This window comes from Pseudomonas sp. PICF141 (assembly GCF_002286815.1).
Classification (GTDB): Bacteria; Pseudomonadota; Gammaproteobacteria; order Pseudomonadales; family Pseudomonadaceae; genus Aquipseudomonas.
In genome coordinates, this window is record NZ_MUNM01000020.1 from 1 (window position 1) to 57,501 (window position 57,501).

Genomic DNA, 57,501 nt, shown 5'->3' on the forward strand with positions numbered 1-57,501 from the left:
AACCGCGTAACTCATTGTTTACCAAGGAGTTTTCCGTTTCGACTGCGCCGGAAGTGGGGCGAATTATAGGCCTTCAAAATCTGCCGTCAACCCCTGATTTCAGCTTTATTCGGATTTGAGCGTAATACGCGCAAATGCCTTCTTCCCGGCCTGACAAACATGGGTTGCGCCCAGTACGTATATAAAGGTGCGATCGACCACCTCACCATCTATACGCACACCACCAGCCCCCAGAAGATCGCGCGCCACAGCAGAGTTCTTCACCAGACCTGCCTTATTAAGGACAGCAGCAATCGGCATATCCTCAGCAGCAGTCAGTTCGATCTCTGGCAGATCATCCGGCAACTCACCCTCCTTCATACGGTTGCCCGCCGCACGATGAGCATTGGCCGCAGCCTCTTCGCCATGGAAGCGAGCAACAATCTCTTCGGCCAGCTTGATCTTGATGTCACGTGGGTTCGCACCCGCCTCGACGTCAGCCCGCAAAGCATTGATCTCTTCCATGGAGCGGAAGCTGAGCAATTCGAAGTAACGCCACATCAACGCATCCGGAATGGAGACCAGCTTGCCGTACATGACACCCGGCGCTTCCTGGATACCGACGTAGTTGCCCAACGACTTGGACATTTTCTTCACGCCATCCAGACCTTCAAGCAGCGGCATGGTCAGAATGCATTGGGCCTCCTGGCCATAACCACGCTGCAGCTCGCGCCCCATCAGCAGATTGAACTTCTGATCGGTGCCTCCCAGCTCGACATCCGCACGCAACGCGACCGAGTCATAACCCTGAACCAGCGGATAGAGGAACTCATGAATGGCGATGGGCTGATTGGCCGTGTAACGCTTGTCAAAATCGTCGCGCTCAAGCATGCGAGCCACGGTGTATTGCGATGTCAGACGAATGAAGTCAGCTGGCCCCATCTGATCCATCCAAGTGGAGTTGAACGCCACTTCAGTTTTGGCCGGATCAAGAATCTTGAACACTTGAGTCTTGTAGGTCTCGGCATTCTCGAGAACCTGCTCACGGGTGAGCGGAGGGCGTGTGGCGCTCTTGCCGCTTGGATCACCGATCATCCCGGTGAAGTCACCTATAAGGAAGATCACCTGGTGCCCCAGATCCTGGAATTGGCGCAGCTTATTAATAAGCACGGTGTGACCCAAGTGCAGATCCGGCGCGGTCGGATCGAAGCCTGCCTTAATACGCAATGGCTGGCCACGCTTGAGTTTCTCGATCAGCTCGGACTCGACCAACAGTTCTTCTGCACCACGTTTGATCAGCGCTAGCTGCTCTTCAACCGACTTCATAACAGACCCGCAAGGCTCAGATTCAAAGGGGAACAACCATACAAGATCGCGCACCAAATACAAGTTTTGGCCGGCGCGCGGACACCAATCCACGGCCAGAGCGTTCGCAGACTTGCTTAAGGGATGATTTGGTTATATTTTATACAGTTATTTCGTCTTCATCATGTCATTCATCTTTTCCAATTCATCTTTTCAAAGTCAAAAATTACCTATGACCACAGAACCGTCTAAAGCGCCGCCGCTTTACCCGAAGACCCACCTGCTCGCCGCAAGTGGCATCGCCGCCCTTCTTAGCCTGGCGCTTCTGGTATTCCCTTCCAGTGATGTTGAAGCCAAAAAGACGACCCTGAGTCTTGAACTGGAAAGCCCTGCAGAACAACTGACACAAGATCAAGACGCCGCAGACGCCGTCCAAGCCACAAATGAGCTGACAGCCTCTCCCTTCGCGCAAATCGAAAACAGCGCCGAAAGCACTCAGGAAACCGCCCAGGCCGCCCCCATCCCCGCCTCTGCTCCCGCGCCAGTCGTCGAAGAAAAGAAGGCGCCAAGCCATAAGGAAGTGATTGTCAGCAAAGGCGACACACTTTCGACTTTGTTCGAGAAGGTCGGCCTTCCGGCCACTTCAGTGAATGAAGTGCTGGCCAGCGACAAGCAGGCCAAGCAGTTCAGCCAGCTAAAACGTGGCCAGAAACTTGAGTTCGAACTGAGCCCTGATGGCCAGTTGACCAATTTGCACAGCAAAGTCAGCGACACGGAAAGCATCAGCCTGACCAAGAATGACAAGGGTTATACGTTCAATCGCATTACCGCCAAGCCTACCGTTCGCTCTGCCTATGTTCATGGCGTGATCAACAGCTCGCTGTCGCAATCTGCCGCCAGGGCAGGCTTATCCCACAGCCTGACCATGGATATGGCCAGCGTGTTTGGCTATGACGTCGACTTCGCCCAGGATATTCGCCAAGGTGACGAGTTTGATGTGATCTACGAACAAAAGGTCGTCAACGGCAAAGCTGTCGGCAACGGCCCGATCCTCTCCGCACGCTTCACCAACCGCGGCAAGACGTACACGGCGGTGCGCTACACCAACAAACAAGGCAACAGCAGCTACTACACCGCTGACGGCAACAGCATGCGCAAGGCGTTTATCCGCACCCCGGTAGACTTCGCCCGCATCAGCTCGAAATTCTCCATGGGCCGCAAGCACCCGATCCTGAACAAGATCCGTGCCCACAAGGGTGTCGATTACGCGGCACCACGCGGCACGCCGATCAAGGCTGCTGGTGACGGTAAAGTACTGTTGGCAGGTCGTCGCGGCGGTTACGGCAACACCGTGATCATCCAGCACGGCAATACCTACCGCACGCTATACGGCCATATGCAGGGCTTCGCCAAAGGCGTCAAGACTGGCGGCAGCGTCAAGCAAGGCCAAGTGATCGGCTACATCGGCACCACCGGCCTCTCCACCGGCCCGCACCTGCACTATGAGTTCCAGGTCAATGGCGTGCACGTCGATCCGCTGGGGCAGAAGGTAGCGATGGCCGATCCGATCTCCAAAGCTGAGCGCTCACGCTTCCTCGCGCAAAGCCAACCGTTGATGGCGCGCATGAATCAAGAGAAAGCCACCCAACTGGCTTCGAGTAAACGCTAAGCCATGGCGCTCTATATAGGGGTGATGTCCGGGACCAGCCTTGATGGCCTGGACATTGCGCTGATCGAGCAAACCCCGGCGATCAAGCTGATCGCCACCCATTACATCCCTATGCCCGTTTCCCTGCGCACCGAGCTGCTTGGCTTGTGCGCCAGCGGCCCGGACGAAATTGCCCGCTCCGCCATTGCCCAGCAGAACTGGGTGAAACTGGCCGCGCAGGGCATTCACACCCTTCTCGAACAACAAAACCTGAAGCCCGATGACATTCGCGCGATTGGCAGCCATGGCCAGACCATTCGCCACGAGCCGGCGCGCGGGTTCACGGTGCAAATCGGCAACCCTGCCTTGCTTGCCGAGCTGACCGGCATCACCGTGGTCAGCGATTTCCGCAGCCGCGATGTAGCCGCAGGCGGGCAAGGTGCACCATTGGTCCCAGCCTTTCACGAAGCCCTGTTTGAAGAACGGCCTGGCAACCGCGCGGTTTTGAACGTCGGCGGGTTCAGCAACCTCAGCCTGATCGAACCCGGCAAGCCTGTTGCCGGGTTCGACTGCGGCCCCGGGAATGTCTTGCTGGATGCCTGGATTCACCAAAAACGGGGCGACAACTTTGATCGTGACGGTCAATGGGCCGCCAGCGGCAAGGTCCAACCGGTCCTGTTGAACGAGCTGCTCAGTGATCCATTCTTTGTGACCCAGGGCCCGAAGAGCACCGGCCGCGAAGTGTTCAATCTGCCATGGCTGATGCAGCATTTGTCGCAGCTACCGGTCTTCGCTGCCGAAGACGTACAGGCCACGTTGCTCGAGCTAACTGCGCTGACCATTGTCGAGTCATTGCAAAGCGCCCAATCGGATACCCGGGAGCTGCTGGTTTGTGGTGGCGGCGCGCACAACGCCGCGCTGATGAAGCGCCTGGCCAGTCTGTTGCCGAACGCGAAAGTCAGCAGTACCGCTGCGTATGGCATAGACCCGGACTGGGTCGAGGCCATGGCCTTCGCCTGGCTGGCCCATTGCTGCCTGGAAGGTATCGCGGCCAACCGCCCGAGCGTCACCGGTGCCCGCGGCCTGCGCGTACTCGGCGCCATCTACCCCGCCTGAGCCTGAACCCCAGACAGCAAAACGCCGCAAAGTCCTGAGACTTTGCGGCGCCTGGCAATGCTGAGGGTGCGATCAGATCGAGAACGAAGAGCCGCAGCCACAGGTGGTGGTAGCGTTCGGGTTCTTGATCACGAAACGCGAACCTTCCAGACCTTCCTGGTAATCCACTTCGGCACCTGCCAGGTACTGGAAGCTCATCGGATCGACCACCAGACTGACGCCTTCGCGCTCGACGATGGTGTCGTCTTCGGCCACTTCTTCATCGAAGGTAAAGCCGTATTGAAACCCTGAACAACCGCCGCCCGTAACGAATACGCGCAGCTTCAAGCGATCATTCCCCTCTTCATCGACCAGGCTCTTCACCTTGTGCGCGGCACCGTGGGTAAATTGCAAAGCCGTGGGGGTGAAGGATTCGACGCTCATGCTGACTATCTCCCGGCGTTACGCCGCCATAATGCGTGATGACGCGCATTATCCGCTTCTCCCAGAAAATCGGTCAACTATTGTTACGGTATATCAATCAACCCAATTGTCAGACCAACATGCAAAAAGGCCCGTTCGAAGGGCCTTTTTGCTAAGCAGGATAGCGTCTTACGGCAGCATGCCCGCATGGGAAAGACCCAAACGCTCATCCAAACCGAACAGGATATTCAGGTTCTGCACCGCCTGACCCGACGCGCCTTTGACCAGGTTATCGATTACCGACAAGACCACCACCAGATCACCATCCTGCGGACGATGCACGGCGATACGGCAAACGTTGGCCCCGCGCACGCTGCGGGTTTCCGGGTGGCTGCCGGCAGGCATCACATCGACGAACGGTTCGTTGGCATAGCGTTTTTCAAACAACGCTTGTAGATCCACCGAGCGATCGACAACAGTTGCGTAGAGCGTCGAGTGAATGCCACGAATCATTGGCGTCAAGTGTGGAACGAAGGTCAGCCCCACATCCTTGCCCGCCGCACGACGCAAGCCCTGGCGGATTTCCGGCAAGTGACGGTGCCCTTTGACGGCGTAAGCCTTCATGCTTTCCGACGTCTCGGCGTACAGCGAACCTACAGAAGCGCCACGACCGGCACCACTGACGCCGGATTTGCAATCTGCAATCAAACGCGTGGTATCGGCCAGACCGGCTTCAAGCAGTGGCAGAAAACCCAATTGCGTGGCCGTCGGATAGCAACCCGGTACAGCAATCAGACGCGCTTGCCTGATTTGCTCACGATTGACTTCCGGCAAACCGTAGACCGCCTCCTCCAACAATTCCGGCGCGCCGTGCGGTTGGCCGTACCATTTGGCCCACTCATCGGCGTCTTGCAGGCGGAAGTCTGCCGACAGGTCGATGACCTTGGTCCCGGCCGCCAGCAACTCACCCGCCAAGGCATGGGCGACACCGTGCGGCGTGGCGAAGAACACCACATCGCAGGCCCCGAGGGTCTTGATGTCCGGAACGCTGAAAGCCAGGCCGTCGTAATGGCCTCGCAGATTCGGGTACATGTCGGCCACGGCCAGGCCGGCCTCGGATCGGGAAGTGATCACTACCACTTCAGCTTGCGGATGCTGTGCCAACAGACGCAGCAGTTCGACACCGGTGTAACCCGTGCCGCCGACGATACCGACCTTGACCATAAACCTGCCCTCAACGAACCCACTGGAAAGCCGTCGATAATAGGGGCGACGCGGCCCTGCGACAACCGTCAAGGTGACGTGCGGCGGCTCAAGCCTCTACTATTCGCGCTACCGTGAACCTGGGAATAACCAAAAATGCTTTATCTGTGGCTCAAAGCGCTTCATATCGTCAGCATGGTTTGCTGGTTTGCCGGCCTGTTTTACCTGCCGCGCCTGTTTGTCTATCACGCTCAAAGCGAAGACACCGTCAGCAAGGAACGCTTCAGCATCATGGAGCGCAAGCTATACCGGGGCATCATGGGACCGGCGATGATTGCCACGCTGGCATTCGGCATCTGGCTGATCAGCCTCAACCCGAGCGCCTATTTCACCCAAGGTGCATGGATGCATGCCAAATTGACCCTGGTGGTGATCCTTATCGGCTATCACCACATGTGCGGCGCACAGGTAAAACGTTTTGCCCGTGGCGAAAACACCCGCAGCCATGTCTTTTATCGCTGGTTCAATGAAGTGCCGGTTCTGATATTGCTGGCTATCGTAATTCTGGTCGTCGTTCGGCCGTTTTAATCCCACAAGCATCAATCATCCGGGGTACATCCAATGTCGCTGCCCGCTTTGCTCGAACACCGTTTGCGTTTGCCTGTGGTGGCAGCACCGATGTTCCTGATTTCAAATCCTGAGCTGGTGCTCGCCTGCTGCCGCAATGGGGTGGTGGGCAGCTTTCCTGCGCTGAATCAGCGTGAAAGCAGCGGTTTCAAGGCCTGGCTGGAAGACATCGAAGCAGGACTGGCGATACTGGAAAACCCCGCACCTTATGCAGTGAATCTGATCGTTCACAACAGCAATCCGCGATTACAGGCGGATCTGGCGATCTGCATCGAACACAAAGTACCGATCGTGATCACCAGCCTCGGTGCCGTGAAAGAACTGGTGGATGCGGTGCACAGCTATGGTGGCCTGGTGTTTCACGATGTAACGACGCGCCGCCATGCGGAAAAAGCTGCCGAAGCCGGTGTGGACGGCTTGATCGCCGTGGCTGCGGGCGCCGGCGGTCACGCCGGGACCTGGAGCCCGTTTTCGCTGATCGCCGAGATTCGCCAGTTTTTCGACAAGACCTTACTGCTGGCCGGCTGCCTGAATCATGGTCATGAAATTCTTGCCGCGCAGTTGCTCGGTGCGGATTTGGCCTACTTCGGTACGCGATTTATCGGCACCACGGAAAGTCATGCGCCTGACGCGTACAAGGAGATGCTCCTGACTTCCAGGGCCGCAGACATCGTCCATACTCCAGCGGTGTCGGGAGTACCGGCGAGTTTCATGCGACGGAGCCTTGAGGCCGCCGGTTTCGACATGGCCGCTCTGCAAGGCAAGGGCGAGGTGGACTTCGGTTCCAAGCTCAAGCCATTGAACGATGAGGCCAAAGCCTGGAAAACCGTATGGTCCGCAGGCCAAGGCGTCGGAGAAATCGAGGACCTGCCAAGTGTCGATCAACTGGTCGCGCGTCTTGATGCCGAATATCGCAAGGCGCTGGAGCTGGCGGCGGCGTTGTCCAAGCGCTGGCCGCGCTGACAGGCGGGCCTTACACTCATAGTTGTAACACCGTCTATTACAAACTCTCGCGACAAGGATGCCTCGGCCATGAGCGAAAACCGTTTCAAGATCGTCTTCGAAGGCGCTCTGCTGCCAGGTGTTGACGTCACCACCGCGAAGCTCAATCTCGCCGAGCTGTTCAAAAGCGACGTGGCGGCCATCGAGCGCCTGTTCAGTGGCCAGAAGGTTGCGCTCAAGCGCGACCTGTCACAGGCCGATGCGCAGGTTTACCTACAGGCGCTGACGAAAACCGGCATCGATGCCCGAATCGAGGCAGAACCCTCGATCGAGCTGAACCTGTCCGACGTTCACGAACACGCTCCGGCCAACGATCAGCCTGTCACGGCAGATCCCGACTCTCCCTATGCACCGCCTCGCGCCTCTGTCGGCGAAAAAATGCCGGAGTTTTCTACGCTCAAGGCCTTCAGTTTCGTTGGCCGTATCGGCCGCTTGCGCTTTCTGGCCTGGACGATGGCCCTTACGCTGGTAACGCTTGGCATTGGCGCCGTCCTGGCTGTGTTCGGCTTCGCACTCATCAGCACGGACTCCACTGCTGGCTTGATTCTCGCGGGCCTGCTGGCCGTTATCCTGGTCGTAGTGCTCGCCTTCATCAGCATCCAGTTCAGTGTGCAGCGCCTGCATGATATCGGCTGGTCCGGCTGGCTCTGGCTGCTGAATCTTGTACCGATCGTGGGCAGCGTTTTTCCGTTTGTCATAATGATCGTGCCGGGTAACAACACGGCCAACCGATATGGCGCACCGCCGCCGCCCAACAGCAATGCGGTCCGGGTGCTGGCTTCGCTGTGGCTGGTGTTTATCGCAATCATGTTTGTGGGCGGGCTGACTGGAGGCCTCACCGCGATCAAGGATGAGTACGAAAGCGCCACCGACAGCACCTATCAAAGCAGCGCGGTGATCACCGACGAAGTTGACGTAGCGCCGGCCGATGAGGCCGAACCAGCACCAAATTCATCCGATGATGCAGCCGAAGCAGCCGAGCCCGCTGTAGACTCTGCGACAGAATGAACAGCGCTCCCCGCCCGTGACACCTGCGTCGCCGGCGCGGAGCTGTTGCGATGGAGAACTGCATGACCCGTTACGCTCTGATCACTGGCGCTTCCAGCGGCATCGGCCTGGCGATGGCCGAAGCGCTGGCCCGGCGCGGCCGCCACCTGATTCTGGTGGCCCGACAGCGTGATCAGCTTGAAAGCATTGCGATTGAACTGACTCAACGTTTTGGTGTGGAGGTGCTGTTTCGTGCCTGTGACCTGGGCGAGCCGCTGAGGCTGTCCGGTTTTTTGCTGGAGCTGGAAGAAGGCGACCGGCAGATAGATTTGCTGGTCAACTGTGCCGGCATCGGTACCTGCGGTCCATTCCTGGCCCAGGACTGGATGACCGAGCAGGACTTGATCGAAGTGAATATTCTGGCCCTCACACGCTTGTGCCATGCCATTGGCAACAGCATGGCCTTGCAGGGCGGTGGACAGATACTGAACGTCGCGTCGGTCGCGGCGTTTCATCCCGGTCCCTGGATGAGCACTTATTACGCCAGCAAAGCTTACGTGCTGCATTTTTCCGAAGGTTTACGCGTCGAGCTGAAGAAATGCGCGGTCAAGGTGTCGGTACTCTGCCCTGGCCCGACCCGCACGGCGTTTTTCCGCACCGCGCAACTGAACACCGACAAACTGGTCGAGAGCAATTTGCTGATGAGCCCGGAAGAAGTCGCGCTCTATACCGTGCGCGCGCTGGCGAAAAATCGCGCCATTATTATCCCCGGTCGCCTGAATCGCTGGTCCGCATTGCTGCCGCGGCTCGGCTCACGCTGGCTGACCCGGACAATCGCGGGCATGGTCAACAAAGCCCATTGTCCGCGCTGATCAAATCCTCAAGGCAAAAGACTGGGCTCTGGCCTGACCCATGGTTACACTCAGCCCAGCCCAAACAACGGAGAAAACAGCTGTGGATACTCTGTTCACCAAGATCATCAACCGGGAAATCCCGGCGAAGATCATTTATGAGGACGACCAGGTACTGGCCTTCCACGACATCGCGCCACAGGCTCCCGTACACTTTCTGGTAGTCCCGAAGAAACCGGTGCGCACCCTTAACGACCTCACCGAGGACGACAAGGCTTTGGCCGGGCATATTCTGTTCACGGCCCAGCGTCTGGCCAAGGAACTGGGCTGTGAAGAAGGTTTCCGGGTAGTCATGAATTGCAATGAATTAGGCGGCCAGACTGTCTATCACATTCATATGCACGTGCTCGGTCAGCGCCAGATGCACTGGCCGCCGGGCTGATTCATCAATCTCCCCTGTAGGCGCGAGGCTTGCCCGCGAAGGCGTCCTCAAGTGCGCCAAAAGCTTCGCGGGCAAGCCTCGCTCCTACAAGGAAGGCTCCTACAAGGAAGGCTTGGTGGTGACACCAGTGGAAATGACCCAACGCAAACCCTCCCCCGGCCGATTGAGTTAAACTGGCCGCCGAGATTCTTCCCGGAGGTCAGCATGACTACCCAACGTCACTACTCGCCGATTGACCGTCTTCTACTGCAAGCCGATGCCGCGATGCGGACTTTGCTGCCCTTCAGTGGTCAGCCTTACCGTCCGTCGCCTGCCATCGTGCAGCCGGATGCGCAAATGAGCGACGAGGACACCCGACACGTCGCCGGGTTGATGCGCATCAACCATACCGGCGAAGTCTGTGCCCAGGCGCTGTATCAAGGCCAGGCCCTGACCGCCAAGCTGCCGAAAGTGCGCGCCGCCATGGAGCATGCCGCCGAAGAAGAAATCGATCATCTGGTGTGGTGCGAACAACGCATTCATCAGTTGGGCAGCCATACCAGCATCCTCAATCCGCTGTTCTACGGCATGTCGTTCGGGATTGGCGCGGTCGCCGGGTTGATCAGCGACAAGGTCAGCCTGGGTTTCGTTGCTGCCACCGAGCACCAGGTCTGCAAACACCTGAATGAACACCTTGAGCAACTGCCGGCCGAGGATGAAAAATCCCGGGCGATTCTGGAGCAGATGCGTATCGATGAAGAGCATCATGCTGAAAGTGCGCTGGATGCCGGCGGATTTCGTTTTCCGGCACCGGTGAAATTCGGCATGAGTCTGTTGGCCAAGGTAATGACCAAGAGTACGTATCGGATCTAAGTATTGCAGCGCCCGCGACGTCCAATCGCGGGCAAGCCCGCTCCCACAGGAACCGCGTTTCGCAACAAAAAAGGCGACTACCTCGAGGTAGTCGCCTTTTTTTGTACTCGGAACTCTTGGTTCGGCATGTTGCGCGCGTAGAAAATCTGCCTCACCTGCGTCTGCACGTCGATTCAACCAAGCTCGATGATTTCATAGTCATGGGTAATCGCCACGCCAGCTGCGCCAAGCATGATCGAGGCCGAGCAATACTTTTCGGCCGACAACTCGATGGCGCGCTTGACCTGGGCTTCTTTCAGCCCGCGGCCCTTGACCACGAAGTGCATGTGAATCTTGGTGAAAACCTTCGGATCCTCGGTCGCACGCTCGGCTTCGAGGAAGGCTTCGCAGCTTTCGACGGCCTGACGGGACTTCTTGAGAATGCTGACCACATCAAAATTGCTGCAGCCGCCAACACCCAGCAGGAGCATTTCCATCGGCCGGACACCCAGGTTACGACCGCCGGCATCGGGCGGACCGTCCATGACCACGACATGACCGCTGCCGGATTCGCCGAGGAACATGGCTTCGCCAGCCCATTGGATGCGTGCCTTCATCGCCAAGACTCCACTGTCTAAAAAAGGGTCGCCAGCTTAGCACAGGGTCTTTGATTGGCAGCGCTTCGCCTTCCTGGGACATAACCATATGCGTCGTAGGCAAATTCTCGAATCTTGAAGGAATACGTCTGTTAAGCTGACGCCAATTCAATGGCGCATTGCCAGCTTTGTGGCGAATCCCGAAAGGATCGCAGGCCTGGCCAGCGCCTACAAAAGAACAAACACACCGTGCAGTCTTTTCGGGATACAACCATGGTTGCCATTACTCCCACACCCAAAATCAAGAACCTCGACAAACTGTTGATGCACTGCCAACGCCGTCGCTATGCCGCCAAGAGCAATATCATTTGTGCCGGTGACCGTTCGGACACGCTGTTTTTCATCATCAAAGGTTCGGTCACCATACTGATTGAGGATGACGACGGCCGTGAAATGATCATCGCCTACCTCAACTGTGGGGACTTTTTTGGCGAGTTGGGTCTGTTTGAGCAAGCGGGCCTGGAACAGGAGCGCAGCGCCTGGGTACGCGCCAAGGTCGAATGTGAAGTGGCGGAAATCAGCTACGCGAAATTCCGCGAGCTGTCCCAACAGGATCCAGACATTCTTTACGTGCTCAGCGGACAAATCGCACAGCGCCTGCGCAATACCACGCGCAAGGTCGGTGACCTGGCCTTCTTCGACGTGACCGGTCGCGTTGCACGCTGTCTGCTGGAACTGTGCAAACAGCCCGATGCCATGACTCACCCCGACGGCATGCAGATCAAAGTGACCCGTCAGGAAATCGGCCGGATTGTCGGTTGTTCCCGCGAGATGGTCGGCCGCGTGCTCAAAGACCTGGAAGAGCGCAACCTGGTCGACGTCAAAGGCAAGACCATGGTGGTCTTCGGTACGCGCTAATCCCGAAAATCAAGCTCTGGGTACTTAAGCTCCAAGAACTTTAGCTCCGAGAACTTTAGCACCGAGAACTTAAACCCCGAGCATTTCTGCCAGTAACTGTCGGTACAACATCTCCAGCCGTTCCAGCGCATCAGGAGCGGCGAATTTTTCGTGCAGGGCGATGTGGCTTTCAGCGCGAACCCGCGCCTCCAGGCCACAGGCTTCATTGAAGCGATTGACCGCCGCGACCATCGACTCTCGCTCGTTATCGATCAACATCGCCCCGTGCACCAGGCCGACCGGACGCTGACCGCCCTTGCTCTGGCGCCACCGCTGGGCGGTGCCAACCATCTTTCGGCCATCGAGGTTGACGTTGAAACGGCCGTCGCAGAACGCCCCCTCAATCTCGCCCAACGACGAAGTGCCACCCAGCTCATCGAGCAACTGACAGATTGGATCGCACAGCCGACGGTAGCCGGTTTCGATACGGTTCAAATCGCCTTCGCTGCGCGGCGGGGCATAAACCAGTGCGATGTTGAGGGTCGAGGCCGATTGCGGTACGGGCTCACCGCCGGTTTCGCGCAGCAATACCGGCCAGCCGGCGGCGGCGGAGACTTCGCAGGCGGCCTCGAATTGTGGCAGACGATTCAAGCGACGAGGCATGACCAATGCGCGGTCAGTGGGTTGCCAGAACAGCAAGCCGAATTCCGACTCACCGGTGCACACATGAGCCAGCAGATCCTGCTCGGCGAGCAGGCCGGCTTCAATGGTCAGGGGGATTGGTGAGGTCATAAGGTATTCCGTTGGACATGAAGTCTGTGGCGCTACTTATGCCGCCATCGCAAGCAGGCTCGCTGCCACCGGATCTCTGATTTGAGTAGATCTCTTGTGGGAGCGAGCCTGCTCGCGATGGCGTCGACTCAGTCTGCGTTGTAGTCAGTCGAGCGTAGAGCCGCTCACTGGAACGCCACGCTCGGGAAAGAACAGGCGCTGCAGTTCGGTACCCGGGTTTTCGGCGCGCATGAACGCTTCGCCGACCAGGAACGCATACACGTCGCTGATTTCCATCAGCTCGACATCGGCCCGGTTAAGAATGCCACTCTCGGTTATCACCAGACGATCACGCGGAATACGCGGCAACAGGTCGAGGGTGGTTTCCAGATTGACTTCGAACGTGTGCAGATTGCGGTTGTTCACGCCCACCAGTGGTGTGTCGAGTGTCTTCAAGGCCCGCTCCAGCTCATCGCCGTCATGGACTTCCACCAGCACATCGAGACCGACGCTTTTGGCCACCGCCGCCAGCTCGGCCATTTTCACGTCATCCAGTGCTGAAACGATCAGCAGCACGCAGTCGGCCCCCAGAGCACGGGACTCGACGATCTGATACGGGTCGATCATGAAATCCTTGCGGATCACCGGCAGCTTGCATGCCGCCCGAGCCTGTTGCAGATACGCATCGGCGCCCTGAAAGTAATCGATGTCGGTGAGCACCGACAGGCAAGTCGCCCCGCCCTTCTCGTAACTTTTGGCGATGTCGGCGGGAACGAAGTTCTCGCGAATCACGCCTTTGCTTGGCGAAGCTTTCTTGATTTCCGCAATGACCGCCGGCTGTTTCGTTTTGGCCTGATCGATCAATGCCTTGGCAAAGCCACGGGGTGCATCGGCCGCCTTGGCCAGATTTTCCAGCTCCGCCAGGCTCACACGGGCGCTACGCTCGGCGACTTCCTGAACTTTGCGGGCCAGAATATTTTCCAGAACCGTCGGCACACTCATCCTTCATTCTCCACTTTGAATACCGCGGTAAATGCACCCAATTCCTCAAGCTTTTCCCGAGCGAGGCCTGTGTGCAGCGCATCGTGCGCCAGAGCAACGCCTTCTTTCAAACTGCTGGCAACATCAGCGGCGTACAGCGCGGCACCGGCATTGAGCACGATCATCTCGGCGGCTTTCTGACCGTTTTCGGTCTTGCGCTTGCCCAAGGCATCGCGGATCAGCTCGAGGGAGGCCGCCGGACTTTCCACTGCCAGACCGTGCAGGCTCTGGCTCTTCATCCCCAAATCTTCGGGTTCGACCCAGTATTCGGTGATCTGGTCATTCTTCAATTCAGCCACAAAAGTCGGTGCTGCCAGACTGAACTCGTCCAGGCCATCCTTCGAATGCACCACCAGCACATGTTTGCTGCCCAAGCGCTGCAAGACTTCGGCCAATGGCCGGCACAACGCCTGACTGAACACACCCACCACCTGATGTTTCACACCGGCCGGATTCGTAAGCGGGCCGAGCATGTTGAACAGCGTGCGCAAGCCCAGCTCGCGGCGCGGGCCGGCGGCGTGCTTCATGGCGCTGTGGTGAGTCTGGGCAAACATGAAACCGATGCCCACGTTGTCGATGCAACGCGCCACCTGAACCGGCGTCAGGTTCAGGTAGATCCCCGCCGCCTCAAGCAGGTCGGCGCTGCCGCTTTTGCCCGACACCGCACGGTTACCATGCTTGGCCACGGTGCAGCCGGCCGCCGCGACCACGAACGAGGAAGCGGTGGAGACGTTGAAAATGTTCGCACCGTCGCCGCCAGTGCCGACCACATCGACCACGCCATCAAGGGTGTTGAGTTCAACCTTGTCCGCCAACTCGCGCATCGCCGTCACGGCGCCGACGATCTCATCGATGCTTTCGCTCTTCATGCGCATGGCCATCATGAACGCACCGATCTGCGCATCCGTGCATTGACCCGTCATGATTTCGCGCATGACATCGCGCATTTCATCGGTACTGAGGTCGAGGTGGCCGACGATACGGCTCAGGGCTGTCTTGATATCCATGGAAAGTCCTTAGCGCGTGCCGCCGGTTTGTTTGAGGAAGTTGGCGAACAGCTCATGGCCCTGTTCGGTGAGGATAGACTCTGGGTGGAACTGCACACCCTCGATGTTCAGCGTTTTGTGGCGCAGCCCCATGATTTCGTCGACCGAGCCGTCTTCGAGCCGGGTCCAGGCGGTCAGTTCCAGGCAATCGGGCAGGGTTTCACGCTTGACGATCAACGAGTGGTAGCGGGTGACTGTCAGCGGGCGATTCAGGCCTTCGAACACGCCCTTGTCCTCGTGGAATACCGGGCTAGTCTTACCATGCATGACTTGACGGGCACGAACCACATCGCCACCAAAGGCCTGGCCGATGGACTGGTGACCCAGGCAAACACCGAGAATCGGCAACTTGCCGGCGAAGTGCTTGATCGCTTCGATGGAAATACCGGCTTCGGTCGGTGTGCAAGGACCGGGCGACACGACGATACGCTCAGGCTTGAGGGCTTCGATGTCGGCTATGGTGAGTTCGTCGTTGCGCACGACTTTGACCTCGGCGCCCAACTCGCCAAGGTATTGCACAACGTTGTAAGTAAAAGAGTCGTAGTTATCGATCATCAGCAACATGGCGTTAAGAACCTCTTGAATTCACTGACTTTTAAGACGGCCTTCGAATGATTTACCCGCAGTGCGCTGCGCTTTGTCAGGTGCGGGAGCGGCGCCAGCAAAGCGGCATTTCATACAGGTAAAGAAGGCAAAGCGGTACAGGCCCGGCCAGGCCGGCAGAAAAGATTCAGGCGCGCCAACGCCAACGGGCGTGTGCCTTGATGACTTGATCCAGAAGTTTGCTGACGATCAACACGGGGAAGGTCTCATTCATACGTCTCGGCACAGTAACTTAGCTGGGCAGAGCGTGCAATATGGTCGGGGCGACAGGGCGCGAAACAAGCGAAGGGTTCGCGATAGATGGCAAAGGGCCGGAAGTTTTTGGTACTGTCGTTTCGTTTACAACAACAATAAATAAACGGACTTGCTCATGATCAAACAGACATTGCTTGTACCGCTCGCCGGATGCCTGCTCGCTGCTGCCTGTGCCCAGGCGATCGCTGCGCCCAACCCTTATTCGAATTTCGTGGTCTTCGGCGACAGCCTCAACGATGCCGGGCAGTTTACCGACACGGGCGGCCCTGCCGGGGCGACCCAGCGTTTTACCAACCGGACCGGGCCGGTCTACCTGGATGGCAGTGGTGAATTTCGCTCGCTGAACTCCACCCAACTATTGGGTGGACGTCTGGGGTTCTCAGCAGACCAAACCGCCGCCTCGACTTCGGCTGTGCGCGCCAATCAAGGGCTGGTGGATGGCAACAACTGGGCCGTGGGCGGTTACCGCACCGACCAGATTCTGGATTCGATCACTACCGAATCCGCCACGGGCGAACGCACCCGACCAGGCTATCTGCCGACGAATAATTTCCGCGCCGATCCGAATGCGCTGTATTACATCTCCGGGGGCGGCAACGATTTCCTTCAAGGCCGCGTACTCAATACCGCTCAGGCCAACACCGCGGCGAATCAACTGGCCGACAGCGTGCAGACTCTGCAAACCGCCGGCGCCAAATACATCGTGGTCTGGCTGCTGCCTGACCTTGGATTGACGCCCGCCGTCAATGGCACCCCGCTACAAGCCTCGATCTCGCAGCTCAGTACCGACTTCAATCAGCAGTTGGTCACACGCCTGGCGGGGATCAATGCCGAAATTATCCCGCTGAACATTCCGCTGCTGTTGCAGGAAAGCTTCGCCGACCCGGCACGTTTCGGCCTCGCCACCGACCAGAACCTGACAGCCACCTGTTTTAGCGGCAGTGGTTGTACGCAGAACGCCGTGTATGGCATCAACAGTGCCACCCCGGATCCGAGCAAGCTGATTTATAACGACTCGGTTCATCCCACTGAAGCCGGGCAAAAGCTGATAGCCGACTACGCCTATTCCTTGCTGTCGGCGCCCTGGGAACTGACGCTGCTGCCGGAAATGGCCCACGCCACCTTACGCGCCCATCAGGATGAATTGCGTAGCCAGTGGCAATCCGACTGGGAGAACTGGCAGGCCGTTGGCCAATGGCGCGCGATTGTCGCCGGCGGTGGTCAGCATCTGGATTTCGATAGCCAAAGCAGCGGCGCCAGTGCCGATGGCAGCGGCTACAACCTGAATATCGGCGGCAGCTATCGCCTCAATGAAGCCTGGCGCGTGGGTGTGGCAGCAGGCTTCTATCGTCAGAACCTGGACGCCGGCAGTAACGATTCGGACTACAAACTCAATAGCTATCTGGCGACCGCCTTCGCCCAGTTCCAGCAGAATCGCTGGTGGGCCGATGCCGCATTGACTGGTGGCAAGCTGGACTACGACAACCTCGAACGCAAATTCGACATGGGTGCGGGCGAAGGTGGGGAAAAGGGTGATACCGACGGCCATCTCTGGGCTTTCAGCACTCGTCTTGGCTATGACATTGCGCAACCGGGCAGCGAATGGCACCTGTCACCGTTCATCAGCGCCGATTACGCCGAAGTGGAAGTCGACGGCTATTCGGAAAACAGCACCCGCTCCACGGCCCTGACCTTTGATGATCAGACCCGAGATTCGAAACGACTGGGTGTCGGCTTGCAAGGCAAATACAACTTCACTCGTCAGACCCAGGTATTTGGCGAATATGCCTATGAGCGGGAGTATGAAGATGACGTTCAGAAGGTAAACATGGCCCTCAATAGCCTGCCGGCCAATGACTTCACACTGGAAGGTTATACGCCGCAAAGTCACTTGAACCGCGTGAGCCTGGGGGTCAGCCATAAGTTGAGCGCCGACCTGGCCCTGCGCGGCGGTTATACGTTCCGCAAGGATGATGACTTTACCCAACAGGGCATCAGCGTTGGGGTGGCGCTGGACTTCTGACCCAGGCACAAAAAACGCGGCGCCCTTAAAGGCGCCGCGTTTTTTATGGTGAGCACTTATTGTGGCGAGGGGGCTTGCCCCCGTTCGGCTGCGCAGCAGCCGCAAATCCAGGCGACTTGATCAGCCTGAAAGGGAAAAATGCAGGGGGCCGCTTCGCGACCCAACGGGGGCAAGCCCCCTCGCCACAGAAGCTCCCCCGCCACAAAGCCCGTTCCTATAGGTTTTGCGTACTCAGTTGTCCGGCGTCTGCTCGGCCAAGGCTACTGCGCGGAACATGGCGCGGCGCTTGTTCAGGGTTTCTTCCCATTCCAGGGCCGGCACCGAGTCAGCGACGATGCCGCCACCGGCCTGCACGTGCAGTTCGCCGTTCTTGATCACTGCGGTGCGGATCGCAATCGCAGTGTCCATGTTGCCGTTCCAGGCGAAGTAACCGACCGCGCCGCCGTACACACCACGCTTGACCGGTTCCAGCTCGTCGATGATTTCCATCGCGCGAATCTTCGGCGCGCCAGACAAAGTACCGGCCGGCAGGATCGCCCGCAGTGCGTCCATCGCCGTCAGGCCGGCCTTCAACTGACCGGTAACGTTGGACACGATGTGCATCACGTTGGAGTAACGCTCGATGACCATCTTCTCGGTGAGCTTCACCGAACCGATTTCGGAGACCCGACCGGTATCGTTGCGGCCAAGATCGATCAGCATCAAGTGCTCGGCGATTTCCTTGTCGTCCGACAGCAGGTCCTTTTCCAGCGCCACGTCAGCCTCTTCGTTGGCGCCTCGCGGACGGGTACCGGCAATGGGGCGCACGGTGATCAAGTTGTCTTCGACCCGCACCAATACTTCCGGCGAACTGCCGACCACGTGGAAGTCACCGAAGTTGAAGAAGTACATGTAAGGCGTCGGGTTGAAGCAGCGCAGCGCCCGGTACAGGTCGATAGGCGCAGCCTTGAAGTCGATCGACATGCGCTGGGACGGCACGACCTGCATGCAGTCACCGGCCAGGATGTACTCCTTGATGGTGTCGACGGCTTTTTCGTAGTCGTTCTGGGTGAAGCTGGAGCGGAACACCGGGTCGGCCGATTGCTGTTTGCTGAAGTCCAGGCCTCGGCGCGGGGTGATCGGCTGACGGAGTTGTTCGAGCAGCGCTTGCAGACGCGCCTGACCTTGTTCGAAAGCGTCTTCCTGCGATGGATCGGCCAGGACAATCGCGTGCATTTTGCCGGCGAGGTTGTCGAACACCACCACCGCGTCCGACACCATCAGCAGAATGTCCGGTACGCCCAGCGGATCCGGGTTCGGGCATTTGCCCAGACGCTTTTCCACATAGCGTACGCAGTCATAACCGAAATAGCCCACCAGACCGCCATTGAAGCGCGGCAGACCGGCGATGGTCGGCACGTTGTAGCGCGCCTTGAAGGTTTCGACGAAGGCCAATGGGTCTTCAACGTCGTGGCTTTCAATCTCGACGCCGTCGTGGGTCACGCTGACGTGGTGATCATGAACCCGCAGCACGGTGCGGCACGGCAGGCCGATGATCGAATAACGGCCCCACTTCTCGCCGCCCTGCACTGACTCCAGCAGGTAGGAATTGGGCTCGTCAGCCAGTTTCAGGTAGATCGACAACGGCGTGTCGAAGTCGGCCAGGGTTTCGCAGGCAAGCGGGATGCGGTTGTAGCCGGCAGCGGCCAAACGCAGGAATTCTTCGCGGATCATGAGGTGCCTCGTGGTTTGAGGGTCTAACGGTCAGGTGTGCAAACGCGCCGGTACGCCGGCCAGGAACCAGTCAGGCGCGCCAACGCCAGCGGGCCAGGGCCTTGATGACTTTCATCCAGAGTTTGCGAGTGACCACCACGATGGCGTTTCCAGGGGGGGATTGAACAGCGTCGGGCAACGTTATCTCAGCGGCCGGATCCAGGCAACCGGGAATTAGTTTGCGCAGATCATCGATCACCAGCGCCGGTGATTCTTCGGCGATTGGCCGACCATGGTTATAGCCGTAACTGAGGGCCACGCATTTGACCCCCGCCGCTTTCGCCGCCAGCACGTCACTGCGCGAGTCGCCGACGAACAACGATTGGGACGCTGGAATGTTGGCCATTTTCATCACGAAAAACAGCGCGGCCGGGTCGGGCTTCTTGTTCGGCAGGGTATCGCCACCGATGATCCATTTGAAGTAACGGCCGATCTTCATCTGATCCAGCAGCGGCGCGACGAAGCGTTCCGGCTTGTTGGTGATCAGCGCCATTTCGACGCCTTGTTTGTTCAGCCACTTGAGGGTGTCACGCACGCCGGGGTAAACCACCGTCAGTTGGTGACCGTCCTCATAAAAGCCATTGAACAATTCCAGGGCATGCCCGGCTTCGACCTCATCGACACCCTCGCCATCGATGTGGTTGGCCAAGGCCCGGCGCACCAGCATGTGCACGCCGTTGCCGACCCACTCCCGTACCGCTTCGATACCGGCAGGCTGACGCCCGAGTTTGAGCAGCATGTTATCCACGGCCGCCGCCAGGTCGGGGACCGAATCGACCAGCGTGCCATCCAGATCGAACATCACCAGCCGTGGCAGACGCCCGGGGAACAGCTGCTCAAACCCGCTCATGGGCGAGCCAGTGCCAGTTCGGCGCGCATTTTTTCAATCACTTCCTGATAGTTCGGCGCATTGAAGATCGCCGAACCGGCCACGAACGTGTCGGCGCCCGCCGCCGCGATTTCGCGAATGTTATTCACATTCACACCACCGTCGATTTCCAGACGAATGTCACGCCCGGAAGCATCGATCAGCGCCCGCGCCTCACGCAGTTTGTCGAGGGTGCCGGGAATGAACTTCTGCCCGCCGAAGCCCGGGTTGACGCTCATCAGCAACACCATGTCAACCTTGTCCATCACGTACTTGAGCACGTCCAGCGGGGTCGCCGGGTTGAACACCAGGCCGGCCTTGCAGCCGCCTTCGCGGATCAGTTGCAGGGAACGGTCGACGTGCTGCGTGGCTTCCGGGTGGAAAGTAATGTAGGTCGCACCGGCTTCGATGAAGTCACCGACGATGCGGTCCACCGGGCTGACCATCAAGTGCGCATCGATCGGCGCGGTCACACCGTACTTGCGCAGCGCGGCACACACCATCGGGCCGATGGTCAGGTTGGGCACGTAATGATTGTCCATGACATCGAAGTGCACGAAGTCGGCGCCGGCGGCCAGGACGTTGTCCACTTCCTCGCCCAGGCGGGCAAAATCGGCGGAGAGAATCGACGGAGCAATGACGAAGGGCTGCATGACGCACCTTTTTTGAGCAGAATCACGATGGCGCGCATTGTATACCTCATGCTTTGACGCGCGCACCGTGCTGCGATGATTGGGTACTAATAGGCCGCTCGGTAGATCTTCTCGATATCGACGGCACTCAACTTGCGCGGATTGTTGCGCATCAGACGCTCGATGCCAGCGGCTTCCACAGCCATGGCCGGAATCGCGTCCTCAGGCACCCCGAAACTGCGCAGGCCCAGCGGGATTTCCACCGCGGCGCACAGCTCGGTCATCGCCTCCACGGCTTTGTCCGCCGCTTCGTTGGCGCTCAGATGAGCGGTCTTTACCCCCATGGCCTCGGCAATATCCTGCATGCGCTCCACGCAAGCCATCTTGTTCCAGGTCATGACATACGGCAGCAGCAAGGCATTGCTGACGCCATGGGCAATGTTGAAACGCCCGCCCAAGGGATATGCCAACGCATGCACAGCGCCGACCCCGGCATTGCCGAACGCCATGCCGGCCATCAGGCTGGCGGTGGCCATGTCTTCGCGGGCTTGCAGATGGGAAGGATTGGCGTAGGCCTTGGGCAATGCTTGGGTAATCAGCTTGATCGCACCAATGGCCAAGGCATCAGTGATGGGCGAGGCATTGAGCGACAGGTAGGACTCGATGGCATGCACCAGCGCATCGATGCCACTGGCTGCGGTGACACTGCGCGGGCAGGTCAGGGTCATTTGCGGGCTGATCAGTGCGACATCCGGCAACAGGTAATCGCTGACAATACCTTTCTTCAATTGCGCGACCTTATCGGAGAGGATGGCCACGTTGGTCACTTCCGAACCGGTGCCGGCAGTGGTTGGGATGGCAATCAGTGGCGGGCCTTTGCGCGGCACCTGATCGACGCCGAACAAGTCCTCCAGGGCGCCGTGGTAACCGGCATAGGCTGCAACACTCTTGGCGATGTCGATGGCACTGCCGCCACCCAGACCAATCAATCCGTCATGCCCGCCTTCACGGTAAACCCGCATGCAATCTTCGACGATGGCGATTTCCGGATCCGGCAGCACCCGGTCGAAAATCTCGTAGCTGCGCTCGCCCAGCTGCGCCAGCGCCAGCTCTACCGTGCCGGACTTGACCAGTGCGACGTCGGTAACGATCAACGGGTTATCGATGTCCAGGCGTGTGAGTTCAGCCGCCAGTTGCTCGATGGCACCTGCGCCGGTGATCAGTTTATGGGCGATTTTGAAAGAGGAAAGACTCATGTGCGCAGCCTCTTATAGATAGGGGAGCTGGGCACAATAGTAGCTGGGGATTGGGGTTTGTCTGCTATTCAGTTGGCGAATGATTGAGGTGTTTCCGTAGGAGCGAGACTTGCCCGCGAAGAACGATAACGCGTTCTTTCAATTCAACCGGGGCGTCCCCTTCGCGGGCAAGCCTCGCTCCTACAGAGATTGATCGTTCCCGGAGCGTGGGAACGATCATCTGGCCGTCAGACCTGCGCGGTACGCAGTTTTTCGCTGCGCCCACGCAGCCATTCCAGGGTCAGCAACAAGACCACCGAGAATGCAATCAGCAGCGTCGCGGCAGCGGCGATCGTCGGGCTGAGGTTTTCACGGATGCCGCTGAACATCTGCCGAGGCAAGGTCGCTTGCTCAGGACCGGCGAGGAACAGCGTCACCACCACTTCATCAAACGAGGTAGCGAAGGCAAACAGCGCACCGGAAATCACGCCCGGCGCAATCAACGGCAAGGTCACCCGCCGGAACGCGGTCAGTGGCGAAGCCCCAAGGCTGGCAGCGGCCCGCACCAGGTTCTGGTTGAACCCCTGCAAGGTTGCCGACACCGTGATGATCACAAAGGGTACGCCCAACACCGCATGCACCACGATCAGCGAGAAAAAGCTGTTGCCCAATCCCAGCGGCGCAAAGAACAGATAACTCGCCACACCAATGATGACCACCGGCACCACCATCGGCGAAATCACCAGCGCCATCACCAGTGGCTTACCCGGGAAATCACCCCGGGTCAGGCCGATCGCCGCCAACGTGCCAAAGATCATCGCCAGTACCGTCGCTGCGGGGGCCACGATCATGCTGTTCTTCAACGAACGCATCCATTCCGCCGAAGCAAAAAAATCCTCGTACCACTGCAACGAGAAGCCTTGCAGGGGATAGACCAGAAAGCTGCCGGAGTTGAACGACAGCGGAATGATCACCAGCACCGGCAGGATCAGGAACAACAGAATCAAGCCGCAGAGAATCCGCAAGCTGTAGAACCACACCCGTTCGATGGGCGACATGTAAGGACTCAGCATTTCATTCTCCCCTTAGCTCAGGCGCAGGCGACTGGCGCCCACCAGCCGGCTGTAAATCAGATAAAGCACCACGGTCGCCAGCAACAACAGCCCACCGAGCGCGGTCGCCATGCCCCAGTTGATGCTGGTGTTGGTGTAGAAGGCGACGAAATAACTGACCATCTGATCGTTCGGGCTGCCCAGCAACGCCGGGGTGATGTAGTAGCCGATGGCGAGGATGAACACCAACAGGCAACCGGCGCCGACACCGGCATAGGTTTGCGGGAAATACACCCGCCAGAAACTGGCGAACGGGTGGCAGCCGAGGGAAATTGCCGCGCGCATGTAAGTTGGCGAGATGCCTTTCATCACGCTGTAGATCGGCAGAATCATGAACGGCAGCAGGATATGCACCATCGAGATATAAACGCCGGTGCGGTTGAACACCAGTTCCAGCGGCTTATCGATGATGCCCATGGCCATCAGCCCGCTGTTGATCAAACCGCCCGACTGCAACAACACGATCCATGCAGCGACCCGCACCAGAATCGAAGTCCAGAACGGCAACAGCACCAGAATCATCAACAGATTGCTTTGCCGCGATGGCAGGTTCGCCAACAGGTAGGCCAGTGGATAGGCCAGCACCAGGCAGATCACGGTGATGACCAGGCCCATCCAGAAGGTCCGGGCAAAGATATCGAGGTAGATCGCCTGATCAGGGGTGGCCGGGGCCAGCTCACCGAGGTCGTCGATACGATGATCGACAGCGGCCAGCAGGTAATAAGGCGTCACATTACTGGTATTGCGGCGTATGACTTGCCAATAGGCCGGATCGCCCCAACGCTCGTCCAGCGCTTCGAGTGCTTCCTTATAGGACGTCGGCTCGGTGGCGAACGGCAAGGCGCGGGCGGTTTTGGTCAGCAGGCTGCGATAGCCGGCCAACTCCATGTTCAAGCGCTTGGACAAGTCACCCAAGGTCTGATTCTTGCGGGCTTCGGCGAGGTCTTCGCTGGCGGCCTTGTACACAGGCTCTGCCGGCAGGCCTCGGCCATCCCAACTGGCGATGGCTGCCACGGTGCGCGGCATGGCGCCGACCACTTCGGGGTTACCGACGCTTTTATAGAGCAGCGCCACGATCGGCACCAGGAACACCAGCAACAGAAACAACACCAACGGTGCGATCAAGGCTTGAGCTTTCCAGCGGTTGATCCGCTCGGCGTGCTTGAGCCGCTGCTTCAAGGTGGGGTCAGTGCCCGCGTTCACGGGAACGGCGATAGCCATGGCGTACTCCGAAAATCTTTGATCGTTACAGAGGCGACAAACGCCGCCTCGAACATTTGGTACTGATCGTTCCCACACTCTGCATCACAGGGACGCGGAGCGTCCCGGGCGGCATTCCCACGCAGAGCGTGGGAACGATCATCGCATCCCCCCTGTAGGAGCGAGGCTTGCCCGCGAAGGCGGTGTGTCAGTCAACATTGATGTTGAATGTGCTGACGTCTTCGCGGGCAAGCCTCGCTCCTACAAGAGTGGGTAAGCCCACGGAGTGGTCTTACTTCGCAGCCCAGGAATTGAAACGCTGCTCCAGTTGCTCGCCGTTGTCAGCCCAGAAGCTGACGTCGATCTGCACCTGGTTGGCGATGTTTTCCGGGGTGGTCGGCATGTCTTTCAGGACATCCTTGGCCAGCAACGGCACGGCTTTGGTGTTGGCCGGGCCGTAGGCGATGTTTTCCGAGTAGGTCTTCTGTTGCTGCGGTTGCACGGTGAAGGCGATGAATTTCTTCGCTGCTTCAGCACGGGTCTTGTCCAGACCTTTTGGAATCGCCCACGCGTCGAAGTCGTAGATACCGCCGTTCCACACCACTTTCAGGTTGCTTTCTTTCTGTACCGCGGCGATCCGGCCGTTGTAGGCCGAGCTCATGACCACGTCACCGGAAGCGAGGTACTGCGGCGGTTGAGCGCCGGCTTCCCACCACTGAATGCTCGGTTTGAGCTCATCGAGCTTCTTGAACGCACGGTCCTGACCGTCCTTGCCGGCCAGTACTTTGTAGACGTCTTTCGGCGCAACACCATCGGCCATCAAGGCGAACTCGAGGGTGTACTTGGCGCCTTTACGCAGGCCACGTTTGCCCGGGAATGTCTTGGTGTCCCAGAAATCGGCCCAACTGGTCGGTGCGGTTTTCAGTTTGTCGGCGTTGTAGGCCAGCACGGTCGACCACACGAAGAAGCCCACGCCGCACGGCTGGATAGCGCCTTTGACGTAGTCTTCGGTATTGCCGAACAGCGCAGGGTCGAGTTGCTCGAACATGTCTTCGTCGCAACCACGGGACAGTTCTGGCGATTCAACTTCCACCAGGTCCCAGGACACACTCTTGGTGTCGACCATGGCTTTGACCTTGGCCATTTCGCCGTTGTACTCGCCCGCCACGATCTTGCCGTTGCCCGCCGCTTCCCATGGTGCGTAGAAGGCTTTGACCTGCGCCGCCTTGTTCGCCCCGCCAAAGGACACCACGGTCAGGTCCGGGCCCGCCGCCATCGCGTGTGCCGCGCCGATCATGCCCATGACCAAAGCGGTGAATTTCAGGGATCTCAACATTTATTGTTCTCTCCACGTGCAGGTTGGTGTTGTTGAAGCAGGGGGGCGATCAATGCGCCTCTAGAAGTGGGTCGAGCGCGCGAACGTGTTCGACCTGCCAGCCAAGCGGTACCACATCGCCGACAGCGAGCGCGGGATCGAGCTCGGCAATCGGTTGTTTCACGAAGAAGTCGGTCTTGCCGCAGACTTCCAGGCGAACCCGGACGTGGTCGCCCAGATAGATGAATTCCGCCACCCGCCCTGAGAAGCGGTTGACGCAGGATTCGCTCGAACCATTGAGACTCACGCGTTCGGGGCGAATCGACAACGTGACAGGTTCGCCAGTCTTGCCGACATTGACCGCCAGGGCTTCAACCTTTTCACCGCGACCGAGTTCGACGACGCAGCGGTCACCGGTGTGGCTGTGCAACCGACCATTGAGACGGTTGTTCTCGCCGATGAAGTTGGCGACGAAGGTGTTTTTCGGTTCTTCGTAGAGGGAGCGCGGTGGTGCGATCTGCTGGATCTCGCCCTGGTGGAACACCGCCACACGGTCGGACATGGTGAGGGCTTCGCCCTGGTCGTGGGTCACATAGACCACGGTCACACCGAGGCGCTGGTGCAGGTGCTTGATTTCCATCTGCATGTGTTCGCGCAGTTGTTTGTCGAGTGCGCCGAGCGGTTCATCCATCAGCACCAGTTGCGGCTCGAACACCAACGCACGGGCCAAGGCCACACGCTGTTGCTGGCCGCCGGACAGTTGCGCCGGATAACGCTGAGCGAAGGTGTCGAGCTGAACCATGCTCAAAACACGTTTGACTCGGTCACTGACGTCATTCTTGTTCAAGCCGCGCACGGTCAGCGGGAACGCCAGGTTCTCGGCGACCGTCATGTGCGGAAACAACGCGTAGTTCTGGAACACCATGCCGATGTCGCGTTTATGCGGCGGCACGTTGTTGATGGAACGCCCGGCCAGCTGAATTTCGCCGGCGGTCGGCGTTTCGAAACCGGCGAGCATCATCAGACTGGTGGTCTTGCCGGAGCCGGACGGCCCGAGCAAGGTGAGGAATTCGCCTTTGCGAATATCCAGGTTGAGGTCTTTGACGATCAGGTTCTCGCCGTCGTAGCTCTTTTGCACTCCACGAAAGCTGACCAGAATATTGCTGGCCCCTGCGCTTGAATCAACCTGGCTCATACCCACACCTTTGTTATTGATGACTGCTGTGGATTAAGCCTAGTGGACGCTGGGAGCGGCGCAAATCGGGGCGCAGGAGAGATTCGCCTCAGACGTATGGAAGTTTGGGGGTAGGGATTGCCCTACAAGGATGGCGGGGATGGATAGGAGCAGCGGCAAGCTTGAAGCTGCAAGCCGCAAGAATGGGTAAAAGCGGCTTTGTGTGCATGTCGTAAATGGACATGCCACAACAATCCCGCAGGAGCGAGGCTTGCCCGCGAAGGCGCCCTCACTGACGCTAAAAGCTTCGCGGGCAAGCCTCGCTCCTACAGGGGACCGCGCTCAGAATCAGAGGAGCTTGTGCTCCATTGCGTACTTCACCAGCTCGGCCAGGGAGGTGATGTTGAGTTTTTGCATCAACCGCGCTTTATGGGTGCTGATGGTTTTGCTGCTCAAAGCCAGTTGCTGGGCGATGTCGTTGACGTTGGCACCTTGGGCCAGGCGTTCGAACACCGAGAATTCACGCTCCGACAACAATGAGTGCAATGGCCGCGAATCCGTCAGGCCGACTTCGAAGACCATCCGGTCAGCCAGCTCCGGGTCGATGTATCGCCCGCCCGCCGCGACTTTGCGGATTGCCGTCAGCAGCAAGGCCGGATCGCTGTCCTTGGTCGCATAACCTGCAGCCCCAACCTTCAATGCCCGGGCGGCCATTTGTGCTTCGTCGTGCATCGACAACACCAGGATCGCCGGGGGATTGTTCAGTGCGCGAATCCGCGGGATCGCTTCCAGGCCGTTGACCCCAGGCATGGAGATATCCAGCAACACCACTTCGCAGGGAACATGGCGCAAGGTCTCGAGCAACTGTTCACCATTGCTCGCCTCTCCTACTACCAGCAAATCCTTGGCCAGGCCGATCAATTGCTTGATGCCTTCACGAACGATGGTGTGGTCTTCGGCTACCAGTACACGGATCACGTTCTTCTCCATTCTTCTTATGTCAGAGCCAAGATCTATCGCGGGCAAGCCCGCTCCCACAGTGATTTGGGGGTGTCAAAGATCTGTGCACTTACACAAACCCCTGTGGGAGCTGGCTTGCCCGCGAAGGCGCCAGCTCAAACAATACAAAATCATCAGGCTTCATCCAGCGGCACTCTTACCGTCAGGGTCGTACCCTCCCCCGGCTCACTCTCAAGCGATAACTGCCCGCCCATGATCAACACCCGCTCACGCATGCCGACCACACCGAAGGACGTCGGCCTGCCAGTGGCGGCGACAAATCCTACGCCATCATCGCTGACAGTCAGGCAGAGTTCATCGCCCTCAAGGGCCAGCGTCAGTTCAACAGTATGCGCCTGAGCGTGGCGCATGACATTGGTCAGGGCTTCCTGAAGGATCCGGAACAGCCCAATGGCTTTGGCATCGCTGAGCACCGGCAAGTTATCCGGCACTTGCACCAGACACGGGATTTGCGTGCGCGCCTCGAACCGCCGCGCCTGCCACTCGATGGCCGAGGCGATCCCGGCGTCAAGAATCGGCGGTCGTAGCGCCGTGGCCACATCGCGCACCAATTGAAACAGCTGAGCGATCAACCGCTTCATGCTGTTCAAGCGCTCGTGCAGCCCCGGATCGAGCTGGGCATAGGCCAATTCGCACATGGACGTTTCCAGCTTCAACACGGTCAGCATCTGACCCAATTCGTCGTGAACTTCCCGGGCGATGCGGGCCTTTTCCTCTTCCCGAACGCTCTCCAGGTGGGCGGACAACTCGCGCAATTGCTCGCGGGAGCTGGCCAGTTCCAGTTCGATGCGCTTGCTCTCGGTGATGTCCCAGACGATCCCGTCCCAGACATAGGCGCCATCTTCAAGTCGGCGGGTAATGGCCTTGATCTCGGCCCAGCGCTGTTCGCCCTGACGGGTCAGAATCCGGCCCTGCCACGACCAGTCACTGTCGGTGTCCAGCGCGTGATCCTGGGTCTGGTGATAACTGGCCCTGTCGTCCGGATGCACCAGGCTGCGCAGGCCTTTGTCGCGATGGGCCAGTGTCGCGGGCGAGTAACCCACCAGGCTCTCGCTGCCTTCACTGATGTAGGCAAAATCGATCTGCCCGGTCACCGGCGCGCGCTCCAGGCGAAAGACCAGGCCGGGGACGTTGGCGGCGATCCCTTGCAGGCGCGCTTCGCTTTCCTGCAACGCGGCCAGGGCGCGACGACGCTCGGTGACGTCATTGAGGTAAACCACCAGGTATTCGCCATCGCGAAAACGCAAGAAGCTCAACGAAACATCCGCCGGCAGAATACTGCCGTCCGCTCGCACGCATTGGGTCTCGAAACTTTGCGGCGCTTCGTCACTGGCCCGGGCGCGCTTCCACAGGCTCAGCCAGCGGTCCATGTGCAAGCCGGGCTCGAAATCGATCAAGGGCCGATCAATGATCCCGCCCACCGGGTAGCCGAGCATGGTTTCGGCCGCCCGGTTGGCATAGCGCACATGGCTGTCCCAGTTGACCCAAAGGATGCCGACGGTGCTCTGATCGATGGAAAACTGCGTGAGGCGCAAGGCCTCTTCGCTGGCCTCGCGCAGGGCTATGTCTTCGCGCGCCGCCAGCAATCGTTGCTCCAGACTGTGTTGTTGACGGCGCTGCCAGAACACAATGGCCATGCTGCTCAACAGCAACACCACCAAGAGCAGGCAGAGGTTTTGCCAGAAACCCGGCGACTCGGACAGCCGCGGATACTTGGGTTGCACCCATTGATTGTGCAGTTGCTCCAGATCCTTGGCCGGGATCGCCCGCAGCGCGATTTCGACGATGCCGGCCAACTCCGGCCAGTCCCGGCGCGTGGCCACCCGCAGCAACTGCGGGAAACCGATATCGCCCACCACCGCCAAGCCGGAGAACTCGGGCTCGGCAGACAGTCGTCCGAACTGCGCTTCATCGACTACCGCGTAACCGGCCTGCTGACTCAACAACAGTTGCAGCGCCTGGCGCTCCAGTGGCACGCCCTGCAAGTTCAGATGGGGATAATTGCTGCGCAGATAATCGGCGGTGACGCTGGGCATGCGCACGGCAACGCGGGTCTGGCTGTCGAGTTTTTCCAGTTCTACCGCCCCGGTGCTTTTCTGGTCGCTGACCACCAGTTGCGACACCCGCATGTATGGGTCGGAAAATTGCCAGAGCCGCAAACCCACGGGGGTTTGCGTCAGTCCTGGCGCGATATCGATGTCGCCTTCACGGGCGGCGGCTTCCAGTTGCGCAAGATCGGGATAATTACGCCAGCTCAGTTCGAGCTTGAGCGCCTTGGCCAGCCACTTCATCAACTCGATGTTAACCCCGGACAGGCGCTGCAAGCGGCGATCGTATTGGGCATAGGGCGTTTGCAACACCACGCCGACCCGCAACTCGCGATGCTGCGCCAGCCATTGCTGTTGCGCTGGCGACAGTTGCACGACATGCGCCGGTGGCGCGGGCGCCGCCCAGCCCATCAAGGGAAACCACAAACAGCCGATAACCCACAGGCAGCGAAAATGCATCATCGAAGTCTCACACACTGACAAATACTGACCAACCCATTAGGCTGCCGGAATCACTTCTGGCCTGGAATATCCGATGCCCCCTGTCTACCGCCTGGCACTGCCAGCATTGTGCCTGTCGTTGATCCTGCCTTGCGCGTTTTCCGTCGAAGCGGCTGACCCGGCACCTGCCACCGCGGAGAAACCCGCAGAAGAAAAACCGGTTGAACGCCAGCCGCTGCTTGAGCGTAGTCAGGAAGAAGCGGCAGCACTTGAGCGAAAAATCCCTGCACAGGAACAGCAACAGCTGCAAGCCGGCACCGACAGCTTTCTCGCCTTGTGGAAACCGGCCAATACCGCCGACCCCAAAGGCGCGGTGATTATCATCCCGGGCGCCGGCGAAACCGTTGACTGGCCGCAAGTGATCAGCCCATTGCGCCATAAATTGCCGGACGCCGAGTGGAGCAGCCTGAGTATCACCTTGCCCGATTTGCAAAGCGACACCATTGCGCCTCGTATCGTCGAAGTGGCACCAGCGCCCAAAACCCCTGATGCCGGCAGCAAAGACGCGACGACTGCGGCGCCCATCGAACAGGCGGCCGGCGGCGAAGTGGAGGTGGCCGACAAGGCCATCGTCGAAACCACCGAAGAACACGCCAAAGCCGACGCGCAGCGAATCTTCGCCCGTATCGATGCAGCCATCGCCTTCGCCGAACAGCAAAGCGCTCGCAGTGTTGTCGTGCTGGGCCATGGTACCGGCGCCTACTGGGCCGCGCGTTATCTGAGCGAGAAGCAGCCATCGCAAGTCGAAAAATTCGTGATGATTGCCGCCCAGACGCCTGTTACAGCAAAACCGGGACTGGCTGAGCTCACACCCACGTTGAAGCTGCCTACCGCAGACATCTTTTATAGGGACAAGCCGGTGGATCGTAACGCGGCGCTGGAACGTTTGCAGGCCAGCAAACGCTTGAAAACCTCGGGGTTCAGCCAGGTGTCACTCAAGGCTTTGCCGGGGAATGCCAAGGCCGAGCAAGAGCAATTGGCGCGGCGGGTGCGCGGTTGGTTGAATCCGCAGCCGGTGGCGGACTGATAGACCGAGTCGCCCTCATCGCGGGCAAGCCTCGCTCCCACAGGATTTGAGTCGTACGCAATTTTTGCTATCGACATAAATCCTGTGGGAGCGAGGCTTGCCCGCGATGGCGGCATCACTAGCGACACAAACCTTTGGCTAACGAAAATCCCGCCGTTCACGAATCAACGTATAAGCGGTATGCAATTCACGGGTCTTGTCCGTCGCCTCACGAACCTGCAACGCCGTCGCACCGCTGCCGGCAATCTTGTCCGGATGATGCCGACTGAGCAGGCGTCGATAGGCGCGCTTGATTTGTGCCGGCTCACTGGTGGCAGACACGCCCAACAGCCGCAGGGCATCCTGATACGTGATCGAGCCAGTGACCAACGGTCGCTTCTGCGGCTCGTAATCGCTGGCCAGTGCCTGCACTTGATGCGATGTCCAGCCGAGCCATTTGCCCCACTGGGCAATCAGCTCGCGCTCATTGCTACCGGCGCGACCATCCGCCCAGACCATCCGCCAACAGGCACGCAACACCCCTTCGGCCGCATGGGGTTGAGCACTCAGGCGTCGCAGATAACCGCGCAACCGGTCATGTCCTGATTTGCCGCGATTGAATGCCGCAATCGCCCGACGTTGCGCCGACTCGGTCATCTCCAGCGAGCGCATTTCCTGCCGCGCCTGCTGGATGTGGCCATCCACAACCCGTCCATCGCTCTTGGCCAATCGGCCCAGCAACACGAACAGCAGTTCATCGTTGCGCAGTACCGAGCGACCACCGAATTTTTCCCATAAATGCGCCCAGCTTTGCAGGTGCAGACGACGGTCCAGCGCCTGTCCCAATAAAGCGCCGAGCATGGCCCCCGGAATGCTGGCTATGGCAAAGCCCGCTCCGGCTCCAATCAGAGTCCCTGGCCACAACATGTCAGCGTCTCGCTTCTATCAGAGCTTCTACTTCTGCCAGGCGCTCGTGGGTGCCGACATCCACCCAATGCCCATTCAGGCGTGCGCCGGTCACTTGCCCGTCAGCCATGGCTTTGCGCAGCAGTGGCGCAAGTTTGAAGGCACCGGCCGAGCACCCGCCAAACAGCTGCGGATGCAGCACGGCGATGCCGCTGTAGGTCAAGGTTGATGTATCCGGTCGACCGTCCTGCACATGGCCATCGACCAAAGTGAAATCTCCACTTGGGTGATGCGCCGGGTTGTCCGCCAATACCAAATGAGCGAGCCCGGCGATGGGCTGATGCAACACGCTGAAATCGTAGTCGGTCCAGATGTCACCGTTGACCACCACAAAGGCCTCGTCACCCAACAATGGCAATGCACGAAAAATACCGCCACCGGTCTCCAGTGGCTCGCCTTCCGCCGAATACTGAATGCTCACGCCGTACCGCGAACCATCGCCCAGATAGTCTTCGATCTGCTGACCGAGCCAGGCATGGTTGATCACGATCTCCCTGAACCCGGCTGTCGCCAATGCGCGCAGGTGATATTCGATCAGGGGCGCTCCGCCGGCGCGAACCAGCGGTTTTGGCGTGGTCAGGGTCAGTGGACGCATGCGCTCGCCTTTACCCGCCGCCAGAATCATTGCCTTCATGCCGTCGCTCCAGCAGGCAGACTGGCCAGCAATTCACCCAGCTCCGCCAGCTCAGGGCGACGGGCGATGACCGTGTCTATATAAGCAAAGAAGCGCGGCACGTCACCGAGGTAACGCGGCTTGCCGTCGCGATGGCAGATGCGGGCAAAAATACCGATGACTTTCAAGTGCCGTTGCACACCCATCAGGTCGCTGGCGCGCAGGAAATCTTCAAAGTCTGGCTGCACCGGGATGTCGAGCGCGCCTGCTTGCTGCCAGTAATCTTCCAGCCAGCCGCGCACGCGCTCTTCAGGCCAGCTGAGGAAGGCATCCTTGAACAGGCAGGTCACGTCGTAGGTCACCGGGCCATAAACCGCGTCCTGGAAATCCAGCACACCGGGATTTGGCTCGCTGAGCATCAGGTTGCGCGGCATGAAGTCGCGATGCACCAGGACTTTGGGCTGGGCCAGAGCGCTGTCGATCAGCAAGTCGCTGACCTGCTGCCAAAGTGTTTGTTGCGCCGAGTCAAACTCAATGCCCAGCTCGCGCTTCACGTACCACTCAGGGAACAGTTCCAACTCACGACGCAGCAGCGCCACGTCATAACTTGGCAGCGGTGCCACCATCGGCAACTGCTGGAAAGCCAGCAGTGCTTGCAGGGCATCCTTGAACAAATCGTCGGCGTTTTCGCTGTCGATCACGTCCAGGTAAGTCTTGTTGCCCAGGTCATTGAGCAAAAGAAAACCCCGCTCGAGGTCTTCGGCATAAATTTTCGGCACGTTTATTCCGGATTTCGCCAGCAGAAAAGCGATATCCACGAAGGGTTTGCAGTTTTCCTGGGGCGGTGGCGCGTCCATCACGACAAAACTTCTGCCTGCGCCTTCCCAGCGGAAATAGCGCCGAAAACTCGCGTCGCTACTGGCCGCAGTCAACGTGGCCGGGGGCACAACGCCCCAACTTTGTTCTGCATAGAGGATAGCCAACTGTTCATCGAGCCAAACTTTCAGGTGTTGCAAGCGTACATCTTGGTCAGGCATTGCAAGGGTCTCCGACGGCGCTAGCCGTCAAGCGGGTCATGCTTTATTATCCAGCATCTTTTTCAGACCATCGAGAGGCGTGCGGCCCACACCGCGGGCAGATGGCACGCAGGAAGCCCGGACTAATAAGATGGCATTGAAATCCCCCGCGTTTCGTAAAAAATTTCCGTTGTTGGTTACCGGCAGTCTGCTGGCCCTGCAACCTCTAGCCACTTCGTTCGTGGTCGCTGCGCAACAGTATGACTGCTCAGTCTCTGCTTCGGGCGCCTGGGATTGTGCGCCAAAGGCACCGGCCGCTGCATTGCCGCCACGCCCAGTCCATGACGGCAGCACAGTTTCCGCCACTGGCGAAGCTGCGGCAGATACCGGCTCCAGCGCAGACACCGGCGCGAAACCAGTCCTGGTGACCGAGTCCAAGGGCCGTGGCCTGAAGTCGCGTAGTGAAGACTACAGTCACCTCGACTGGGTTCCACGCGAGAAGCTCACCGCAGCGCAATTGGCCGAAACAGGTCCTTACTGCGCTGGTTCCTATATCGAACCGATTCGTCCTGGCATGAATGACCAGACGGATAAAAGTGACGCGCCAACCTTTATCGGCGCCAAGGCTTCCCGCTATAAGCAGGAAGAGCAGATCGCTACCCTGGCTGGTGACGTGGTCATGCGTCAGGGCAGCATGCAGGCCGAAGCCGACGAAGCGAACCTGTACCAGGCCGAAAGCCGTGGCGAACTGAACGGCAACGTGCGCATTCGCGACAACGGCGCACTGATCGTGGGCGACCACGCCGACGTGCAGCTCGACACCGGTGAAGCCAAGGTCGACAACGCCGAATACGTGATGCACAAATCGCGTATCCGCGGCAACGCGCTGTACGCCAAGCGTGCCGAGAACGCGATCATCCGTCTCAAGGATGGTACGTACACCACGTGCGAACCGGACAGCAACGCCTGGCAGCTCAAGGGCAACAACATCACCTTGAACCCCGCGACCGGTTTCGGTACCGCGACCAACGTGACGTTGCGGGTCAAGGACATTCCGGTTCTGTACACGCCGTACATCTACTTCCCGATCGACGACCGTCGTCAGTCCGGCTTCCTGCCGCCGACGGTGGGCACCGGCAGCGATACCGGCTTCCTGCTCGTTACCCCGTATTACTTCAACCTGGCACCGAACTACGACGCCACGTTGTACCCGCGTTACATGAGCAAGCGTGGCCTGTTGATGGAAGGCGAATTCCGCTACCTGACCAAGTCCAGCGAAGGTCAGTTCGGCGCCGCGTACCTCAACGACGAGAATGACGATCGCAAGCTGCAGACCGACTACGAAGAAACCCGCTACATGTACAACTGGCAGCACAAGGGTGGCCTGGACTCGCGCGTAATGACTCAGGTCGATTACACCAAGATCAGCGATCCGTATTACTTCCAGGACCTGCAGACTGATCAGATCGGTGTGAAAAGTGCCGACTTCGTGAATCAGCAGGGTTCTGTCACCTATCGTGGCGACAGTTATACCGCTCGCTTGAATGCCCAGGCTTATCAGCTGGCAACCGTTTCGAACATCACGCCGTATGATCGTTTGCCGCAGATCACCTTCAATGGTCAGCTGCCGTATCATCCGCAAGGTCTGGATTTCGATTACGAGACTGAAATCGTCCGGTTCGACCGCGACTTGAAAAATGGCAACTTCGTTAACGAAGATGGCACCGTCGAACCGCGTCTTGATAACAACGTGACCGGCCTGGCTCGCGCCACCGGCGACCGTTTGAATCTCAAGCCAGGTGTCAGCCTGCCGTTGAACTGGACCTATGGCTTCCTAAAGCCATCGCTCAAGTATCAGTACACCCAGTACCAACTGGATCTGGACGGCAAAGGTAAAAGCGACATCGCGCTGCAGGATGCAGAGGCGGACCGTGTCAATGGTACGTTCAGCAGCAATCAAAACCGTGGCGTACCCATTGCCAGTATCGACAGCGGCCTGTATTTCGATCGCAATACCCAATGGTTCGGCAAAAACTATCGCCAGACCCTGGAACCTCGCCTGTTTTACCTCTATGTACCCGAGGAAGACCAGGAAGACATTCCGGTATTCGACACAGGCGAATACACCTTCAACTACGCCTCGCTGTTCCGCGACAACCGCTTCTCCGGCTCCGACCGTGTCGGCGACGAGAACAAACTGTCGCTGGGCGTGACCAACCGCTGGATTGAAGACAACGGCTTCGAACGTCAACGCATTAGCGTCGGCCAGGCCTTCTACTTCAAGGACCGCGAAGTACAGTTGCCAGGTATCGATGCGAAAACCCGCGACGACGCAAAATCCAGTGTTTCGCCTTATGCGCTGGAATACGAATACCGCTGGAACCGCGATTGGCGCACCACCGCCGATTACAACTGGGACCCGGACAGCCGCAGCCCTCGCTCGGGCAGCGCGATGTTCCACTACCAGCCTGAAGACAACCCGAACAAGGTCATCAACGCCGGTTATCGCTATCGCAATGACCAGGTTCGTTATGACCAGAACACCGGCAAATGGTCGGTGGGCGGCGGTGACTACGGCACTCCGGGCACTCCCGGCTACGTGAAGGACTACTACAAGATCGAGCAGCACGACTTCTCGGTGATCTGGCCGATCGTGCCGCAGTGGAACGCTATCAGCCGCTGGCAGTATGACTACAACCGCAACCGTACTCTGGAAGCCTTCGGTGGTTTCGAATACGACAACTGCTGCTGGAAATTGCGCCTGATCAACCGTTACTGGGTCAGCTATGACGAGTTCAGTCAGAACGCCCCGGAAAACGAAAAAGGCGACCACGGCGTCTTCCTCCAAATTGTTCTGAAGGGACTCGGCGGCCTCACCGGCGCCAAGGTAGAGAGCTTCCTCGACAAAGGCATCCAAGGTTATCGTGAACGTGAAGACCAAGCTTTCTGATTGTCTGCGCCCGCTGCTGCTGGGCGCGCTGTTCCTGGGTACTGCGGCCAACGCCGCGGTACAGTCCATCGATAAAGTGGTGGCCATCGTCGACAACGACGTGGTCATGCAGAGCCAACTGGACCAGCGTGTTCGTGAAGTTCAGCAAACCATCGCCAAGCGCGGTGCCGCCGTACCACCTGCGGGCGTACTGGATCAGCAGGTGCTCGAGCGCCTGATCGTCGAAAACCTGCAATTGCAGATCGGCGAGCGTTCCGGCATTCGCATTACCGATGAAGAACTGAACCAGGCAGTCGGCACCATTGCCCAGCGCAACAACATGTCGATCGATCAGTTCCGCGCCGCCTTGTCTCGCGACGGCCTGTCTTATGACGACGCTCGTGACCAGATCCGCCGCGAAATGATCATCAGCCGTGTGCGTCAGCGCCGGGTGGCCGAGCGTATCCAGGTGTCCGAGCAGGAAGTGAAGAACTTCCTGGCGTCCGACCTGGGCAAGATGCAACTGTCCGAAGAGTTCCGTCTGGCCAACATCCTGATTCCTACCCCGGAAAGCGCCAACTCCGACGCGATTCAGAATGCAGCCAAACAAGCCGACGCGGTGTACCAGCAGCTCAAGCAAGGCGCTGATTTCGGTCAGTTGGCGATCGCCAGATCCGCCAGCGAAACCGCGCTGGAAGGCGGCGACATGGGCTGGCGTAAAGCCGCCCAACTGCCACCTCCGTTCGATCGCCTGCTGAGCACCATGTCTGTTGGCGACATCACCCAGCCTATGCGTACACCGGGCGGCTTCATCATTTTGAAGATCCTCGACAAGCGTGGCGGCGAGACCCAGGTGCGTGACGAAGTGCACGTGCGTCACATCCTGGTCAAACCAAGCCCGATCCGCGACGAAGCAAAAACCAAGGCTCTGGCTGATTCGCTCTATTCCCGTATCGAAGCAGGCGAAGATTTCGGCGAGCTGGCGAAAAGTTTCTCGGAAGATCCGGGTTCCGCCCTCAATGGTGGCGACCTGAACTGGATCGACCCGAATGCACTGGTACCGGAATTCCGCGAAGTGATGGCCAAGACACCACAAGGTCAGCTGTCCAAGCCATTCCAGACTCAATATGGCTGGCACGTTCTGGAAGTCCTTGGTCGCCGCGCTACCGACAGCACCACCCAGGCCCGTGAACAACAAGCGATGACCGTACTGCGTAACCGCAAATACGACGAAGAGCTGCAAACCTGGCTGCGTCAGATCCGTGACGAAGCGTATGTAGAAATCAAGCTCCCTGGCGCAGACCAGGCAACGCAGTGAAACCCAAGCGTTTCGCGTTGACCCCCGGCGAACCGGCCGGCATAGGTCCCGACCTGTGCCTGCTGCTCGCCTCGCAAGCTCAGCCACATCCCCTGATTGCCATTACCAGCCGCGACCTGCTCATCGAGCGGGCCGCGCAGCTGGGCGTGGTTGTTGATCTGCTGCCGGTAACACCCGACAGCTGGCCGGACGTTCCCGCACCCGCCAACAGCCTGTATGTGTGGGATACGCCGCTTAGCGCCAAGGTCACCGCCGGGCACCTGGACAAGGCCAATGCGGCTTTCGTTCTGGAAACCCTCACGCGTGCTGGCCAGGGCTGCCTCGACGGGCATTTCGCCGGCATGATCACCGCCCCCGTGCATAAGGGTGTGATCAATGAATCCGGGATCGCCTTTTCCGGGCACACGGAATTTCTCGCAGACCTGACTCATACCGCGCAAGTGGTGATGATGCTCGCCACCCGCGGTTTGCGCGTGGCATTGGTCACCACTCACCTGCCCCTTCGCGAGATTGCCGATGCAATCACACCGGAGCGCCTGGAGCGGGTCACGCGGATTCTGCACGCCGACCTGCAAGAAAAATTCGGCATCGCCCAGCCGCGCATCCTGGTTTGCGGACTCAACCCGCACGCCGGTGAAGGCGGTCATCTGGGCCATGAAGAAATCGACATCATCGAACCTACATTAGAGCGCCTGCGCGGCGAGGGCATGGACCTTCGCGGCCCCCTGCCCGCCGACACTCTGTTTACCCCAAAATATCTGGAGCACTGCGACGCAGTGCTGGCGATGTACCACGACCAGGGCCTGCCCGTGCTGAAATACAAAGGCTTCGGCGCGGCAGTCAACGTGACCCTCGGGTTGCCGATCATCCGCACTTCGGTCGACCACGGCACCGCCCTGGATCTGGCCGGCAGCGGCAAAATCGATACCGGCAGCCTGCAAGTCGCCCTGGAAACCGCCTACCAGATGGCCGAGACCCGTTTATGACCGAGCATTACCAACACCGGGCGCGCAAGCGCTTCGGCCAGAACTTCCTGCACGATGCCGGCGTCATCGACCGCATCCTGCGTTCCATTCACGCCAAACCTGAAGACCGTCTGCTGGAAATCGGTCCGGGCCAGGGCGCATTGACCCAAGGCCTGCTCAACAGCGGCGCCCAACTGGACGTGGTGGAGCTGGACAAGGACCTGATCCCGATCCTCAACCAGCAGTTCGCCAGCAAGAGCAACTTCCACCTGCATCAGGGCGACGCACTGAAGTTCGACTTCAACAGCCTGGACGCCGCGCCGAACAGCCTGCGAGTGGTCGGCAACCTGCCGTACAACATCTCTACCCCGCTGATTTTTCATCTGCTGCACAACGCAAGCCTGATTCGTGACATGCACTTCATGCTGCAAAAAGAAGTGGTCGAGCGTCTGGCGGCGGGACCTGGCGGCGGTGACTGGGGTCGCCTGTCGATCATGGTTCAGTACCATTGCCGGGTCGAGCATCTGTTCAACGTCGGCCCGGGGGCATTCAATCCGCCGCCGAAAGTCGACTCGGCCATCGTGCGCCTGGTGCCTCACGCGGTACTTCCGCATCCAGCCAAAGATCACAAACTGCTGGAGCGCATCGTGCGCGAAGCCTTCAACCAGCGCCGTAAAACCCTGCGCAACACGCTGAAATTGTTGCTGAGCAACGCTGAAATCGAAGCCGCCGGCGTCGATGGCAGCCTACGTCCCGAGCAGCTCGATCTGGCGGCCTTCGTTCGCCTGGCCGACAAGCTCAGCGAACAAGCCCTGCACAAGCCTGCCACCGACTGACAGGCGATGAGCGCTATCGGGTAGGACGCCACTCTGGTTTACTACCCGATACTTGGCCTAGACTGAGTTCTATCAGCTATGCCCCGCGTCCCGCTTCGTTTCTAAGGCCTTTTGCATGTCCGATCCTCGTTATCAGGTCGACGTCAGCGTCGTCACCCGCTATCTGGCAGAACAATCGCAACCCGAGCAAAATCGCTTTGCCTTCGCCTACACCATCACCGTACAGAACAATGGCCTGGTGCCCGCCAAACTGCTTTCACGGCATTGGGTGATCACCGACGGTGACGGGCATGTCGAGGAGGTTCGTGGTGCAGGCGTCGTCGGCCAGCAGCCGTTGATCGACGTGGGCAAAAGCCACACCTACAGCAGCGGCACCGTCATGACCTCCAAGGTCGGCACGATGCAGGGCACGTATGAGATGGTCGCCGCGGACGGTAAACATTTCGACGCCGTCATCGCTCCGTTTCGCCTGGCCGTACCCGGAGCCTTGCACTGATGGCAACGTATGCCATCGGCGACTTGCAAGGCTGCCTTGAGCCACTGCAATGCCTGCTCAAGCAAGTCGCTTTCGACCCGGCAAAGGATCGCTTGTGGCTGGTGGGCGACCTCATCAACCGTGGCCCACAGTCGCTGGAGACCTTGCGCTTCCTTTATAGCATCCGCGAATCGCTGATCTGTGTACTCGGCAACCATGACCTGCATTTGCTGGCGGTCGGGCAAAACATCGAACGCCTGAAGAAGGCCGACACGCTGCGCGAGATTCTTGAAGCACCCGATTGCGGGGAGCTGCTGGAGTGGGTTCGCCAACAAAAGCTCATGCATTACGACGAGCAGCGCGATATCGCCCTGGTCCATGCCGGCATTCCGCCTCAATGGTCGCTGCGCAAAGCCTTGAAGTGCGCCGCCGAAGTCGAAGACGCCCTGCACGATGACAGTCGCTTCGCGCCTTACCTTGACGGCATGTACGGCAATGAACCGGTGAAATGGGACAACGACCTCAAAGGCGCGGCCCGCCTGAGGGTCATCACCAATTATTTCACCCGGATGCGTTTTTGCACCAGCGACGGCAAACTCGACCTCAAGGGCAAGGAAGGCATTGACACCGCACCGCCGGGTTATGCGCCATGGTTTGCCCACAAGGAACGCAAGACCAAAGGCCTGAAGATCATCTTTGGCCATTGGGCGGCGCTCGAAGGCCAATGCAATGAGCCAGGCCTGTTTGCGCTCGACACCGGTTGCGTCTGGGGTGGCGCCATGACCCTGATGAACGTCGACACCGGCGAGCGCCTGCAATGTAAATGTGACGCCCGGGGCAATACCCGGCCGCCGGTCGCCGCCTCTATCCCCGAACAAACGTCAGCCAACGCCCCGCGCTAGACTGCGCATTCAGCCGAGCCACAGGAGCCCGCCATGAGCGAATTCAAACGTATCCCCCCAGAACAGGCCCAAGCCTTGCGCGAACAAGGCGCGGTGGTGGTCGATGTCCGTGACCCGGCAACGTTTGCCGCACTGCACATCGCAGGATCCAAGCATCTGGATAATCATTCCCTGCATGCGTTCATTCAAGGCGCCGACCTGGACGCGCCGACGGTAGTGGTCTGCTATCACGGTAATTCCAGCCAGGGCGCGGCGGCCTATCTGATCAGCCAGGGCTTCTCCGACGTCTACAGCATGGATGGCGGTTTCGAACTGTGGCGTACGACTTATCCTTCGGAAACGGCGCAAGGCACTTCCGAATAATTTTTTTCAATGCGCGCAAGCCCCGGTCCCCGCGGGCTAGCGCGGTGACAGACGAACGGTCTGCCACAACTTATTACGCATCTTGCATTTCCCTTCCAAATTCCCAACTATCCTTAAGCGCAGGCCATCCAAAACAGGGGAGAGCCGGTACACCGGCGCACGGGTCATCGGGAGTAGCTTTCGGAGTTGTCATCTCCGGGAGAGTTCTGGGGGGTAAACAGCAACTGCCTGTTCGGTTGCTGCCAGCATCGACTGAGTGATCCGGCGTCGGCTCCACGTATCGAGCGAGGTGACGTCATGAGTATCTTTAGCCACTTCCAACAACGCTTCGAGTCCACGCGCCAGGAAGAACTCTCGCTGCAAGAGTATCTGGAACTGTGCAAAAAGGACCGCAGCGCCTACGTTTCCGCCGCCGAGCGTCTCTTGCTGGCTATCGGAGAACCGGAGCTGCTCGACACCTCGACCAACTCGAGACTGTCGCGAATCTTTTCCAACAAGGTGATCCGCCGCTATCCGGCCTTTGAAGACTTCCACGGGATGGAAGAATGCATCGACCAGATCGTGTCGTATTTCCGCCATGCGGCCCAGGGTCTGGAAGAGAAGAAACAGATCCTCTACCTGCTCGGCCCTGTCGGTGGCGGTAAGTCGTCCCTGGCCGAAAAACTCAAACAATTGATCGAGAAAGTGCCCTTCTATGCCATTAAGGGCTCGCCGGTTTTCGAGTCGCCCCTGGGTCTGTTCAACGCCACTGAAGATGGCGCGATCCTCGAGGAAGACTTCGGCATTCCCCGGCGCTATCTCAATACCATCATGTCGCCATGGGCTACCAAGCGCCTGGCCGAATTCGGCGGCGACATCAGCCAGTTCCGCGTGGTGAAACTCTATCCATCGATCCTCAACCAGATCGCGGTAGCGAAAACCGAACCGGGCGATGAAAACAACCAGGACATCTCGGCGCTGGTAGGTAAGGTCGATATTCGCAAACTGGAAGAGTTCCCGCAGAACGACGCCGATGCCTATAGCTATTCGGGGGCGCTGTGCCGGGCCAACCAGGGCTTGATGGAATTCGTCGAAATGTTCAAGGCACCGATCAAGGTGCTGCACCCATTGCTGACAGCCACCCAGGAAGGCAACTACAACAGTACCGAAGGTTTGGGGGCGATTCCGTTTACCGGGATCCTGCTGGCCCACTCCAACGAATCGGAATGGCACACCTTCCGCAACAACAAGAACAACGAAGCATTCATCGACCGGATCTATATCGTCAAGGTACCGTACTGCCTGCGCGTCAGCGACGAGGTGAAGATCTACGACAAACTTCTGTTCAACAGCTCATTGGCCAAGGCCCATTGCGCGCCCGATACCCTGAAAATGCTCGCGCAGTTCACCGTGCTCTCGCGCCTCAAGGAGCCGGAAAACTCCAACATCTATTCCAAGATGCGTGTGTATGACGGCGAAAACCTCAAGGACACCGATCCGAAGGCCAAGTCGATCCAGGAATACCGCGACGCAGCGGGTGTCGACGAAGGCATGAACGGTCTGTCGACCCGCTTCGCCTTCAAGATTCTGTCGAAGGTCTTCAACTTCGATCCGCACGAAATCGCCGCCAACCCGGTACATCTGCTTTACGTACTGGAACAGCAGATCGAACAGGAACAGTTCCAGGCAGAGACCCGCGAACGCTATCTGCGCTTCCTGAAGGAGTATCTGGCACCGCGTTATATCGAATTCATCGGCAAGGAGATCCAGACTGCCTATCTCGAGTCTTACAGCGAGTACGGCCAGAACATCTTCGATCGCTACGTGCTGTACGCCGACTTCTGGATTCAGGATCAGGAGTACCGCGATCCGGAAACCGGCGAGATCCTCAACCGGGTAGCCCTGAACGAAGAACTGGAGAAAATCGAAAAACCGGCCGGCATCAGCAATCCGAAGGATTTCCGCAACGAAATCGTCAACTTCGTACTGCGCGCGCGAGCCAACAACAACGGCAAGAACCCAACCTGGCTCAGCTACGAAAAACTGCGGGTGGTCATCGAGAAGAAAATGTTCTCCAACACCGAAGACTTGCTGCCGGTCATCAGCTTCAACGCCAAGGCCAGCAAAGAGGACCAGCAGAAGCACAACGACTTCGTCACACGGATGGTCGAGCGGGGCTACACCGACAAACAGGTACGACTGCTGTCCGAGTGGTACTTGCGGGTCAGGAAATCCCAGTGAGGCAGCTGCAAGCGGCAGGCTACAAGCCTCAAGCACACCGTATGGGCGCTTGAGGCCCTGTTTCGTGGCTCTGCTTGCTTTGAAAGCTTCGAGCTTGCAGCTTGAAGCTTGTTACTGGTAGCTGCCCGGAGGGCTCCCTATGAGCTATGTGATCGACCGACGTCTCAATGGCAAGAACAAGAGCACGGTAAACCGTCAGCGGTTTCTGCGGCGCTACCGTGATCACATCAAAAAGGCTGTCGAAGAGGCGGTCAGCCGGCGTTCCATCACCGATATGGAGCACGGCGAGCAGATCAGCATTCCCGGTCGCGACATCGACGAGCCGGTGCTTCACCACGGTCGTGGCGGCAAGCAAACCATCGTGCACCCCGGCAACAAGGAATTCACCAGCGGTGAGCACATTGCCCGCCCGCCAGGAGGAGGCGGCGGCAGAGGCCCTGGCAAGGCCGGTAACACCGGCGAAGGGATGGACGAGTTCGTCTTCCAGATTACCCAGGAGGAATTCCTCGAATTCATGTTCGAGGACCTTGAACTGCCTAACCTGGTAAAACGCCACCTGACCGGTACCGACACCTTCAAGACCGTACGCGCCGGTATCAGCAACGAAGGCAACCCGTCACGTATCAACATTATCCGTACGCTGCGTTCGGCCCATGCCCGGCGCATTGCCTTGTCCGGCAGCAGCCGGGCGAAGCTGCGCGAAGCCAAAGAGGAACTGCTGCGGCTGAAACGGGAAGAACCGGACAACTTCGGCGATATCCAGGACCTCGAAGCAGAAATCGAGAAACTCAGTGCGCGCATTCACCGAGTGCCATTTCTCGACACCTTCGACCTCAAGTACAACCTGCTGATCAAGCAGCCGAACCCTAGCTCCAAAGCAGTAATGTTTTGCTTGATGGACGTATCCGGCTCCATGACCCAGGCGACCAAGGACATCGCCAAACGCTTCTTCATCCTGCTGTACCTGTTCCTCAAGCGGAACTACGACAAAATCGACGTTGTATTCATTCGCCACCACACCAGCGCCCGCGAAGTGGATGAGGAGGAGTTTTTCTATTCTCGGGAAACCGGCGGCACGATCGTCTCCAGCGCCTTGAAACTGATGCAAGAGATCATGGCCGAGCGTTATCCGAGCAACGAATGGAATATCTATGCCGCCCAAGCGTCAGACGGCGACAACTGGAACGACGATTCGCCGATCTGCCGCGACATCCTGATCAATCAGATCATGCCGTACGTGCAGTACTACACTTATGTTGAGATTACCCCGCGCGAACATCAGGCCCTGTGGTTCGAATACGAACGCATCGCCGAAGCCTTCTCTGACACTTTTGCCCAGCAGCAACTGGTCTCGGCCGGGGATATCTATCCGGTCTTTCGTGAACTCTTCCAGCGCAGGTTAGTGACATGACCGCCAAAGAGCAGAAGCGCCAACCCATTTCCACCGGCTCCGAATGGACATTCGAGCTGATCCAGGCCTACGACCGCGAAATCAGTCGTCTCGCGGCCCGCTACGCGCTGGATACGTATCCCAACCAGATCGAAGTGATCACCGCCGAGCAGATGATGGACGCTTATGCCTCTGTCGGCATGCCCTTGGGTTATCACCATTGGTCCTATGGCAAACATTTCCTCAGCACCGAAAAATCCTACAGTCGCGGCCAGATGGGGCTGGCCTACGAGATTGTGATCAATTCGGACCCCTGCATCGCCTATCTGATGGAAGAAAACACCATTTGCATGCAGGCTCTGGTGGTAGCTCACGCGTGCTATGGCCATAACAGTTTCTTCAAAGGCAACTACCTGTTCCGCACCTGGACCGACGCCAGCTCGATCATCGATTACCTGGTGTTCGCCAAGCAGTACATCATGCAGTGCGAAGAACGCCATGGCATCGACGCGGTAGAAGACTTGCTCGATTCCTGCCATGCCCTGATGAACTACGGAGTCGACCGGTACAAACGTCCTTATCCGATTTCCGCCGAGGAAGAACGCCGTCGGCAGAAGGATCGGGAAGAGCATCTGCAAAAGCAGATCAATGATTTGTGGCGGACCATTCCAAAAGGCGCGGACAAGTACAGTGACAAGGACAATGCACGCTTCCCCGCCGAACCTCAGGAAAACATCCTGTATTTCATCGAAAAACACGCGCCGTTGCTGGAGCCCTGGCAGCGCGAGATCGTGCGGATCGTACGCAAGATTGCCCAGTATTTTTATCCACAGCGCCAGACCCAGGTGATGAACGAAGGCTGGGCAACGTTCTGGCATTACACTTTGATGAACGACTTGTATGACGAAGGCCTGGTCACTGACGGTTTCATGATGGAGTTTCTGACCTCCCATACCAGCGTGGTGTTTCAGCCCGGTTTCGACAGCCCCTATTACAGCGGAATCAACCCCTACACCTTGGGTTTTGCCATGTATCGCGATATCCGCCGGATATGCGAACACCCCACCGAAGAGGACTATCGCTGGTTCCCGGAAATCGCCGGTACCGACTGGCTGTCCAGCATCAAATTCGCCATGAGCAGTTTCAAGGACGAGAGTTTCATTCTGCAGTACCTCTCGCCCAAGGTGATCCGCGACTTAAAACTATTCAGCATCCTCGATGACGATCAGAAAGACGATCTGCTGGTTCCGGCGATACACGATGAAGAAGGCTATAGAACCATTCGCGAAACCCTGGCGGCGCAATACAACCTGGGCAATCGCGAACCCAACATACAGATCTACAGCATCGACCGGCGTGGCGACCGCTCTCTGACCTTGCGTCACCAGCAACACGACCGCAAACCGCTGGGCGATTCCACCGACGAAGTACTCAAGCATCTGCACCGCCTCTGGGGCTTCGACATTCACCTGGAAACCTTGCAAGGGGATCAGGTAATGAAAACCCACCATATTCCGCCCAGAAGTGAACACGGCGAGGGGGATTATGGCCGGCTGGACCTGGCAGTCATTCATCTTTGATCTGCTTTTCTGCCTCCGCAAGTTCGACGCAAAGGTTATTCTGTCGGGCTAACGGAGGCTCTCTATGCAGATTTATAAAGTCGGCGGTGCGGTCCGCGATCGCCTGCTGGGCAAACCTGTCACCGATATCGACTGGGTTGTTGTAGGCGCCACCACTGAAGAAATGCTCGCCAAGGGCTTTCGTCCGGTGGGCGCAGACTTCCCGGTGTTTCTTCACCCCAAAAGCGGCGAGGAATACGCCCTCGCCCGCACCGAACGCAAAAACGGGCGCGGCTACGGCGGCTTCATCTTTCACGCCAGCCCGGATGTCACCCTCGAAGAAGATCTGATTCGCCGTGACCTGACGATCAACGCCATGGCCGAAGACGATCAACAGAACCTGACCGATCCTTACCACGGCCAACGGGATCTCGAAGCTCGCTTGCTGCGCCACGTTTCCCCCGCATTCGCCGAAGATCCACTCCGTGTTTTGCGCGTTGCCCGCTTTGCCGCTCGTTATGCGGAACTGGGTTTCACCGTCGCCCCCGAGACTCTGGAGCTGATGCGTCAACTCAGCGAATCAGGTGAATTGGAGGCATTGACGCCCGAACGCAGCTGGAAAGAAATCGCCCGCGCACTGATGGAAGACCAGCCCCAGGTATTCATCGAGGTGCTGCGCGAATGCGGCGCGCTCAAGGTGTTGATGCCGGAAGTCGACGCGCTGTTCGGTGTACCCCAACCTGAAGCCCATCACCCGGAAATCGACACGGGGGTGCATACCCTGAGCGTGTTGGAGCAAGCGGCGCTGCACAGACAACCGCTGACCGTACGCTGGGCCTGCTTGCTGCATGACTTGGGCAAAGGTTTGACGCCTGAGGAAGAATGGCCCCGCCACATCGCTCACGAGCACAAAGGTCTGAAGCTGATCAAAGCGGTCAATGAGCGCTTCAAGGCACCCAAAGACTGTCAGGAGTTGGCGCTGCTGGTGGGCAAATATCACACCCATGGCCATCGTGCGCTGGAGCTGAAAGCGTCGACCTTGCTGGAGTTGCTGCAGAGTTTCGACGTCTATCGTCGACCTCAGCGCTTTGAGGAGTTTATCGCGGCGTGCGAGATGGACGCTCGAGGGCGTAAAGGCTTGGAGCAGCGAAGTTATCCACAGGCGGATTATTTACGGGGCGCGGCAACTGCAGCGCGAAGTGTTGCCGTTCAGCCGTTGCTGGAGAAGGGATTCAAAGGACCGGAATTGGGCGAGGCAATCAAAGGCGAGCGGCTCAAGGCGTTGAAGGCTTACAAAGCGGCGGCGCCTGCTTGAAAAGCATCGCGGGCAAGCCTCGCTCCTACAGGTGATGAACGGCGTCACCTTTAGGAGCGAGGCTTGCCCGCGAAGGCGTCTTGCGCCTCACAACAAATTCGAAGGAGTCAACTGCTTACCGCGCCACTCAAAAGCCACCGGCGCCAACACCTGATCGATCTGCGCTTCATCCCACAGAGTGGCAAAGCTCTTGCCTACACCCGGATGCACACGATCCGGTGCAATCAACGACAACGGCCACAGCACGAAGGCGTTTTTCAGAATCTCTGCCCTGGGCAAGATCAAGCCATCGAAGTTGCCCACCAGATCGCCGAACAGCAGCACGTCGATATCCAGCGGCAAGCCCTTGCGGTCGGGCGCGTACCGACCGTTATCCGCCTCGATGAATTTCAACCGTCGATCCAGTTCCATCAGCGGCAGATCGGTGAAGGCCGAGACCACGAAGTTGAAAAACGGCCCGCTCTTGATCCCTACCGGCTGGCTTTCGAATACCGCCGAACAGCGCATATCCACCAGGAAAGCCGCCAGGGCGTCCAGGCCTGCCTGCAAATGGGCTTCGCGCTCGATATTGCTACCGAGCCCGAGGTATACCTGAGTCAGCGACATCCGCGCTCGATCTCCACGCCCACACCACCGGTGGCAGCCGGGATGGCACCTGGCTTGGTCAGCTTGAGGCGCATCCAGGTGATCTTGAATTCGCTCATCAGCACTTGCGCCAGACGTTCGGCAAAAGTTTCGACCAGTTGAAACTGAGCCTGCTCGGCAAATGCCTGGATGCGTGACGAAACGCTCGCGTAGTCGAGCGCCAGGGTCAGGTCATCACCGGCTGCGGCCGGACGATTGTCCCAAGCGAAGCTCAGATCAAGTCGCAGACACTGTCGGATGCCTCGTTCCCAGTCGTAGGCACCGATTACGGTGTCGACTTCCAGGCCCTCGATAAACACTCTGTCCAAGCACTTCTCTCCACTGCACGACAAGGGCGCAATGCGCCGTTAGAATCAGGGCGTCCTCGCCCGGAATAGTTAGCATGTTTTGGTTACTGGCGATCCTCGCCTACCTGCTCGGCTCTCTGTCCTTCGCCATTTTGCTCAGCCGCCTGACCGGTAACCCCGATCCGCGAATGAGTGGCTCGGGCAATGCCGGTGCCACCAATATGTTGCGCCTGGCCGGCAGGAAACTCGCCATCCTGACCTTGCTCGGCGACCTGAACAAAGGTCTGCTACCCGTATTGATCGCAGGTGCAGCGGGCCTTTCGCTGCAGCAACAAGCCTGGATCGGCGTCTGCGCCGTTATCGGGCACCTGTTTCCGCTGTACTTCCGCTTTCGCGGTGGCAAGGGTGTCGCCACCGCGGCCGGCATGCTGCTGGGACTCTACCCGCCCGCCGCACTGCTGGCGGTCTGCGCCTGGCTGCTGACGTTCTACCTGACCCGCACCAGCTCACTCGCAGCCCTGATTGCCACACCACTGACCCTGCCGCTGCTTGCCTGGCAAGAACCGGCGGCACTGCTCCCCATGAGCGCGCTCACAGGCCTGATCGTCTGGCGTCATCGCGGCAATCTACGCGACCTGTTTGCCGGGCGCGAACGGCATTTTTAAATACCGCACGTGAACGCCGCTCATTACAACGCCGACAATTGCTCCATCGGCCAGCGCGCCTGCACGCTGATCGCCAGGCTTTCATGCTGGCCTGCCTGCAAGCGCTGGCAACCGGCAAACGCGATCATCGCGCCATTATCGGTGCAGAACTCCGGACGGGCATAAAACACTTCACCCTTCATGTCGCCGAGCATTTTTTCCAGTGAAGCCCGCAGCGCCTTGTTGGCGCTGACGCCCCCTGCGATGACCAGACGCTTGAGACCCGCCTGTTTCAGCGCACGCTTGCACTTGATGGTCAAAGTCTCCACCACGGCCTGCTGGAACGCCAGCGAGATGTCGCAACGGGCTTGCTCGCTGTCGTCCCCGGCGCTGACGCTCTGCTGCCAAGTGTTCAGGGCGAAGGTTTTCAGGCCGCTGAAGCTGAAAGCCAAGCCTGGACGATCACACATCGGACGCGGAAAAGTGAAACGTCCTGCAACGCCCTGCTCCGCCAGACGCGCGATTTCCGGGCCACCCGGGTAATTCAGGCCCATCATCTTCGCTGTCTTGTCAAATGCTTCGCCGGCAGCATCGTCAAGGGTCTCGCCAAGGAGCGTGTATTGGCCAATCCCGTCGACCTGAACCAGCTGTGTATGACCACCTGACACCAACAAAGCGACGAACGGGAACTCAGGCGGTTGCTTCTCCAGCATCGGCGCCAGCAAATGTCCTTCCATGTGATGCACACCCAGGGCCGGGATCCCCCAGGCAAAGGCCAGCGCCTGGGCGCAGGAAGCTCCCACCAGCAAGGCTCCCACCAAGCCGGGACCGGCGGTATATGCGATGGCGTCGATCTCGGTCGGCACACAGTCGGCCTCGGCCAGGACCTGACGAATCAAGGGCAGCATGCGTTTGACGTGATCACGGGACGCCAGCTCCGGCACCACGCCACCATAGGCACGATGCAGATCGATCTGACTGAACAACGCGTCGGCCAACAACCCGCGTTCACTGTCGTAAAGCGCGACACCGGTTTCGTCGCAAGAGGTTTCTAATCCCAGTACTAGCATGGGTTTGCGCCTTGTAGAGGCTGAATTCGAAGGCGCGCATAATAGTCGTCGCGTGATGCCCCGACCAGCGGTTTTCGATCAGAGGCTTTGCATTCCGAGCGATGAGGGGTTAACATCCGCAACCCTTAAAAACCGACGTCTTCAAGTGCTCTTTTGCCGCGAGGATGTTGACCCCGGTAATGAATGAAGGTAGCTCTGGATGCCAGCCGTCAAAGTAAAAGAGAACGAACCCTTCGACGTAGCTCTGCGTCGTTTCAAGCGCTCCTGCGAAAAAGCCGGTGTACTGGCTGAAGTTCGTAGCCGCGAATTTTACGAGAAGCCAACTTCTGAGCGTAAGCGCAAGGCAGCAGCCGCTGTTAAGCGTCACGCCAAGAAAGTTCAGCGCGAACAGCGCCGCGCCGTTCGTCTGTACTAATATACAGACGATCGTAGCAAGCTTCTGCCAAGCCCGGCCCTCAGCCGGGCTAATGGCATTTGCGGACAACGCTTGATGCTTCACCGTCAAAGCCGCAGACGCGACCGAGACAAACCTGCTTCACAGCGTCAGACCTGGCTCTTTTGCCAGCGGTGCACGTCTTTTCTGACGAGCCTTCCAAGGCTACTGACGAGCACACCCACTGATTCCTCTCACGACGATCAGCCCAAGGCACCTTCTTGCGTGCCCGCTTATGAGCTATCCGAGGCCAATGACTGGCCGTCGCCGGATTCAGCGAAACACTTTCAAATAGTCGAATACTGATTGGTATTAACGTCAGTGGATTTTCGGCAGATACACTTCCCGACAGCGATACGCAGACGACACAGGTCGAGCCGCACACCTTGCGCGCCTCGAACAACGACCCGCGTTTGGCCGCCTTTCGTTTTGGGTCCATTTCAGCGCAGATGACGAGAACGCCATGGCCGGGCTAATTCCCCAGAGCTTCATTGACGACCTTCTGAACCGCACCGACATCGTCGACGTGGTCAGCTCGCGCCTGCAAATGAAAAAAGCCGGCAAGAACTACACGGCCTGCTGCCCGTTTCACAAAGAGAAAACCCCCTCCTTCAGCGTCAGCCCCGACAAACAGTTCTATTACTGTTTCGGCTGCGGCGCTGGCGGTAACGCCCTCGGCTTCATGATGGACCATGACAATCTGGATTTCGTCCAGGCTGTCGAAGAACTGGCCAAAGCCGCCGGCATGGAAATTCCCCGCGAAGAAAGCGGTCGGCCGCACAAACCGCGCCAGCCTACCGATTCGCCGCTGTACCCGCTGCTCACCGCCGCCGCCGACTTTTATCGTCAAGCCCTGAAGAGCCATCCGTTGCGCAAAGCCGCCGTGGATTATTTGAAGGGTCGCGGACTGACGGGCGAAATCGCCCGAGACTTCGGCCTCGGCTTCGCCCCGCCCGGCTGGGACAATCTGTACAAGCACTTGAGCAGCGATACCCTGCAGCAAAAGGCCATGATCGATGCCGGCCTGCTGATCGAGAACGCCGAAACCGGCAAGCGCTATGATCGCTTCCGCGATCGAGTGATGTTCCCGATCCGCGACAGTCGCGGGCGCATTATTGCCTTCGGCGGCCGGGTACTGGGCGACGACAAGCCGAAATACCTGAACTCACCTGAAACTCCGGTATTCCATAAGGGCCAGGAACTCTATGGCCTTTATGAAGCACGCAAGAACAATCGCAACCTCGACGAAATCATCGTCGTTGAAGGCTACATGGACGTCATCGCCCTCGCCCAGCAAGGCCTGCGCAATGCCGTCGCAACACTGGGCACGGCCACCAGCGAAGAACACATGAAACGCCTGTTTCGCGTCGTGCCCAGCGTATTGTTCTGCTTTGATGGCGACCAGGCAGGCCGAAACGCCGCCTGGCGGGCACTGGAGGCAACTCTGTCATGCCTGCAAGACGGCCGTCGGGCGCGCTTTCTGTTCCTGCCTGAAGGCGAAGATCCGGATACCCTGATCCGATCTGAGGGCACTGACGCCTTCCGCGCACGGATCAATCAGCACGCCCAGCCGCTGGCCGATTACTTTTTTCAACAGCTGACCGAGGAATCGGACCCGCGCTCCCTGGAAGGCAAGGCCCACATGGCCACCCTCGCCGCGCCGCTGATTGACAAAGTCCCGGGTGCCAACCTGCGTATCTTGATGCGCCAGCGCCTGAGCGAAATTACCGGGCTTAGCGGTGAAGCCGTGAGTCAACTGGTTCAAAGTACGCCTCATCCTCAGGAAGCGCCCCCCGCTTATGATCCAGGCATCGATTACGATGCCATGCCGGATTACAGCGACTACCATCAGCCGCAGGCACAAGAGATGTACGCGCCGCAGCAGGAATGGACGCCGAAGAAACCTGGCGCAAGCGGCAAGAAATGGGACAAGAAGCCGTGGGACAAGAATGGCAAACGGGGTGGTGATCGCGATCAACCGCGCGCACCACGGATTCCGGCCGCTGTAGAGCCGCCCACCCTGGCCGCCTTGCGTACGCTGCTGCATCACCCGCAACTGGCTGAGAAAGTCGAGGATGCCGGGCACTTCGCCGCCGAGGACCATACCAACACGCAACTGTTGGTCGCGCTGCTCGAAGCCGTGCAGAAGAATCCCAAGCTAAACTCATTTCAATTGATTGCTCGCTGGCACGGCACCGAACAAGGCCGACTGCTAAAAGCGCTGGCAGAGAAGGAATGGCTGATTGATGGAGATAACCTTGAACAACAGTTTTTCGACACCATAACTAGTTTGTCAGCACGCCAACGCGAGCGAAACCTGGAACAACTTCTTCGAAAAGCACGTCAAAGTGAATTGAATACCGAAGAGAAAAACCAACTGCGCGACCTTTTAAGTCGCAATGTTTCCGCATCAAACCCGACCTCAACTGGCGCGTGAGGTCATAGCTCAGGTATAATCCTCGGCTTGTTTTTTGCCCGCCAAGACCTTCAGTGGATAGGGTGTTATGTCCGGAAAAGCGCAACAGCAGTCTCGTATCAAAGAGTTGATCCTATTGGGTCGTGAGCAGGGCTACCTGACTTACGCTGAGGTCAACGACCACCTGCCGGAGGATATTTCAGATCCGGAACAGGTGGAAGACATCATCCGCATGATCAATGACATGGGGATCAACGTATTCGAGGTTGCGCCAGATAAGGATGCCCTTATGCTGGCCGACGCCGATACCGACGAGGCGGCCGCGGAAGAAGCGGCGGCAGCGTTGGCGGCGGTCGAGACCGACATTGGTCGCACCACCGACCCCGTGCGCATGTACATGCGGGAAATGGGTACGGTAGAACTCCTCACGCGTGAAGGCGAAATCGAAATCGCCAAACGTATTGAAGAGGGCATCCGCGAAGTGATGGGCGCAATCGCGCACTTCCCTGGCACGGTTGACCATATCCTCTCCGAGTACGCTCGCGTCACCAGCGAAGGTGGCCGCCTGTCCGACGTCCTGAGCGGTTATATCGACCCGGACGACGGCATTGCGCCGCCTGCGGCCGAAGTGCCACCGCCTGTCGATCCGAAAGCCGTGAAAGCGGACGACGACACCGACGACGATGACGCCGAAGCGAGCGATGACGAAGAAGAAGCCGAAAGCGGCCCGGATCCGGTCATCGCCGCACAGCGCTTTGGCGCTGTCGCCGATCAGATGGAAATCACCCGCAAGGCCCTGAAAAAGCACGGTCGTGGCAACAAGCTGGCAATTGCCGAGCTGGTAGTCCTGGCTGAGTTGTTCATGCCGATCAAACTGGTGCCGAAGCAATTCGAAGGCCTGGTCGAGCGTGTTCGCAGCGCCCTGGATCGTCTGCGTCAGCAAGAGCGCGCGATCATGCAACTGTGCGTTCGTGATGCCCGCATGCCGCGTGCCGACTTCCTGCGCCAGTTCCCGGGCAACGAAGTCGACGAAAGCTGGACCGATGCACTGGCCAAAGGCAAAAGCAAATACGCAGAAGCCATTGGTCGCCTGCAACCGGACATCATTCGTTGCCAGCAAAAGCTGACCGCGCTGGAAACCGAAACCGGTTTGACGATCGCCGAGATCAAGGACATCAACCGTCGCATGTCGATCGGTGAGGCCAAGGCCCGCCGCGCGAAGAAAGAGATGGTCGAAGCGAACTTGCGTCTGGTGATCTCCATCGCCAAGAAGTACACCAACCGTGGCCTGCAATTCCTCGATCTGATCCAGGAAGGCAACATCGGCCTGATGAAAGCGGTAGACAAGTTCGAATACCGCCGCGGCTACAAATTCTCGACTTATGCCACCTGGTGGATCCGTCAGGCGATCACTCGCTCGATCGCCGACCAGGCCCGCACCATCCGTATTCCGGTGCACATGATCGAGACGATCAACAAGCTCAACCGTATTTCCCGGCAGATGCTGCAGGAAATGGGTCGCGAACCGACCCCGGAAGAGCTGGGCGAACGCATGGAAATGCCTGAGGACAAGATCCGCAAGGTATTGAAGATCGCTAAAGAGCCGATCTCCATGGAAACCCCGATCGGTGATGACGAAGATTCTCATCTGGGTGACTTCATCGAAGACTCGACCATGCAGTCGCCAATCGATGTCGCCACTGTTGAGAGCCTTAAAGAAGCGACTCGCGAAGTCCTGTCCGGCCTCACTGCCCGTGAAGCCAAGGTTCTGCGCATGCGCTTCGGTATCGACATGAATACCGACCACACCCTTGAGGAGGTTGGTAAGCAGTTCGACGTGACCCGTGAACGGATTCGTCAGATCGAAGCCAAGGCGCTGCGCAAGCTGCGCCACCCGACGAGAAGCGAGCATTTGCGCTCCTTCCTCGACGAGTGATCACAAAACCCCCGGCCCTGGCCGGGGGTTTTGCTTTATGCAGATTAAATGCCCCGTACATCCCCCCCCGCCGCATAGCCCGTCTACACTCGAAGCATTCCCCCAAGCCGTAACGAGACCGTTATGCCCAGATGGCCGACCGTGCTTTTTTTGCTGTCGCTAATGACCTGGACCGCAACGGCTGGCGCGTTGACTCTGACCGACGAAGAACGTAGCTGGCTAACGGCTCACCCGGAATTGCGCCTGGGCGTGGACGCGTCCTGGCCGCCGTTTGAGTTTCGCGACGAGCACGGGCGTTATCAGGGCCTGGCAGCGGACTACATCAACGTCATCCGTCAACGGCTGGGCACCAAACTTACGCCCATCGAGCCGGTCAGCTGGACTGAAGTCTTGCAGCAGGCCAAACAAGGCAAGCTAGACATCTTGCCGGGCATCATGTCGACCCCCGAGCGTCAGACGTATCTGTCGTTCACCCGCCCCTATCTCGACTTTCCGATTGTCATTCTGGCTCATGTCGGAGGCCCCCAACCGCGCAAACTCGAAGACCTGTACGGCCTGAAGATCGCCGTGGTGGAAAACTACGCCCCCCATGAACTGTTGCGCACCCGCCATCCCGACCTGAATCTGGTGGCGATGCCCAATGTCAGCTCGGCGCTGCAAGCGCTTGCCACCGACGCTGTGGACGCCGTAGTAGGCGATCTTGCCTCCAGTGTCTGGAGCCTGCGCCAGCTCAAGCTCGACGGCCTCTACGTCAGCGGTGAAACGCCCTATCGCTACCAGTTGGCGATGGCCGTGCCACCGAACAACAAGCTGTTGGTCAGCATCCTGGACAAAGTCCTGGCTGACATGACTCCAAGTGAAATCAGTGCCATCCAGGAACATTGGGTCGGTAACGTCCTGGATCATCGGACCATCTGGCTCGACGTGCTGACTTACGGCCTGCCTGGATTGCTGCTTCTGATGATCGTGCTGGCGGTGGTTATCCGGATCAATCGCCGGCTCAGCTCGGAAATTGCCCGTCGGGTCGCTCTGGAACAGGAGCTGCGCAGCAGCGAATACCATTATCGCGGGCTGGTGGAGAGTCTTTCGGCCATCGCCTGGGAAGCCCGGATCAGCGATTACACCTACAGCTACGTCTCACCCCATGCAGAGGAACTCCTTGGTTACCCCCTGTCCCACTGGCTGATTCCAGGCTTCTGGCGCAACATCATCCACCCGGCGGATCTGACCCGCGCCCAAACCTTTTGCGACCGTGAAGTAGCCGCCGGGCGCGATCACAGCGTCGATTACCGGGTCATCACCGCCGACGGCCGCTGCCTGTGGGTCCGCGATATCGTCAGCCTGATCGAGCATGCCCATGAACCAGTACTGCGCGGGCTGATGATCGACATCAGCGAAGCCAAGCGCACCGAAGAGGCATTGCGCCTGTCGGAACAGAAGTTTGCTTCAGTGTTCCAGCAATGCCCGGATATTCTGGTGATTGCGCGGCTTTCCGACGGTTGCCTGCTGGAAGTCAATGAAGCGTTCGAAGAACAGATCGGTCTCAAGGCCGAAGACGTCGTCGGCCAGACCGCCACCGACCTGAACATCTGGGGCGTTCCCGGCGTGGGGCCAGGTTTGTTGCAGCGTTTGCAGGCTGGCAGCATCCGCAACCTGGAGATGCCCTTTCGCCGCAGCAATGGTCAGATGTTTACCGGCCTGATTTCCGCCGAGCC

At 58.8% G+C, this 57,501-nt stretch carries 51 protein-coding genes (1 of these 51 only partly in view); 27 read left to right on the forward strand and 24 right to left on the reverse strand.

All coding sequences use genetic code 11. From position 1 onward, the window contains the following. Positions 1-105: 105 nt before the first annotated feature. Positions 106-1,305 (reverse strand): tyrosine--tRNA ligase, encoded by a 1,200-nt coding sequence (tyrS, locus tag BZL43_RS02275; protein ID WP_095630802.1) that lies wholly within the window; start codon positions 1,303-1,305, stop codon positions 106-108. A gap of 211 nt (positions 1,306-1,516) precedes the next feature. On the opposite strand from tyrS, the gene BZL43_RS02280 reads away from it, so the two are divergent. Together BZL43_RS02280 and BZL43_RS02285 are read left to right on the forward strand one after the other, a co-directional pair. Further along, on the forward strand, positions 1,517-2,953 hold the full coding sequence (locus tag BZL43_RS02280) for a peptidoglycan DD-metalloendopeptidase family protein (RefSeq protein WP_095630803.1): 1,437 nt from the start codon (positions 1,517-1,519) through the stop codon (positions 2,951-2,953). A gap of 3 nt (positions 2,954-2,956) precedes the next feature. Continuing rightward, the gene (locus BZL43_RS02285; RefSeq protein WP_095630804.1) at positions 2,957-4,048 is read left to right on the forward strand and encodes an anhydro-N-acetylmuramic acid kinase; all 1,092 of its coding nucleotides are present in this window, start codon (positions 2,957-2,959) and stop codon (positions 4,046-4,048) included. Between the two features lie 72 nt (positions 4,049-4,120). Here BZL43_RS02285 and erpA read toward each other — a convergent pair whose 3' ends face one another. After that, positions 4,121-4,471 (reverse strand): iron-sulfur cluster insertion protein ErpA, encoded by a 351-nt coding sequence (gene erpA, locus BZL43_RS02290; RefSeq protein WP_060541601.1) that lies wholly within the window; start codon positions 4,469-4,471, stop codon positions 4,121-4,123. A 168-nt stretch (positions 4,472-4,639) separates the two neighbouring features. Next, positions 4,640-5,674 (reverse strand): N-acetyl-gamma-glutamyl-phosphate reductase, encoded by a 1,035-nt coding sequence (gene argC, locus BZL43_RS02295; RefSeq protein ID WP_095630805.1) that lies wholly within the window; start codon positions 5,672-5,674, stop codon positions 4,640-4,642. 135 nt (positions 5,675-5,809) lie between these two features. Here argC and hemJ point away from each other — a divergent pair, with 135 nt between their 5' ends. From hemJ to coq7, 6 genes are all read left to right on the forward strand, one after another. Beyond that, positions 5,810-6,241, forward strand: coding sequence for a protoporphyrinogen oxidase HemJ (hemJ, locus tag BZL43_RS02300; RefSeq protein WP_095630806.1), 432 nt, complete (start codon positions 5,810-5,812; stop codon positions 6,239-6,241). Between the two features lie 33 nt (positions 6,242-6,274). Continuing rightward, positions 6,275-7,243, forward strand: a complete 969-nt coding sequence (locus BZL43_RS02305; RefSeq protein WP_095630807.1) for a nitronate monooxygenase family protein — start codon at positions 6,275-6,277, stop codon at positions 7,241-7,243. Positions 7,244-7,312: 69 nt separating this feature from the next. Beyond that, on the forward strand, positions 7,313-8,290 hold the full coding sequence (locus BZL43_RS02310; protein ID WP_095630808.1) for a DUF805 domain-containing protein: 978 nt from the start codon (positions 7,313-7,315) through the stop codon (positions 8,288-8,290). 62 nt (positions 8,291-8,352) lie between these two features. Next, the gene (locus tag BZL43_RS02315; protein WP_095630809.1) at positions 8,353-9,141 is read left to right on the forward strand and encodes an SDR family oxidoreductase; all 789 of its coding nucleotides are present in this window, start codon (positions 8,353-8,355) and stop codon (positions 9,139-9,141) included. 82 nt (positions 9,142-9,223) lie between these two features. Then, a complete protein-coding gene (locus BZL43_RS02320) occupies positions 9,224-9,562 on the forward strand; it encodes a histidine triad nucleotide-binding protein (RefSeq protein ID WP_095630810.1) in 339 nt (112 codons plus the stop codon). A 204-nt stretch (positions 9,563-9,766) separates the two neighbouring features. Next, positions 9,767-10,414, forward strand: a complete 648-nt coding sequence (coq7, locus tag BZL43_RS02325; protein WP_008008345.1) for a 2-polyprenyl-3-methyl-6-methoxy-1,4-benzoquinone monooxygenase — start codon at positions 9,767-9,769, stop codon at positions 10,412-10,414. 173 nt (positions 10,415-10,587) lie between these two features. Here coq7 and BZL43_RS02330 read toward each other — a convergent pair whose 3' ends face one another. Further along, entirely contained in the window at positions 10,588-11,010 is a 423-nt protein-coding gene (locus BZL43_RS02330) for an OsmC family protein (protein WP_007941657.1), read from the reverse strand. A gap of 252 nt (positions 11,011-11,262) precedes the next feature. Between BZL43_RS02330 and crp the strand changes: the two genes are divergently transcribed. Next, positions 11,263-11,907, forward strand: a complete 645-nt coding sequence (crp, locus tag BZL43_RS02335) for a cAMP-activated global transcriptional regulator CRP (protein ID WP_095630811.1) — start codon at positions 11,263-11,265, stop codon at positions 11,905-11,907. A gap of 69 nt (positions 11,908-11,976) precedes the next feature. Here the strand turns inward: crp and BZL43_RS02340 are convergent, their stop codons facing one another. From BZL43_RS02340 to BZL43_RS02355, 4 genes are all read right to left on the reverse strand, one after another. After that, positions 11,977-12,678 carry a lipoate--protein ligase family protein gene (locus BZL43_RS02340; RefSeq protein ID WP_095630812.1) on the reverse strand — a complete coding sequence of 234 codons (702 nt, stop codon included), beginning with the start codon at positions 12,676-12,678 and terminating at the stop codon, positions 11,977-11,979. Positions 12,679-12,822: 144 nt separating this feature from the next. Next, positions 12,823-13,659 (reverse strand): indole-3-glycerol phosphate synthase TrpC, encoded by an 837-nt coding sequence (gene trpC, locus BZL43_RS02345; RefSeq protein ID WP_095630813.1) that lies wholly within the window; start codon positions 13,657-13,659, stop codon positions 12,823-12,825. Continuing rightward, positions 13,656-14,705: an anthranilate phosphoribosyltransferase gene (trpD, locus tag BZL43_RS02350; RefSeq protein WP_095630814.1), complete on the reverse strand. Its 1,050-nt coding sequence runs from the start codon at positions 14,703-14,705 to the stop codon at positions 13,656-13,658. The genes trpC and trpD overlap by 4 nt, the downstream gene beginning before the upstream one ends. 9 nt (positions 14,706-14,714) lie before the next feature. Then, positions 14,715-15,308 carry an aminodeoxychorismate/anthranilate synthase component II gene (locus tag BZL43_RS02355; RefSeq protein ID WP_095630815.1) on the reverse strand — a complete coding sequence of 198 codons (594 nt, stop codon included), beginning with the start codon at positions 15,306-15,308 and terminating at the stop codon, positions 14,715-14,717. Between the two features lie 409 nt (positions 15,309-15,717). Here BZL43_RS02355 and estP point away from each other — a divergent pair, with 409 nt between their 5' ends. After that, positions 15,718-17,625, forward strand: a complete 1,908-nt coding sequence (estP, locus tag BZL43_RS02360; RefSeq protein WP_095630816.1) for an esterase EstP — start codon at positions 15,718-15,720, stop codon at positions 17,623-17,625. Between the two features lie 231 nt (positions 17,626-17,856). On the opposite strand, the gene trpE is transcribed toward estP, so the two are convergent. From trpE to BZL43_RS02410, 10 genes are all read right to left on the reverse strand, one after another. Continuing rightward, positions 17,857-19,338: an anthranilate synthase component I gene (trpE, locus tag BZL43_RS02365; RefSeq protein WP_095630817.1), complete on the reverse strand. Its 1,482-nt coding sequence runs from the start codon at positions 19,336-19,338 to the stop codon at positions 17,857-17,859. 70 nt (positions 19,339-19,408) lie between these two features. Continuing rightward, positions 19,409-20,227: a phosphoglycolate phosphatase gene (locus BZL43_RS02370; protein WP_095630818.1), complete on the reverse strand. Its 819-nt coding sequence runs from the start codon at positions 20,225-20,227 to the stop codon at positions 19,409-19,411. Then, positions 20,224-20,898, reverse strand: coding sequence for a ribulose-phosphate 3-epimerase (gene rpe / locus BZL43_RS02375; protein ID WP_095630819.1), 675 nt, complete (start codon positions 20,896-20,898; stop codon positions 20,224-20,226). The genes BZL43_RS02370 and rpe overlap by 4 nt, the downstream gene beginning before the upstream one ends. An 86-nt stretch (positions 20,899-20,984) precedes the next feature. Then, entirely contained in the window at positions 20,985-22,133 is a 1,149-nt protein-coding gene (locus BZL43_RS02380) for an iron-containing alcohol dehydrogenase (protein ID WP_095630820.1), read from the reverse strand. Between the two features lie 227 nt (positions 22,134-22,360). Continuing rightward, on the reverse strand, positions 22,361-23,185 hold the full coding sequence (locus BZL43_RS02385) for an ABC transporter permease (protein WP_095630821.1): 825 nt from the start codon (positions 23,183-23,185) through the stop codon (positions 22,361-22,363). Between the two features lie 12 nt (positions 23,186-23,197). Further along, positions 23,198-24,445: an ABC transporter permease gene (locus tag BZL43_RS02390; protein ID WP_095630822.1), complete on the reverse strand. Its 1,248-nt coding sequence runs from the start codon at positions 24,443-24,445 to the stop codon at positions 23,198-23,200. A gap of 271 nt (positions 24,446-24,716) precedes the next feature. Continuing rightward, positions 24,717-25,760, reverse strand: a complete 1,044-nt coding sequence (locus BZL43_RS02395; RefSeq protein ID WP_095630823.1) for an ABC transporter substrate-binding protein — start codon at positions 25,758-25,760, stop codon at positions 24,717-24,719. A gap of 49 nt (positions 25,761-25,809) precedes the next feature. Continuing rightward, complete coding sequence (locus BZL43_RS02400; protein WP_095630824.1) at positions 25,810-26,934, reverse strand: ABC transporter ATP-binding protein; 1,125 nt, start codon at positions 26,932-26,934, stop codon at positions 25,810-25,812. A 327-nt stretch (positions 26,935-27,261) separates the two neighbouring features. Beyond that, complete coding sequence (locus BZL43_RS02405; RefSeq protein WP_177409305.1) at positions 27,262-27,903, reverse strand: response regulator transcription factor; 642 nt, start codon at positions 27,901-27,903, stop codon at positions 27,262-27,264. 143 nt (positions 27,904-28,046) lie between these two features. Next, entirely contained in the window at positions 28,047-30,443 is a 2,397-nt protein-coding gene (locus BZL43_RS02410) for a PAS domain S-box protein (RefSeq protein ID WP_095630825.1), read from the reverse strand. Positions 30,444-30,516: 73 nt separating this feature from the next. Here BZL43_RS02410 and BZL43_RS02415 point away from each other — a divergent pair, with 73 nt between their 5' ends. Further along, the gene (locus tag BZL43_RS02415; protein WP_095630826.1) at positions 30,517-31,509 is read left to right on the forward strand and encodes an alpha/beta hydrolase family protein; all 993 of its coding nucleotides are present in this window, start codon (positions 30,517-30,519) and stop codon (positions 31,507-31,509) included. A 138-nt stretch (positions 31,510-31,647) separates the two neighbouring features. Here the strand turns inward: BZL43_RS02415 and BZL43_RS02420 are convergent, their stop codons facing one another. Genes BZL43_RS02420 through BZL43_RS02430 form a run of 3 tightly spaced genes read right to left on the reverse strand, consistent with a single transcriptional unit; the run spans position 31,648 to position 34,104 of the window. Further along, complete coding sequence (locus BZL43_RS02420; protein WP_095630827.1) at positions 31,648-32,415, reverse strand: TerB family tellurite resistance protein; 768 nt, start codon at positions 32,413-32,415, stop codon at positions 31,648-31,650. Position 32,416: 1 nt separating this feature from the next. Next, positions 32,417-33,088: an N-acetylmuramate alpha-1-phosphate uridylyltransferase MurU gene (murU, locus tag BZL43_RS02425; RefSeq protein ID WP_095630828.1), complete on the reverse strand. Its 672-nt coding sequence runs from the start codon at positions 33,086-33,088 to the stop codon at positions 32,417-32,419. After that, positions 33,085-34,104: an aminoglycoside phosphotransferase family protein gene (locus BZL43_RS02430; protein ID WP_095630829.1), complete on the reverse strand. Its 1,020-nt coding sequence runs from the start codon at positions 34,102-34,104 to the stop codon at positions 33,085-33,087. The genes murU and BZL43_RS02430 overlap by 4 nt, the downstream gene beginning before the upstream one ends. 130 nt (positions 34,105-34,234) lie before the next feature. Between BZL43_RS02430 and BZL43_RS02435 the strand changes: the two genes are divergently transcribed. The 11 genes from BZL43_RS02435 (at position 34,235) to BZL43_RS02485 (ending at position 48,355) form a co-directional block, all read left to right on the forward strand. After that, positions 34,235-37,033 carry an LPS-assembly protein LptD gene (locus tag BZL43_RS02435; protein ID WP_095630830.1) on the forward strand — a complete coding sequence of 933 codons (2,799 nt, stop codon included), beginning with the start codon at positions 34,235-34,237 and terminating at the stop codon, positions 37,031-37,033. Next, on the forward strand, positions 37,014-38,330 hold the full coding sequence (gene surA / locus BZL43_RS02440) for a peptidylprolyl isomerase SurA (RefSeq protein ID WP_095630831.1): 1,317 nt from the start codon (positions 37,014-37,016) through the stop codon (positions 38,328-38,330). The genes BZL43_RS02435 and surA overlap by 20 nt, the downstream gene beginning before the upstream one ends. Next, a complete protein-coding gene (pdxA, locus tag BZL43_RS02445; protein WP_095630832.1) occupies positions 38,327-39,316 on the forward strand; it encodes a 4-hydroxythreonine-4-phosphate dehydrogenase PdxA in 990 nt (329 codons plus the stop codon). Before surA ends, pdxA begins: the two co-directional genes overlap by 4 nt. Continuing rightward, positions 39,313-40,131: a 16S rRNA (adenine(1518)-N(6)/adenine(1519)-N(6))-dimethyltransferase RsmA gene (gene rsmA / locus BZL43_RS02450; protein ID WP_095630833.1), complete on the forward strand. Its 819-nt coding sequence runs from the start codon at positions 39,313-39,315 to the stop codon at positions 40,129-40,131. The genes pdxA and rsmA overlap by 4 nt, the downstream gene beginning before the upstream one ends. Before the next feature lie 115 nt (positions 40,132-40,246). Beyond that, positions 40,247-40,627 carry a Co2+/Mg2+ efflux protein ApaG gene (gene apaG, locus BZL43_RS02455; protein ID WP_095630834.1) on the forward strand — a complete coding sequence of 127 codons (381 nt, stop codon included), beginning with the start codon at positions 40,247-40,249 and terminating at the stop codon, positions 40,625-40,627. Further along, on the forward strand, positions 40,627-41,508 hold the full coding sequence (locus BZL43_RS02460) for a symmetrical bis(5'-nucleosyl)-tetraphosphatase (RefSeq protein WP_095630835.1): 882 nt from the start codon (positions 40,627-40,629) through the stop codon (positions 41,506-41,508). The genes apaG and BZL43_RS02460 overlap by 1 nt, the downstream gene beginning before the upstream one ends. Before the next feature lie 33 nt (positions 41,509-41,541). Then, the gene (glpE, locus tag BZL43_RS02465; protein ID WP_030130002.1) at positions 41,542-41,871 is read left to right on the forward strand and encodes a thiosulfate sulfurtransferase GlpE; all 330 of its coding nucleotides are present in this window, start codon (positions 41,542-41,544) and stop codon (positions 41,869-41,871) included. A 297-nt stretch (positions 41,872-42,168) separates the two neighbouring features. After that, entirely contained in the window at positions 42,169-44,091 is a 1,923-nt protein-coding gene (locus BZL43_RS02470; protein WP_007904259.1) for a PrkA family serine protein kinase, read from the forward strand. Positions 44,092-44,230: 139 nt separating this feature from the next. Further along, positions 44,231-45,502, forward strand: coding sequence for a YeaH/YhbH family protein (locus tag BZL43_RS02475; protein WP_095630836.1), 1,272 nt, complete (start codon positions 44,231-44,233; stop codon positions 45,500-45,502). Further along, positions 45,499-47,061 carry a SpoVR family protein gene (locus BZL43_RS02480; protein ID WP_095630837.1) on the forward strand — a complete coding sequence of 521 codons (1,563 nt, stop codon included), beginning with the start codon at positions 45,499-45,501 and terminating at the stop codon, positions 47,059-47,061. Before BZL43_RS02475 ends, BZL43_RS02480 begins: the two co-directional genes overlap by 4 nt. Before the next feature lie 64 nt (positions 47,062-47,125). Beyond that, entirely contained in the window at positions 47,126-48,355 is a 1,230-nt protein-coding gene (locus BZL43_RS02485) for a multifunctional CCA addition/repair protein (RefSeq protein WP_095630838.1), read from the forward strand. A gap of 87 nt (positions 48,356-48,442) precedes the next feature. On the opposite strand, the gene folK is transcribed toward BZL43_RS02485, so the two are convergent. Together folK and folB are read right to left on the reverse strand one after the other, a co-directional pair. Continuing rightward, the gene (gene folK / locus BZL43_RS02490; RefSeq protein WP_095630839.1) at positions 48,443-48,961 is read right to left on the reverse strand and encodes a 2-amino-4-hydroxy-6-hydroxymethyldihydropteridine diphosphokinase; all 519 of its coding nucleotides are present in this window, start codon (positions 48,959-48,961) and stop codon (positions 48,443-48,445) included. Then, entirely contained in the window at positions 48,952-49,308 is a 357-nt protein-coding gene (gene folB, locus BZL43_RS02495; protein ID WP_007904249.1) for a dihydroneopterin aldolase, read from the reverse strand. The genes folK and folB overlap by 10 nt, the downstream gene beginning before the upstream one ends. 74 nt (positions 49,309-49,382) lie before the next feature. Between folB and plsY the strand changes: the two genes are divergently transcribed. Beyond that, positions 49,383-49,952: a glycerol-3-phosphate 1-O-acyltransferase PlsY gene (gene plsY / locus BZL43_RS02500; RefSeq protein ID WP_095630840.1), complete on the forward strand. Its 570-nt coding sequence runs from the start codon at positions 49,383-49,385 to the stop codon at positions 49,950-49,952. Between the two features lie 23 nt (positions 49,953-49,975). Here the strand turns inward: plsY and tsaD are convergent, their stop codons facing one another. After that, positions 49,976-51,001, reverse strand: coding sequence for a tRNA (adenosine(37)-N6)-threonylcarbamoyltransferase complex transferase subunit TsaD (tsaD, locus tag BZL43_RS02505; protein ID WP_095630841.1), 1,026 nt, complete (start codon positions 50,999-51,001; stop codon positions 49,976-49,978). A 199-nt stretch (positions 51,002-51,200) separates the two neighbouring features. On the opposite strand from tsaD, the gene rpsU reads away from it, so the two are divergent. The 4 genes from rpsU to BZL43_RS02525 all read left to right on the forward strand — a co-directional run. Then, complete coding sequence (rpsU, locus tag BZL43_RS02510; protein ID WP_002551877.1) at positions 51,201-51,416, forward strand: 30S ribosomal protein S21; 216 nt, start codon at positions 51,201-51,203, stop codon at positions 51,414-51,416. Between the two features lie 481 nt (positions 51,417-51,897). Next, positions 51,898-53,871 (forward strand): DNA primase, encoded by a 1,974-nt coding sequence (gene dnaG, locus BZL43_RS02515; protein WP_095630842.1) that lies wholly within the window; start codon positions 51,898-51,900, stop codon positions 53,869-53,871. Between the two features lie 67 nt (positions 53,872-53,938). Next, positions 53,939-55,786 (forward strand): RNA polymerase sigma factor RpoD, encoded by a 1,848-nt coding sequence (rpoD, locus tag BZL43_RS02520; protein WP_095630843.1) that lies wholly within the window; start codon positions 53,939-53,941, stop codon positions 55,784-55,786. A 123-nt stretch (positions 55,787-55,909) separates the two neighbouring features. Next, a protein-coding gene (locus BZL43_RS02525) for a bifunctional diguanylate cyclase/phosphodiesterase (RefSeq protein ID WP_095630844.1) crosses the window boundary here: on the forward strand, positions 55,910-57,501 show its start. Its footprint extends 2,155 nt past the window's final position; the window shows 1,592 of its 3,747 coding nt (coding positions 1-1,592); it begins with the start codon at positions 55,910-55,912; its stop codon lies off the right edge, out of view.

Excerpts from the sequence above, each read along its gene's own strand:
- BZL43_RS02415 (WP_095630826.1), top strand. The coding sequence starts at position 30,517 with ATGCCCCCTGTCTACCGCCTGGCACTGCCAGCATTGTGCCTGTCGTTG.
- BZL43_RS02385 (WP_095630821.1), bottom strand. The coding sequence starts at position 23,185 with ATGCTGAGTCCTTACATGTCGCCCATCGAACGGGTGTGGTTCTACAGC.
- BZL43_RS02330 (WP_007941657.1), bottom strand. The coding sequence starts at position 11,010 with ATGAAGGCACGCATCCAATGGGCTGGCGAAGCCATGTTCCTCGGCGAA.
- glpE (WP_030130002.1), top strand. The coding sequence starts at position 41,542 with ATGAGCGAATTCAAACGTATCCCCCCAGAACAGGCCCAAGCCTTGCGC.
- BZL43_RS02400 (WP_095630824.1), bottom strand. The coding sequence starts at position 26,934 with ATGAGCCAGGTTGATTCAAGCGCAGGGGCCAGCAATATTCTGGTCAGC.
- BZL43_RS02315 (WP_095630809.1), top strand. The coding sequence starts at position 8,353 with ATGACCCGTTACGCTCTGATCACTGGCGCTTCCAGCGGCATCGGCCTG.
- BZL43_RS02305 (WP_095630807.1), top strand. The coding sequence starts at position 6,275 with ATGTCGCTGCCCGCTTTGCTCGAACACCGTTTGCGTTTGCCTGTGGTG.
- tyrS (WP_095630802.1), bottom strand. The coding sequence starts at position 1,305 with ATGAAGTCGGTTGAAGAGCAGCTAGCGCTGATCAAACGTGGTGCAGAA.
- BZL43_RS02340 (WP_095630812.1), bottom strand. The coding sequence starts at position 12,678 with ATGACCTCACCAATCCCCCTGACCATTGAAGCCGGCCTGCTCGCCGAG.
- rpoD (WP_095630843.1), top strand. The coding sequence starts at position 53,939 with ATGTCCGGAAAAGCGCAACAGCAGTCTCGTATCAAAGAGTTGATCCTA.
- rpe (WP_095630819.1), bottom strand. The coding sequence starts at position 20,898 with ATGCAGCCCTTCGTCATTGCTCCGTCGATTCTCTCCGCCGATTTTGCC.
- BZL43_RS02310 (WP_095630808.1), top strand. The coding sequence starts at position 7,313 with ATGAGCGAAAACCGTTTCAAGATCGTCTTCGAAGGCGCTCTGCTGCCA.
- folK (WP_095630839.1), bottom strand. The coding sequence starts at position 48,961 with ATGTCGCTGACTCAGGTATACCTCGGGCTCGGTAGCAATATCGAGCGC.
- BZL43_RS02420 (WP_095630827.1), bottom strand. The coding sequence starts at position 32,415 with ATGTTGTGGCCAGGGACTCTGATTGGAGCCGGAGCGGGCTTTGCCATA.
- crp (WP_095630811.1), top strand. The coding sequence starts at position 11,263 with ATGGTTGCCATTACTCCCACACCCAAAATCAAGAACCTCGACAAACTG.
- rpsU (WP_002551877.1), top strand. The coding sequence starts at position 51,201 with ATGCCAGCCGTCAAAGTAAAAGAGAACGAACCCTTCGACGTAGCTCTG.
- trpD (WP_095630814.1), bottom strand. The coding sequence starts at position 14,705 with ATGGATATCAAGACAGCCCTGAGCCGTATCGTCGGCCACCTCGACCTC.
- rsmA (WP_095630833.1), top strand. The coding sequence starts at position 39,313 with ATGACCGAGCATTACCAACACCGGGCGCGCAAGCGCTTCGGCCAGAAC.
- BZL43_RS02390 (WP_095630822.1), bottom strand. The coding sequence starts at position 24,445 with ATGGCTATCGCCGTTCCCGTGAACGCGGGCACTGACCCCACCTTGAAG.
- estP (WP_095630816.1), top strand. The coding sequence starts at position 15,718 with ATGATCAAACAGACATTGCTTGTACCGCTCGCCGGATGCCTGCTCGCT.
- trpE (WP_095630817.1), bottom strand. The coding sequence starts at position 19,338 with ATGATCCGCGAAGAATTCCTGCGTTTGGCCGCTGCCGGCTACAACCGC.
- BZL43_RS02460 (WP_095630835.1), top strand. The coding sequence starts at position 40,627 with ATGGCAACGTATGCCATCGGCGACTTGCAAGGCTGCCTTGAGCCACTG.
- BZL43_RS02280 (WP_095630803.1), top strand. The coding sequence starts at position 1,517 with ATGACCACAGAACCGTCTAAAGCGCCGCCGCTTTACCCGAAGACCCAC.
- BZL43_RS02485 (WP_095630838.1), top strand. The coding sequence starts at position 47,126 with ATGCAGATTTATAAAGTCGGCGGTGCGGTCCGCGATCGCCTGCTGGGC.
- BZL43_RS02480 (WP_095630837.1), top strand. The coding sequence starts at position 45,499 with ATGACCGCCAAAGAGCAGAAGCGCCAACCCATTTCCACCGGCTCCGAA.
- murU (WP_095630828.1), bottom strand. The coding sequence starts at position 33,088 with ATGAAGGCAATGATTCTGGCGGCGGGTAAAGGCGAGCGCATGCGTCCA.
- BZL43_RS02380 (WP_095630820.1), bottom strand. The coding sequence starts at position 22,133 with ATGAGTCTTTCCTCTTTCAAAATCGCCCATAAACTGATCACCGGCGCA.
- apaG (WP_095630834.1), top strand. The coding sequence starts at position 40,247 with ATGTCCGATCCTCGTTATCAGGTCGACGTCAGCGTCGTCACCCGCTAT.
- BZL43_RS02475 (WP_095630836.1), top strand. The coding sequence starts at position 44,231 with ATGAGCTATGTGATCGACCGACGTCTCAATGGCAAGAACAAGAGCACG.
- erpA (WP_060541601.1), bottom strand. The coding sequence starts at position 4,471 with ATGAGCGTCGAATCCTTCACCCCCACGGCTTTGCAATTTACCCACGGT.
- BZL43_RS02410 (WP_095630825.1), bottom strand. The coding sequence starts at position 30,443 with ATGATGCATTTTCGCTGCCTGTGGGTTATCGGCTGTTTGTGGTTTCCC.
- BZL43_RS02285 (WP_095630804.1), top strand. The coding sequence starts at position 2,957 with ATGGCGCTCTATATAGGGGTGATGTCCGGGACCAGCCTTGATGGCCTG.
- BZL43_RS02405 (WP_177409305.1), bottom strand. The coding sequence starts at position 27,903 with ATGGAGAAGAACGTGATCCGTGTACTGGTAGCCGAAGACCACACCATC.
- BZL43_RS02470 (WP_007904259.1), top strand. The coding sequence starts at position 42,169 with ATGAGTATCTTTAGCCACTTCCAACAACGCTTCGAGTCCACGCGCCAG.
- BZL43_RS02435 (WP_095630830.1), top strand. The coding sequence starts at position 34,235 with ATGGCATTGAAATCCCCCGCGTTTCGTAAAAAATTTCCGTTGTTGGTT.
- BZL43_RS02395 (WP_095630823.1), bottom strand. The coding sequence starts at position 25,760 with ATGTTGAGATCCCTGAAATTCACCGCTTTGGTCATGGGCATGATCGGC.
- coq7 (WP_008008345.1), top strand. The coding sequence starts at position 9,767 with ATGACTACCCAACGTCACTACTCGCCGATTGACCGTCTTCTACTGCAA.
- plsY (WP_095630840.1), top strand. The coding sequence starts at position 49,383 with ATGTTTTGGTTACTGGCGATCCTCGCCTACCTGCTCGGCTCTCTGTCC.
- BZL43_RS02430 (WP_095630829.1), bottom strand. The coding sequence starts at position 34,104 with ATGCCTGACCAAGATGTACGCTTGCAACACCTGAAAGTTTGGCTCGAT.
- BZL43_RS02355 (WP_095630815.1), bottom strand. The coding sequence starts at position 15,308 with ATGTTGCTGATGATCGATAACTACGACTCTTTTACTTACAACGTTGTG.
- trpC (WP_095630813.1), bottom strand. The coding sequence starts at position 13,659 with ATGAGTGTGCCGACGGTTCTGGAAAATATTCTGGCCCGCAAAGTTCAG.
- tsaD (WP_095630841.1), bottom strand. The coding sequence starts at position 51,001 with ATGCTAGTACTGGGATTAGAAACCTCTTGCGACGAAACCGGTGTCGCG.
- hemJ (WP_095630806.1), top strand. The coding sequence starts at position 5,810 with ATGCTTTATCTGTGGCTCAAAGCGCTTCATATCGTCAGCATGGTTTGC.
- dnaG (WP_095630842.1), top strand. The coding sequence starts at position 51,898 with ATGGCCGGGCTAATTCCCCAGAGCTTCATTGACGACCTTCTGAACCGC.
- argC (WP_095630805.1), bottom strand. The coding sequence starts at position 5,674 with ATGGTCAAGGTCGGTATCGTCGGCGGCACGGGTTACACCGGTGTCGAA.
- BZL43_RS02370 (WP_095630818.1), bottom strand. The coding sequence starts at position 20,227 with ATGAGCGGGTTTGAGCAGCTGTTCCCCGGGCGTCTGCCACGGCTGGTG.